The sequence below is a fragment of the Teredinibacter waterburyi genome (assembly GCF_001922985.1).
GTDB lineage: Bacteria > Pseudomonadota > Gammaproteobacteria > Pseudomonadales > Cellvibrionaceae > Teredinibacter > Teredinibacter waterburyi.
In genome coordinates, this window is the sequence record NZ_MRUH01000010.1 from 1 (window position 1) to 57,671 (window position 57,671).

Sequence of the window (57,671 nt, forward strand, 5' to 3'; positions counted from 1 at the left end):
CTTTTTTCTTTGTTAGTTGGTTTAGATGTATTCCCATGCGCGCTCTATTTGCGGGATAAAAGTCCTCAAAAACAAAAGTCCCATACTTAAAGAACATATCAAGAATACCGAAGCTCCATCCCTTTACGGTCATCAGGTTTGGAAGTCTAGTTTTCTATTGATGGAATATCTAAGTGAAAATCCGCTAGTCGATAATCAGCGTGTAATGGATGTTGGATGTGGTTGGGGGTTGCTAGGTATTTTTTGCGCAAAGCATTTTGCCAGTGACGCCCTGCTGGTCGATGCGGATCATCGTGTATTTCCCTACGTAGGCTTCCACCAAGATTTAAACGAGGTGAGTGTGCAGACATCACATACCAGTTTTGGCGATTTAGCGCATAAGGATTTTGCCGAACAAGACGTTGTGGTTGGTGCGGATATTTGCTTCTGGCCGGAATTGACGACGCAGCTGCGCAGTATGTTTGTACGCGCTTTGGAAGCAGGTGTGAAGCGTATTATTTTGGCGGATCCTGGCCGTAAAACGTTCCATCAGCTCGCCGATTTTTTTAGTACCCACTATAACGCAACCGTCGTTCAGCGCGAGAGTCGTGGTCGCACCAAGTCGATGGGTTATCTGCTGCTGATTGATGGCCAGGGATCGGAAGCTCTTAAGTCAGACGATCTTGAATCCCCCAATTTTTGTTCAGCCATCAGTCTATTGGAAGCGGTCTGACGCGCTTGCTATCTCAGGGTTGATACCACAGCTCGGTTCGCTCCAGCGGCGCACCAGGGGGAAGCGAATCGACTTCCAGATCAATACGTCGACGCTCTTTTAGTTTTAACTGCTCCAGCCGCTCGGCAAAATATTTGTTAAATATCAGATCAAATGACCCGTCGGCGACGGCTCGGTTCAACCCTGTTTCAAGCATTTCTGCAAGCTGGGTGTTTTTTCTATCAACAAAAAAATAGTAGGCGGCGGGGTAGTGCAGAACCAGATCTTTTTCGATGCTAATACTGAAATCTGGGAAGGCATTTCTTTCATCCCAGATTTCCAGTGCGGATCGTGGGAAATAATCGATTCGTCTAGCGTTGAGCATGCCAAACATCCCCTCCCAGCTAACCGAGGTTTTTACTGGAAGTCTCTGCTGTTCGAATAGTGGTGTGTCTGGCCAGTCGTGGCCAAGTACGGCAACTTTTTGTCTTAGTTTTGCAATGGAGTCAATTGCTGAGAAATCTGCTTGGCTATCAGCGTTAATAAAAAAAATACGCCAGCCAATTAAGCCCTTGAAAAGCGGTATGCGAATAGGCTGTAAATCTTGTTCAAGTTCGTTTTGGGTATTGATCCAGTGGACGTCGTAAGTGTTATTTAAAATATACCGGCTGCTACGACCCTCTTTCATAAACGGCAAGTCTATCTTCTCGAGCGTGTAGCTTCTTCCTGATTTACTGAGTGCGAGATCTAGAATTTCAACAAAATACTTTACCCTTTGGTAATAGTAGGGGTTGGAGTCTGACGCTGGGTAGCGTACACGGATAGATGGCAAGGATGTTTGAGCTGTCAGCTGATTCGCTGTTGGTAACGGCGTTGGTGTATTTGATGTGCTAATTTTAGTTGAACTGTCGCCGGAAAAATCAGCTGAGCAAGCGGAAAAAATAGTAACAATAATTGCCGCCAAAACTAGTCTGTGAGCTAAATCTAGGTGAGCCATGAACGATCTAGCCACCGATAAAATGGGGCGTCCACGGGAACGAATATCTTGTGCGCTTGTTAGAGGGATCACCAGTACACCTGCTTATTTGGTTTTCTAGCGTCCCAGCTTAATGTTGTTATGGTTTTTTGCGTCGCCGTGGTTCTAGGCGTTTATTGGGATAGCCTAACGGCTAGTCAGAGCTGCCATCGTTACCCATAATGGTAATATTAGCCTACACAGCCTAGTTTTCACTGTAACCGGTGTCAATAGTTTCATTTGCGAGCTGTAACCCGTTACCCGTTTAGCTATGTCATTGGCTGTGGGCTTGCGATGGCTGAACACGTGTTGTAGGTTTTCTTCCTGGCTATGTCTATTGGTTGCTCAATAGAGACGAGAAATAGCCTCGATAAATGTCGGTGAGCGTTGATGAGTGTGAGTAATTAAATGTATTTAGCGTTAAAGCGTTCGAAGAGATTTTTGTTATTTATGCCCGCCGCGGTGTTGATTTTGTCGTGCAGTGGCGTACCAATGAATGCGTGGCAGTGGTCGCTACCGCCGGGAGTCGATGTACCCGAAGTGCCTGCGGATAATCCGATGTCGGCAGCAAAAGTTGTGCTCGGTGAGCGATTATTCTTCGATAATCAGCTTACCGCCAATCAGGCAATGAGTTGCTCTAGCTGTCACCACCGTAGCAAGTCATTTTCTGAAGGCTTGTCTTTTACTGTAGGTTCGACGGGTGAAAAGAATCGACGCAATTCCGCGACACTGGTGAATCTTGCTTTTAATCGCAGTTTTACCTGGGGCAATGCTGAGCTAGAGCATCTCGAAGAGCAAATTGTTATACCTTTATTTGGTACCGAGCCGCTCGAAATGGGAGCCACAGGGCGTGAGCAGGAAATTCTACAGCGCTTTAAGGCGGATCAAACCTATCGAGATTTATTTGCATCGGCATTTCCAGGTGAGCGCGACGCAATTAACTTTATTAATATTGTTAAGGCCTTGGCGAGCTACCTGCGGAGTTTGAATTCCTTTAACTCTGCGTATGACCGCTTTCGTTATTTTGGCGATAGCAATGCGTTAAATGAATCGGAATTGCGTGGCTTTGCGCTATTTAACTCAGACAAAACCCGTTGTAGTCGTTGCCACAGTGGCGTGAATTTGAATGAACCGATTGATACACAACGACTTGCCGCGGAAGATACTTTCCACAATACCGGGTTATATAGTTTTGATGTGGCGCGAAAGTTTGATGACGGTCTCTTTGAAATTACCCAGAGAGCGGATGATCACGGCAAATTTAAAACGCCGACCTTGCGCAATATTGAAGTTACATCTCCCTATATGCACGATGGCAGTATCAATAGCTTAGAAGAAATTATAGATTTTTATGCGGCTGGTGGCAGGCTAATAGAGCGGGGTTGGAAAGCGGGAGACGGTCGCGCTCATCCGAATAAAAGTAGCGATATTACCGGCTTTGTTATTAGTGCAGAGGAAAAGCGTGACTTGATTGCTTTTTTAAAGTCGCTAACTGATCGCGAGTTTATATCGGTCAACTGATAGCAGAGGTTTGCTCGAGCTAAAAGGGTTGCTTTATCTTTTTAGTTTTAATTCTGAAAATACTGCGCGGGATTCGCTTAGCCCACAGTAACGACGGGTTTGCCTAGCAAAAAAATCTACCGCTATATTTAATAGCGCGGCAACTACTACCAATAGCAGTGCTTTGTCGTAGCGAATCTCAGCGAAGGCAGAATCGACATAAAATCCTAGGGTGGTAACACCTAATATGCCGAGGATGGCAGTTTCTCGCATGATGACCTCCCAGCGATATAGCAGTAGCGTGAGTAAATAGGGGAATATTTGCGGTGTTATTTGGTAGCTGTAAAGATTGAATCCGCGGCAGGCATCGATGCGCTGCGGTAGCTCGTCACTGGCGCGCGCGACTAAATAACCGATTAAGCCACTATTGTGAATGGCCAGTGCCAGCAGGGCTGGTAGTGCCGATGGCCCGCAAACAAGTAACAGTACGAACGCCAACACCATCTCAGGTGTAGACCTCAACATCAGCAGTGCGCCATGACCGATGAAAGCGCCGCGCCCCGCCAGTGGACGGCTAGCAATTGGATAGATGAGCGTTGCCAGTATCCCGGTGAGTACCAGTGCAATTAACGATAGTACTAGGGTGTAGCCGGCGGCAGGTAAGAGCGTTGTCCAAAGTTGCGATCCGTACCACTGCACTGTTTCCCAGAGCAATCCCTGTTGTAGTGTTCGCGGCCAAATGTCGTGGCTAATAAATTGCCAAAAATATTGACCGTTTACCGGCGCTGATTCAGGTAGCAACCAAAACGCGATGATTACATATAGCGGGATAAGTTTTGCGTGCAGCCAATAGCGTAGGCTAGCAATAAGTGCGAACAGTGCCCAAAGTAAACAGGCCGCTTGTGAGTATTGGCCTTGTTTGAAGGCTGTTTCAAAATAAAATCCTAAAGTAGGCAAACCAATAAAACCTAAAATTGTACTGGAGCGCAGCGCACACTCAAATCTGTAGCGCGTATAGGCGACTATTTGAGGCCAGGCCTGGGGCAGGCGCGTATACAGCCATCGGCTTAGCAGACTGCTACTGGGCGCTAGTGCATGTTGCGGTAGCGGAGCTTGTTGCTCCAATATCTCCGCGAAAACTTTTGCAAAAATACCGGCGTAAGGGATTGCGATGGCGAGAACGCCGGTAGTTGCACTCAAACCGAATACCTGCATTAAAATTAACGCCCAAAATAATTCGTGAACCGCACGAATGCTGGCGCAAAAAACGCGCACGCTGCGAGCGTGGAAAATTAACGCCAAGCCAAACCCCACCACTACCGAAATTACTACCGCGATTAAAGCGAATGAAACTGTTTGTAATAGTGCTTGGCCGAGCGCGGGCCAATCGTACCAATTGGGGGTGATAACGCCTAAGGCGATGCGAAGTAATTCTTGGCCGGGTTCTGAGGGGTAAACTTTTAAATCGGCGAATGGCAGTAGGGCGAGTGCGAGTAGAAAAAAACCACCGCAGACTTGTAGCCAAGGGCGACCACGCAAAAGATTGTAGCGCGGTGGAGCGGAGACCGACTTGGCGACAGCTTGCCTCGAATCAGTGGCCACTATAAAACTGACTTAGTTGTTCGTGGCTGAGAGACGACGCGGTTTGATCGAATGCGACTTCGCCACAGCGCAAACCGATTATTCGATCGAACAGAGTTAACGCCAGCTGCGGATCGTGCAAGGCGACGATACTAGTTTCATGTTGCTCTAGCAGGTGCGCCAAAACCTGCTCTCCCTGTAGCGGATCGAGATTCGATACTGGCTCATCACCCATAAAAACCGTCTGACCGCGATAGAGTGCGCGAGCCGCTGCAACCCTTTGGCGCTCCCCCCCCGAAAGCTTACTTACGGTTGTAAATAACAGCGGGGTAAGACCGAGCTGGTCGGTAATGGCTTGTACTTGGCGAACCTGAATTTTGTTGGGGACGAGCAAGTTTACTAGGTTGAACAAAGTAGAGTGACGCTCTAGCTGTGCCATGTAAATGTTGTGGTAGCAAGACAGGCTATCCACTAATCCCAGTTGTTGCGGACAAAGTGCGGTGACGGTTCGCAGTTGCAGATACAGTGCTGACAGCAAGGTTGATTTACCCGCGCCGCTGGGGCCAACTAAAGCGATTTTTTCACCGCGATCAATAGTTATATTCAGCTGTCGAAGTACTGCGCCCGGACTTTCCGTGACGGAGCCGAGTAAGGCTCCACCGCGGTGGTCGCAGGCGAAGTTTTGCAGTTGAATAAGCGCGTTAGTCATACCTGTTTATTGCAACAAATCGATCGCACGAGCGGTGTCTTCAATCGCTTTGTAGTCGTCGTTTTTAGCCGCTACAAATGATTTGCGCGGGAAGGCTTTTAGCAGGGATTTATCTTTCATGTTGAGCAGGGCGTTACGCAATTTTTTGGTAAAACCTTTGCCGTACACCTGATCGGCATCGCCGCGTAAGGTCCACTGGTAATCGGGGTAGTTGGGTGTTTCCCAGATGACTTTAACTTTGCTCGGGTCAACCTTGCCTGCGGCAAGTTCTGTTTCCCAGACAAGATAATTAACCGCACCTACTTGATAGGCTCCAGACTGGACCTGCGCGATGGTGGCACTGTGGTCGCCAGAAAAACCTACGCGTTCAAAAGCTTCTTGTGGTGATTGCTTAAGGTTTTCGCGAATATAAAATTCGGGCATAAGGCGTCCTGAGGTAGAGCCTTTCGATCCAAAGGTGAAAGTCTTGCCAGCGATAGCCTTAGGAAATTCAGTGGAGGGTTCGACATTTGCGTTTTTGTGGGCAATAAAATATGTCTTAAAAAATTGATCTTCGTAACCCTGTGCAATCGCTTGGGAGTTGGGTACAGCGAGGCGTGCCTGTACACCGGAGAGCCCGCCAAACCAAGCGAGTTGCACTTGGTTATTGCGAAACGCCGTGATTGCTGCAGCGTAGGATTTTACCGGAATATATTTAACCGGTACGCCAAGCTCAAACTCAAGATAGGCCGCGACGCGATTAAAACGCTCGACCAAACGGGATTCATCTTCGTCGGGAATCGCGGTAAAGGTAAAGGTTGCGGCGGTGGCTTGTAGGCTAAGTAGTAGCGTAAAAATTGCGGCTAATGCCGTAAGGAGTCGAAGCTGTTTCATGCGGAGGTCTCAAGAGTGTCGGTTTATAGGGGGTATGGCTAATTAATAGGTGTTGTGGCTGTTATTGTGGTTGTTGAGGTAATCCACAACATCGTTCGGGCGCCCGCTGAAAATAACGCGTTCTTTTTTTTGTTCGATTTGGTAGTTGTACATCGGGTCGTAGTAGTCGCGCAAGAGTGTTTCTATCCAACGCAAGTGGCCACTGCTGTCACCGCGACGATGTTGCTCCAGCGCATCGTTCATCCACTGTTGTAGTTCAGTATGTCTTGCGCCACCGAGGCGGCGGCGAATTTTATCGAGCGACTGCAATAGTTCTGTGGCGAAGCGTGCGAAACCAGCTTCTTCGCCGAGTAGTTGTTGACAGTCGATAAGGTTGTGCAAAATATAGTTTTTAAATGAGTGCTCTACGCGCTCAGACAATAACGTTTCTACAACCACCAGTGGAGATTTTGACATGGCTAAGCGCAAACTCTCTGGTAGGGCGCAGCGGCCGATTAATTTACTTTCGTCCTCGACGATAATGGTGTGACGGGGCGCTTGATGGTGAAGCTTGAGCAGTTCGATCGCAACTGCGTTCTCGAATGTGATTTGCGCGGGTTGCCCGGCTACGCGTTTTCCAAACGCACTGCCGCGATGATTCGCTAAGCCTTCTAAATCTAAACTACTTGAAATACGTGGCAGCAATTCGGTTTTTGCCGAGCCGGTTTGGCCGCCGACGATAACGAATGATTTATTTTTTGTGTGTAATTCTAGGTTGTCGATAAGAAAGCGGCGCATGGCTTTATAGCCTGCTTCTATGCGTGGGTAATCGCAGCCAGCTTCGCTAAGCCATTGCTGTGAAATCTGCGAACGCAGACCGCCGCGAAAACAAAACAGGTAGCCTTGTGGATTGCGTTCGGCAAAATTTAACCAACTATTCACCCGCGATGTTTTGATCTTGTCGCAGACAAGTTTATGGCCCAGAGCGATAGCGGCGTCTTGGCCGTGCTGTTTGTAGCAGGTGCCGACTTGTTCACGCTCTAGGTCATTCATAAGGGGAATGTTTTCGGCATTGGGGAAACTGCCGCGGGCGAACTCAGTGGGTGCGCGGGTATCGAGCAGCGGCGTGTCCGTTAAAAATATCTCGGTGTAGTTGGCGCTGTCTGGCCGTTTTGTTTCCACTGATGATGTTCGCTCTATGAGTTATCACTTGTTAAGTTTGAATTCGCCAACGAGATTTGTTGATTGGCATTTGCGCGCTAGGCGATTAGCTATTTACTCGAATGCGCGGGCCGTGCTGTTGTTCGCACAGTTCACCTATTAGTGCTGGTTCGATTTCCTCGCTGCGCAATATTGCTTCTATTTGTTCGCGAGCACTGGGTGCCACCGCGACTAACAATCCGCCGCTGGTTTGTGGGTCGCAAAGAATGTGTTTTTGTTGTTCGGTAAGTGCCGTTATCTTATACCCATAGCTGACGAAGTTGCGTTCGGTGCCGCCAGGAATACAGCCTGCTGCAAGGTATTCTTGCACGGCAGGTAATATAGGTAAGGCGGCAAAAGAAAGTTGTGCGTTGAGATTGCTGCCTTCGCAGACTTCTAAAAGGTGACCGATTAAACCAAAACCTGTTACGTCGGTTAGTGCCGATACCGCGTCGAGTTGCGAGAGCTTTGCGCCGACGCTGTTCAGGCGGCACATCCAATCTCGCGCCAGAAATTGGTGTTCGGCTTTAAGCTTTTTTTGTTTTTGTGCTGTGGTGAGTACGCCGATACCGAGTGGTTTGGTTAGGTAAAGAAGGTCTCCAGCTCGTGCCGATGCGTTGCGGCGCAAACGGTGTTTGGGTACCCGGCCGGTAACGGCAAGGCCGAAAATAGGTTCTGGAGAATCAATACTGTGGCCTCCGGCGAGTTGAATGCCTGCGTCGGCGCAGGCTTGGCGGCCACCTTCGATAACCTGTGCAGCCACTTCGGCGGGTAACACATTTATCGGCCAGCCGAGAATGGCGATGGCCATAATGGGCTGACCGCCCATGGCGTAAATATCGCTAATGGCGTTGGTTGCCGCAATGCGCCCGAAGTCGAATGCATCGTCGGTTATGGGCATAAAGAAATCGGTAGTGCTGAGGATGACTTCGCCATTCCCTAAATCGTAGGCGGCGGCATCGTCGCGGGTGTTGTTGCCAACGAGCAACGCTGGGTCAACCGCTCGAGTTATATCACTTGCCAAAATTTTGTCTAATACCGCAGGCGATATTTTACAGCCGCAGCCAGCACCGTGGCTGTATTCGGTGAGCTTGTATGATTTGCTGTCGACGGCGTTATCGCTGGCCATTTTGCGGTCTCGCAGAGGTAGTTGTTGGAACGAGGCGGAATAATAGGGTGTTTGGCTGCTGTTGTCATGGTTGGGCCGATTTCGCCGACGAGTTTATACGTGAATGCTTGTTTGGGTGGTTGTGGCAAGGGGTAATGTTTGACACTGCAGGCGAGTTAGACTTTTAAGTGCCGTGAACACGACCTTTGTGACCTTCTCGGTACACAATGAGCAAAAATTGAACTAGAATCCCACGTCTTCTAGGTTCGCTGAATTCTGTTGCGGTTAACCTATCAGGTATTCTGGTTCTTTGTTTTGTCCCAGTCACAATAAAGTTAATAAGATATTGGGGTTTTTATTATGATATGCAATAACGTTAAATCTTTGACGACTGCAGCTATCGCTGTGGTTTTCGCAATTTCGGCGGGTTTTGCCAATGCGTTGGTGTCGGGTGCGGGAGAGGCAACTCTTTCCATTCAGAATGACTGGGGAAACGGCTTTTGCGCCGAAGTTCGTATCGCTAATAACGGTACATCTAACATTACCAACTGGAGCGTAGAGCTAGCCGCAAACGGTTCTAGTTTTGGTAACCTCTGGAACGGTTCTTTGTCTGGCAACACGGTAACGCCGGTAGCCCACAATAGCACGATTGCACCAGGCAGCAGCGTTGCTTTCGGTTTTTGTGGCAGCGGTTCTGGTCGTCCAGATGTATCTGGATTGAGCGTAACTGGTGGCGGGACTTCGGGTGGCTCTTCATCGAGCTCCAGTTCATCTAGCAGTTCTAGCTCGTCAAGCTCTTCGAGTAGCTCTAGCTCATCTTCTTCTAGCAGCAGCTCAAGCAGTTCTAGTTCATCTAGCAGTTCTAGCTCTTCAAGTAGTTCTAGTTCGTCTAGCAGTTCTAGTTCTTCTACTGGCGGTTCGGCTGGTCAGCAGTGTAATTGGTACGGCACCTTGTATCCATTGTGTAACAACCAGAGCAGTGGTTGGGGCTGGGAAAATAACTCCAGTTGTATCGGACGTGATACGTGTAGCAGCCAAGACGGTAATGGCGGTATTGTGGGCAGTAGCTCCAGTTCCAGCAGTTCTTCGTCTAGCTCTTCATCTAGTTCGTCTAGCTCTTCCAGCAGTTCGTCCTCTAGTTCGTCCAGCAGCTCTTCGTCTAGCTCATCTTCGAGCTCGAGTGGCAGTGCGCCTCAGTGTGACGGCTATGCAACGCGCTACTGGGATTGCTGTAAGGCTCACTGTAGCTGGTCTGGCAACGTACCATCGGTTACACAACCATTGAGCGCTTGTTCGGCTAACAATCAAACCCTTGGTGACGTTAATGCCGGTAGTAGCTGTGATGGCGGCAACGCGCATATGTGTTACGGCCTGACGCCTTGGTCAGTTAGCAACACCTTGTCATATGGCTTCGCGGCAACATCGAGCGGTGACGTTTGTGGTCGTTGTTACGAGATCCAGTTTACTGGTGCTTCACACAACGGTGGCAACGATCCCGGTTCGGCAGCATTGTCTGGCAAGCGTATGATCGTTCAAGCGACCAACATTGGCTACGATGTAAGTGGCGGTCAGTTTGATATCTTGGTTCCTGGTGGCGGCGTGGGCGCGTTTAACGCCTGTTCTGATCAGTGGGGTGTATCAAACAGTGAACTTGGTGCTCAGTACGGTGGTTTCCTTGCCGCTTGTAAAGACGAGTTGGGTTACAACGCTAGCTTGTCGCAGTACAAGAGCTGTTTGTCTAACCGTTGTGACAGTGTATTTGGATCGCGCGGTTTAACCGAGTTGCAACAGGGTTGTCAGTGGTATGCAAATTGGTTCGAAGCAGCCGATAACCCCGCACTTAAGTGGAAAGAAGTAGCGTGTCCTGCTGCGATTACTGGCCGTTCTGGTATGAATCGTGGTGCGTTAAACGATATTAGTAACTCTTGTAATTAATGGCCGGTTTGGCTCTCTAGACTTGAGAGCCTTATCGTTTATTTAAGGATTAGATTTACTTTTTACGTGTAAAACATAGCAGTGCTAAAAGCCCCCGGATCTGTATAGGTTCGGGGGCTTTTTTATGCGTGTTGTTATGTTGGGGATGTTCTAGGAGATCTTGTTAGCGTGTTCGCTAACCGACAGCGAAGGCTCTAAGCCACCGACCAGTATTTTTATTTTAGCGTGTCGAATTTGAAGCCTTGAGTGCAGCCTCTAAAAAACTGAGCCGTGCTGCATCGCTATCTATCCCTGTATAAGCTAGTGCCTGCCAGGTTTCATAAAATCCAATGCTTTCGCCTGTGGCATAGTGGCTGAGTGGCCCGTGTACTTCTAATTCGATTATTTCCGAGGAGTCGCTACTACCAAAGGCATAGTAAATTTCGATTAAGGTATGTTCGGGGTGAATGCGGCTGGCTTCAATAGGCTCAAATTCAATTAGCAGAAGCTGACCTTTAATAAACGCAGCGATCCAACCTTCGTTCGCTTGTATAAAAAGTTTTTCACGACGGGATTTTAAGCGCCCTTTACTTTTTTCAGCATCTAGGATATCGGCGCTGTCTAGGTGAAGTTCTTCTGAATCTTCCCCCAAAGCGATAGCACGACTAATTTTGAGGACGTTATTTAGCTTTAGAAACGCTGGAGGTTGGTGGGGGCTTTGCGGTGTATTAAAACGAACTGAGTTATGAGCTGGCGCAGGTGTGTAGATAACCGCGTCGGTGGTTACGCGCGTGTTAAACCAGAGATTATTAGCGACGCTGTGATCATTGTTATTGCGTGCTTGAGCCGTTAGCAGCAGTTTAGAGCCATCATCAATAACGGTAAATGTTTTGTTTAGCGAAATGCCAGATAGAGGGCTGCTAGCCCCTTGCAGCGCAATCTCTGTAGGGCTGCTAGTTAGCGTTTCGTTTTCGTTCCAGACCAACCAGGGGTCGGGAGGCCAGCGCGCGCCGTCGTCACGGCGTTTAGGGTTGAGGTTTTGGTGTGTCCACCACTGTGATTGCGGGCCCAGCCAAACAATATGGCCGTGGTAATCAATATGTTGACCATCGGCTGTCGGTGTTGGGCTTGGTCGGGTTGCCACCGCATTGTCTATCAATAGCAGGTTCGGCTTACCGGGCACCGAAAAGTGTAGCGCGCGGCCGCCGAGGTTTGGTGTAGCGGCGAAGCTAAAAGCTTGGCTGTTTAGATAAAGTTGTTTTACTGGCACCGTGCCTTTATCGGTCATGGCCTCGGGGATTGATGTTTCTCCGTGATTGCTTGGTGCGCAACTGGATATTCCAGTACAAGCTAACGCGAGGCCGAGGCTATATAGGCAGCTATTGTTGAATAAGCGCATCAGTCAACGTTCACTTTCGTTTGAAAATGATTCTGTGCTGCCAGCGCGAGGAACATGTAATTAGTGGCACCTCCACCCATCACATATTCAGTTTGTTGCCAGAAGAAAGGCCAAATTTTTAATTCGGGTAAGTCGGGTCGAATAAGGGCGGTACCGGAAATGACGCCACCGGGGATATGTGACCAGTCAGCCCTATTTACACCGTAAGCCACCAGTGCCGATTCTGAGCCCACGCCCGATACAAATGACATGGTGTTGCTACCGGGGTGAACACCTAAAACAAAATTTAGCGCATTAATATAAAAATCACTGCTGGTGTGTTGCGGCCATCCCTTATGGAAGAAATATTGCTGCACACCGAATCGTTGCACCGTCCAGCCAGCACCCCAAATGTTGGGTTTATAGGGCACACCAAACGGCGATTCGAGTGCCTCGTTGCGTAGTGTAGCTTGATAGTCGGACACGGCTTGGGCAACAGCAGTTAAAAATTCCGGCTTATCAATAGCCGTTAAGCTGTGACCTAAGGCCCAGCCAGTGGAGGCTATGTTGGCAACAATAAAATCTTGCAGGTTTAGCAGCTGCGAACGGTAGCTCGTTTCGCCGGTTGCCAGTAGCAGTTCGGTAAGTGCAAAAACCTGCGAACTGCGATCCTTATCTTTAAAGTGTTCACGGTTTGAAATTGCGGCGAGATAAATTGCTTTAGCTGCGGCGAGTGATTCTTGTGATAGCTTTGGGTTGTGAGTTTTTAAGGTGCGAGAAGCGGCAGCAAGACCGGCGGCAACGTAGAGTTCGCGGCCCGGATTTTGCTCGGTAAATACCCAGCGGTCATCGGGTTTGCCAGAATATTCACCGCGAATTTCATTCGCCTTTAGCTTTGCATCGTAATAAAAATTATCGGTTTGACTGGCGGCATCGCCGAGCATGACGTATTGGCGAATTTCCGGGACAATAATCCCGCGATATAAACGCCCCAGCGCTTTGTAGCCGCCTAAAACGGAAAGCACACCGTGTTCGATTTGCTGCAGTGCATCGGATTTTCCGTCGGGCTGATGAATCTCAACAAGCTGCTGGGTTTGATCGATCAGAGTGGCATCGTAATCAAGGCCAAATTCTTCCACCATCATCGCCAGTAACCACACCGTACCTATTTGTGATTCAACTCGTAGGTCGTAGTCGCCGGCGTCGTGCCAGCCGCCCTTGTTTAATCCCGCTACTCGTTCCCCCGGCTTGAATGAGCTAAGCGTGGAATCGCCGGAAATGTAGCCATCAAAGTGGTTGAGATTAACGGGCGACATAAGTGCGTCGTCGTGGTGACAGAGGTCGTGCCAAACACGATATTTTTCGTTAACTCGCATATGGCACATTTGCACCGGCAAGTAATACTCTAATGTGGGCTGCCAGACATTGCGGTCGTAAACAGAATCTGCAATGGCGAAGGGGTTGGTTTTTTCTCCACGGTATTCAATTTCATACATACCCTCAGTTGTGATCTCGGAGAAATCAAACGTCAGGTACTGGTAGCGTAAAAATTTACCCCAGTGCTTAACTTTTTTACTGACGACTTTCTTAGAACCCTGTTCAGTTAAGCGGTACAGCGTCGCCTTACTGGTTTTGCTGTCGGTGCCATCTTGTTCGATGATTGCAGTTTTGCTTTGCTGGCTGTGGTAGCCCAATTGCGATACTTGAATTACAGGCTGATACTGCCAGTTTTTAATCGCATTGGGTGTGACGATCCACTCGATTGCATTGTTGGTTGCTCCAGCAGGCACTAATGAGCGGACAATAAACCAGCCGTTATTATGGTTGCTGCGACCGTCCCAAAGCGTTAGTTGTGTATTTTTGGCTTCGATGGTCATGCGTTGCTCTGCGCTCTCCGGCGCGACTACTAATTTGTTGCCAGTGGCTAAAGCGGCAGTAATAATTTCGCCGTGATCATCAATTAATGGGCCGTTGGGTTGGTTTGGGAAAATCCCTGCATGGCTATCCAGCAACCATGCTTTACCAAATAAATGTTGAGGGAAGAGTTCAAAGTTAAAACCGACTTTGCCAACCCATTCCTTAGGTAGTGGCTTTTCCAGGTCTACCGAAATTTTAAAACTACTGCCCGTTAAGGGTTCTACATGTACGCTGTAGGAAAAATTAAAATCCGGATAGACAATGGGGTTGAAGCCTTTGCGATTTTTGTTGGGGTCGGGGTACGAGAGAGTTTGGGTAATGCGCTGTGCGGCTTCGTCTAGGCTATGCTCACCGCCTGCGGGTACTGGTGACCATTGTCCTGGAGAGGTTTCTAAACGCAGGTCGCCATTTGCAGCAACTCGCTGACCATGTTGAATTACGGTAACGCCGGTTTGGTGGCCGTCGGGGTAGATATCGGCGAATGAGGTTACATTTAGTCCGGGCATTGCGAGGTAGCCCAGTTCGTTCAGTTTTAAATCCGCAGCCACTGTTGTGCAAGACAAAAGTGCGCCTGCGAAACTGATACAAAGCTTAGAAACTATGGTGTTGAGTTTAATAGTCATCGGTTTGGGTCCGTCTGAACTTAAATTGTAAGCCGCTAAAAGTGCGCGCTAGGCTTTAAAGGTAGTGCCCATTTAGGGGGTATCGCGAACGAGGCTTGATAGCGGTAGACGACCTCTAATTCGAAAGTCTAGCTGATCCGCGATACTAGTGATTGCTCACTTACCCGCTCCGAAGTTAATTCTCAGGGCGATTAATTCGCTAAAACGTCCAACTATAGCCCAGTTTATGTGATCTAAACGTAGCCGTTGCCAACCCTTTAGTGAACCTGCTGCTGGCCCGCTGCACGCTAGAAAAGCTTCTAGGCTATACTCAAGCCGTAACGATCATCTGTGTTATCAAGGTTGATGGCAGGTTAGCGCTTGATCCGAACCAATAACTGGGTTTTGATGTGAGTAGGCACTTTATTTGTCTAGCGTTGTATGTGGATAAATGCGCCAGACTTTGGCTACGCCAAAAAAGCAGAAGAAAACAAGGGATAGCTCGTCCAAGACTAGAGCTTATAACAGGGTTCATGGAGTATGAAAGTGGCCTATCGGGGGCGTCCTCGAAGATACACTCCTCATTTGAAACTGAGAATAGTTTTAGCCATTTTTCTCAGTTTTGCCTTTTATTCCGCATCAGCCCGACCATCCGAATCGGCGCTGAGGGTAGCCTTCGTTTACAACTTCTTTAAATTTATTGAGTGGCCGAACGCCGACTCTGAGCAGTTTCATTTGTGCGTTATTGGTGCACGAGGTGATACCCGTAAAACCTTACAAACGATGGAAGGTCGCAAGCTTCAGGGGCGTGAGCTAGCGGTAGATTATCTTGATTCTGAAACACAGATTAATGCGTCGTTAGGCGAATGTAACCTGCTCTATCTCCCTGCCAGCGGTGGCGATCTAATCCTCCCGGAAATACTTCCACTAGGCGTTTTACTGGTGGCCGATGCCGAGACTTTAGATCAGCCTAATGTGTGTATCGCGCTTCGACGCAGCGCTGATAGTCGTATTGAAATTCTTATCGATAAGGAAAGGGTGTTAGCGACCGGAGTCATAATGAGTAGTCAGCTGCTCAAACTTGCGCGTAATTTGCGAGAGAGGACGGGCTAAGATGCTAAGGAATTGGTCGCTGTCACAGAAGATAAGTTTGTTGGCGATGCTGATCTGCTCGATAACCGTATTTGGCGGGGCTACGGGGAGTATTTGGTATCAAAACAAACAGGCACATATTGAGACACAGCAGCAGTTGCACTTATTGGCATCGGCCACGGCGTACAATCTTGCTGCACCAAGTATGTTTCTTGATTTGCGTGCGGCTCAGCAAGCACTGAATGCGCTTAGTGTGGACGACAAAATTGTCGCCGCGGAACTTGTGCTGAGTGGTAACGAGCAACTTGCCGAGTATCGCGCGGCCACAGATTCGGGTGCTACTACGGGTGTCGCGCCGCCGAATCGCCCTATTGATCAAGTCATATCCGTTGCCGTGGTGTGGGGCGATGAAGTTCTCGGCCAGTTAAACCTTTCTGTCAATCACTCAAAATTGCGAGATCGCCTTTATCGTCAGTTGATTGTCACCGTCTTAATAGCGCTTGTATCAATTTCTTTCGCCGGCTTATTGAGCCAATACGTCATTAGTAAAATGATTCTGCCTTTGCGTAAGTTGAGTAAATTGGCGCAAACCATAAGTACGAAAGAGCACTATCAGTTGCGCGCAGATATTGGTGTAAGTAATGACGAGGTTGCGCAATTGGCAGTTAACTTCAACGAGATGCTAGATCGTATTGAAAGCCAAGATACAAAATTGCGTAAGCAGCAAGAACAACTAGAAGAGCGCGTTTTAGAGCGCACTGCGCAGTTACAGGAGGCAACGCAGGTCGCGCAGGCCGCGAACAGAGCGAAGAGCGAATTTCTTGCCGTGATGAGTCATGAAATTAGAACGCCATTAAACGGCATTCTGGGTATGACAAGTTTGTTGCTTGAAGGAGAACTCGATCCAAAGCAGCGGCGTTTTGCTCGAGTTACCCGTCGTTCTGGAGAAGACCTTTTACAAATCATTAATGACATTCTCGATTTTTCTAGGGTCGAAGCTGGTCGCCTGGAGTTAGATATCCGCAAGTTTCAGTTAAATCTTTTAATAGAAGATTTAACTGAACGATACGCACCAATTGCCCACGGAAAAAAATTAGAGCTTTTGTGTGAGACGCCTTTGCCGCCGTTGACGGTTGTTGGCGACAGCGGTCGGCTAGCGCAGGTAATGACAAATCTCATTAGTAATGCGATTAAGTTTACTTCTGCTGGTGAGGTCACGGTTGACGTTAAGTTGATTGAACGTCGCGAACGAAATGTGGTTTTAACCTTTGGCGTTCGCGACTCCGGCATTGGTATTCGTGAAGATCAAAAGGAGCGCTTGTTTACCGCTTTTAAGCAGGCTGATTCGTCGATGTCGAGGCGCTACGGCGGAGCGGGTTTGGGTTTAGCTATCGCGCAAAAAATGGTTAACTTAATGGGTGGTAAGATCGAGATCGATAGTGAATTTGGTCGCGGAACTTATTTTCACTTCACCATCGAGCTTCCCGAAGTTGAAGACAGCCGTAACAATCAAGTGGTTGACGGTTTTTCGCAACTGAAAGTTCTTGTTGTCGATGATAATGAAACCAATTTAGAGATTCTTGGGCACTGGCTGCGATCGTGGGGTGTTGTACCGACGTTGGTCCTGTCGGGTGCCGAGGCGCTGCAGGAATTAACGCGCGCAGAAGAACGAAAGCGAGGGTATAACGTACTGCTTACCGATTGGATGATGCCGCACATGAGCGGTGAAAAGCTTGTCGAGCATGTACGTAATAAAAAAGGTTTTGAAACTTTAACGGTAGTCGCGCTTAGTTCGGCTGGTGGTGTAGACACGTTAGACTCCGTTGACGACATTCCTATGTTGCTCAAGCCGGTACGTCAATCCGAACTTCATAATCTCTTACTTGAGATCGTTACTGGCAGAGACGGTCAGCTCAAACCTTCAGAGGGACGGCGGCGCGATGAGCCGCATTCACAGCCGTTGCAGAAGTTAGCGGGACGCGTACTGCTGGTCGAAGATAATCCGGTGAATCGAGAGCTGGCATTGGCAGTTCTGGAGTCTTTTGGGGTGAGTGTAGTCGTGGCCATTAACGGCGAGGAAGCGCTTCATCAACTTACTTCCGGAAGGTTCGATCTAGTATTAATGGACTGCCAAATGCCGGTGATGGATGGCTTTGAGGCAACGAGACGTTGGCGTAAACATGAAGCAAAACACGAACAACCTGCGTTGCCGGTAATTGCACTAACCGCAAATGCGATACAGGGTGATCGCGAGTTATGTCTTCAAGCCGGGATGAGTGATTACTTGTGTAAGCCGTATGGGTCACAGCAGTTACATGAAATATTGTCTCGCTGGCTGCCGAGCGCAAACGCTTCCGTTGACAAAGACTCTGGGGGTATTTCGGCCGCACTTGAAAATGATGTCGACGCGGCGAGCAAACAAACGGGTGATGTTGAACCGGCGGATGCGTTAATTGATAAATCTGTACTCGAACAAATTCGACGATTGCGTACAGGCTTATTACCAAAAATTATTACCTTGTTTCGGTTGTCAGGCGTTGGCGCGCTAGAAAAAATAGATGAAGCATTGGAAATGAGTGATGCCGACGAACTGTATAACGCCGCGCATAGTCTAAAAAACAGTGCTGCTCATTTAGGTGTAAACGCCTTGGCCGAAGAGTGCAAAATATTAGAGTCCAAAGGTCGCCAGCGTAATTTGCAGGGCGCAGAACAGCATTTGGAGCAAGCTCGCCGTCTTTATCATGAGGCGTTGTTGCTATTGGCGGAGTATGAATCTGAGGGGAGTGATTCATGAGTGATCCGGTAACGATATTAGTCGTGGATGACGATGATGCCACGCGTTTGATGATCGAAACCACACTAGAAAACGCCGGATTCAGTGCAATAGGTGCGAGTTGTTGTGCGGATGCACGAATCCTTTTCAAAAATAAAAATCCAGATTTAATCTTGCTTGATGTGCGTCTGCCAGACGGTAATGGCTTTGATTTGTGTCGAGAGTTTTTGGCTACTCGGCAATGCAATGAAATCCCCATAGCGATGGTCACTGGCTTAGATGATATCGACTCCATCAAGCAAGGCTATGATTCAGGAGCCACCGATTTTATTACTAAGCCCGTCAATTGGGGGGCACTGCCGTACCATGTGCACTATTTATTACGAGCCAATCGCGCGTTAGCCGATCTCAGTTTAAGCGAGAGTAAAAACCGTGCGTTACTGTCTGGAATTCCAGATATGATCCTTAGGATTCATCGCGATGGTCGGGTGCTGGATGTTCAGGCGGGCAGCTATGCGTCTAATGTTGAGGCTTGGCGAATGCTTGGAGAAGACGGTAGTAGTGGTAGCGATAGTCTCGGGGAATTTCGCCTGCCGGAGGAGATTGTTGCCGCCACTGCAGCGGGTATCGCCAAGTGTTTTGATGTGTCTTCTATGCAGTATATTGAATTCCAGTGGACGTGTGGTTCAGTCGCGGCGCATTTTTGGGAAGCGCGTATTTTGCCGCGTGATCGGGATGAAGTTTTGATGGTGTTGCGGGATATTACCCAGCGTAAATCTCAAGAAAGTCAGTTGCAGCTTTGGGCGAAAGTATTCGAAAGTAGCAATGAAGCCATATTTATCACCGATAGCCAGTTTAATATTATTTCAGTCAACCGCTCCTACGAAAAAATAATGGGGTTTGGTTTGGCGGAGGTGCTGGGTTTAAACAGCTTGCAAATGGGGGTGCGTTTGCATTCGCATAGCTTTTTACGTGAAATAAAAAGCGAGCTTATCGATAAAGGCTGCTGGCAAGGCGAGATTTCTAATCAGAGGAAGTCGGGTGGCGTTTTCCCCTGCTGGCTTTCGATTACTCGGGTGTTAAATGACGCTCAAGAAGTTGAGCATTACATTGCCATTTTTAATGATATTACCGAGAGTAAAAATTCCCGAGAACAAATTGAATTTCTTGCGCATCACGATAGCCTTACGGGTTTACCTAATCGTTTAGTATTAAATGATCGGCTAGACGTCGCGATTACCGAGGCGAGACGACGAAATGAAAAAATCGGGGTGTTGTTTATTGATCTCGATCGCTTTAAAAATGTTAATGATTCGTTGGGGCACGGTGTTGGTGACGAAATACTGAAAGAGGCGGGCGCTCGTTTGTCTCGCACTGTTCGAGATAGCGATACGGTTTCACGCTTAGGTGGCGATGAATTTGTGGTGTTAATACCTAAGTTACAGAACGAAGGCCGTTTAGCCGATGTCACTATTAAGTTAAGCAAAGCGTTGCAGGAGCCTTACGATATAAATGGTATGGGGCTGCACATGACTCCAAGTATTGGAATCGCGGTTTACCCTGAAGATGGTGATAACTCCGTCGCCCTAATCAAAAATGCCGACGCCGCCATGTATTTGGCTAAAGAGCGAGGCCGAAACAATTATCAATTTTACAAGCCGGCGTTAAATGCCAAGACGCTTGATCGTTTGAAGCTTGAGTCCGACCTACGTGAATCAATCGAGCTAGAACAATTTGAATTGTTTTATCAGCCGCAGATTGCAGGAAAAACCGGTTTGTTGTGGGGCGCTGAAGCGCTAATTCGATGGCGTCATCCCGTACGTGGTTTGGTAAGCCCTGCAGAGTTTATTCCCCTCGCAGAAGAAACCGGTTTGATTGTCGCCCTCGGTGAGTGGGTTATTAAAGACGCGGCTCGACAAATACGCTATTGGCGAGATATCGGTTTTACAAATATGAGTGTAAGCGTGAACCTTTCGGCACTGCAGTTTCGTCAGCTGGGGTTGGTAGAAACGGTGAAACAGATCTTGCGCGAAGCTGGGGTTCCTCCAAGTTCAATGGAAATCGAGCTCACCGAAAGTATGTTGATGGGCGATGTCGATACGGCAATTGCAACACTGCAGCAATTTCGAGCTTCGGGGTTTCGTATCGCGATTGACGATTTTGGTACGGGTTTCTCGTGTATGAATTACCTGCGTCACCTGCCCATCGATATTTTGAAGATCGACCAATCCTTTGTACGGGAAATGTTAACCGAGCCGGAATCTCGGGCGATTGTTCAATCAATTATTACCCTTGCCCACGCTCTAGGCAAAGAAACAATCGCCGAGGGGGTCGAAACGGCAGAAGAATATCAACTACTACTTGATGAGGACTGCCGTTTTATTCAGGGCTACTATGTTGCTAAGCCAATGCCAGCAGTGGAATTTACCCGCTGGTATACCGACTGGCATAGTCAAATTCACTTAAATATTAAGCATCATCGCCGCAATTTAATTATTTAAATCCGCCGCTTTAACGCGCGTCCCTGCATTGTCTAACCTAGTACTGCTCTGCCTAGCTTTTACCTTGAAAATGGGATTTGGCACGAATGTTTTCATCAATCACTAGTCGCTAAAATTATGCCTATACTCCTTCCATCAATACATTTTGTTGGAGTAGATGATGTCTAATTTAAGTTTGCGCGCGAAGATTATGCTGCTGGGAGTGGCTGGGGTAGCCCTAGTCGGGATTGTCGCGCTGTTAACTTTTGCTTCTTTAAACGCAAAAATAGAGGGTTATCGGAGCCTAATGGCTCGCGAGGTGCACGTTGCTTTTTTGATAGATGATTCTGCGCTTAACTTTAAGCGACAGGTACAGGAATGGAAAAATGTGCTTATTCGAGGGCATCAGCAGCGCGATTTGGATAAATATTGGGCGAAATTTGAAGAGCACCAGCAAAACCTGCAAGCCAGAGCGACGTCATTGTTGGCTATGGATCTGCCGGCGGAACCGCGCTCACTTATTCGTCGATTCAAAGATACCCATGCGGAGGTGTATCCCAAATACCAAGAGGCCAAGCGGACGTTTGTTAGCGGTGGTTTCGATTTTAAAGCGGCCGATAAAATTGTCCGCGGTTTAGACCGAGAGCCAACAGAGAGTCTTGAGCAGGCCTCGAATTTGTTGGATGAGCTAACGCGTGCCGAGGCTGAAAAACTATCAGCACAAACCCGAGTGGCGGTGCTGGTTGGTATGGGCGGCGTTATCTTTACCATGCTGGTAGTTGGTTTTGGCTCTTATTTGCTGGGCAAGCGCATGATCGCGGCGCCCGTGGCGATGATGATTGACGACTTAAAACGCTTGGCCACAGGCGATTTAGATTTTAGTGTGGCCTCTGTGGGGGAAGACGAGCTGGGTGAAATGGCGGCAGCGATTTCTTTATTGCAACGACAGTTGCGTGCGTCCACAGAAGAAATTTACACGCTGATGGATGGTTTAAAGCGCACAGACGATGCGTTAACGCGAGTTTCCAGTGATATGCAGCGTGGTACTGAAACGCAATATTCCCGAACTGACCACGCGGCTTCAGCTATGAATGAGATGAGCGCTACCGCAAAAGAGGTTGCCCAGCACGCTGCCGATGCCGCGGAGGCATCTTCCGACGTAGATCGAGCCGCGGTAGAGGGTGAGTCGGCCATGCGAAGTGCTATAGAAACCATGGGCGTGATGAAAGATCATATCTCCAGTACCACCGAGGTAATCTTCAGCCTGGAAAGGGACACCACGCAAGTGGGCAAGGTGTTAGATGTCATTCGCGGCATCGCGGAGCAAACTAACTTACTCGCACTCAACGCTGCAATTGAAGCCGCGCGTGCCGGCGAGCAAGGGCGTGGATTTGCGGTGGTTGCTGATGAGGTTCGAACCCTAGCGCAACGCACCCAAGAGTCCACGGCTGAGATTCACCAAATGATTGCTAGCGTGCAAAATGGTGCACACGAGGCCGTGAAAGCCATTGAAACCGGTGGTGAGCAATCCGTTGATGGTATGTTAAAACTGAATCAAGCGGGTGAGATGCTGCAAGCGATTCGGTCCTCGGTTGATCGCATAACAGGGTTAAACCAGCTTATTGCATCGGCCGCGCTAGAGCAGGCTAACGTGTCGGATGATATTACCCGCAATATTAGCGATATCACTGATATCGCTAATTTAACCGCCGATCAAGCGCGCGAGATCGCTCAGTCGGCTGAACAAATGCGCACTGCGCGAGTTGATTTAGAGCAGTTGGTCGCCAAGATCCATAAACGCTAGCACATCTATTTCACGATCCGATTCCGCGCGCCGTATTCCGTGTTAATCTTTTTGATTACACGCAATGCGGCTCTTCGGTAGATCGTCGTATACTCAAACCTCTCTTCTCAAACACATACAGCGGCAGTCTTATGAAGCCCACTAGCTCTACATCTACGCCCTCATTTCATGCTCATCACTCTCCAATGGGGGCGCACGCCTCTTTTACCTGCGGCGCATTTGGCGCGAAAGGGGGAATGGGAATTGAGTTGCCAGGCCCTTACCCAGGCGATATTAACGTGGGGTTTTTCGACGCAGATCGAACGCTACATTTGTTGCCTTTGTTCGAAGGCAGTGACGGCTCTGAGTCGGAACGCTATGTTGAAGGTAAAGAGGGGACTAAAGGCAAGCTGCAGGTTATTCAACAGCTGCAGCGAGGCTATGGCTGGGCGAGCGATTGCTTCCGCTCGGAATGTGTCGACTTTGAAATTGTAACGCCGTTTTTTTCGTTGCCCGATCCTACATCGGCACAGCCAGCGGAGCTGGCCTTTGCTAGCTGCCCGGTTATTCATGTCAATGTTCATTTTCGCAACTCAACAAACTCACCCATCACTGGGTTGTTTGCGCTGGGCATCGACCATCGTTGGAGTAGCTTGGGGCAGAGTACCGCAGGCGAAATGGTTGGCGCCTGCAGTCAGGAGCGTATCGGTTTTGCCAGTGCTACCGAAGGTGCGAACGCGTTTATTGATTTTGATACCGTGTCGGCGATGAACCGTCAGCATCAAACGCCCGAGTTTCTGCTGGGCCCTACCGCCGGTTTAAGCATTGAAATTGGGCCAGGCGAGTCGAAAACCTTGAGCATTGTATTGGGCTTCTACCGTCAAGGGGTGGCTACCTACAATCGCGCCATGGGCTATTACTACGGCCAGCACTTTGGCTCCTTGATACAGGCGCTGCAATTCGGTTTGGCACATCGAGATCGCTATCTCCAATTGGCCGAGACTCGCGATCGCGAATTGGCCGCGAGTGGTCTATCGGCAGAGCAGCAGTTTTTAGTTGCTCATGCGACCCGCGGTTACTACGCGTCTACCCAGTGGTTGTGGGATGGAACGCAGTCGGTATGGGTGGTGAACGAAGGTGAATATTTAATGATGAACACCTTCGATTTGACCGTCGATATGCTGTTTATGGAGATGCGCTTTAACCCTTGGACCGTGCGCAATGAGCTCGAGCAATTTGTGGCTCGCTATGCATTTTATGACCAGGTGTTTGACCCCGCAGCCCCGACCAAACTTTACCCCGGTGGAATCTCGTTTACCCATGACATGGGCGTAATGAACCACTGGAGCCCAGCGGGGCAGAGCGCTTACGAAGTTTCCGGCTTAGATCGCGCCTGCTTTTCACATATGACCTGCGAGCAGCTAACCAACTGGGTGCTGTGTGCCGGCGTGTATATTGCGCAAACCAATGACGCTGATTTTCTGCAGCGCTACGAGCGTATTTTGCAGGACTGTTTTACCTCCTTGCTGAATAGAGATCATCCAGAGGCGGATCAGCGCAATGGTTTGATGGGGTTTGAATCTGCTCGTACCCTCGGTGGCGGTGAAATTACTACCTACGACTCACTTGATCATTCCCTCGGGCAGGCTCGCAACAACATTTATCTTGGGGGCAAAATATGGGCTAGCCATGTGGTACTTCATCATCTGTTTAGCTTGATCGATAGCGATGATCTGGCCGATCAAGCAAAGCAAGCCGCACGGCGTTCTGCCGCGACTTTAACCGCAGGCTTTGATCCACAATTAGGCTATATCCCAGCGGTACTAGACGGCGAAAATCGCAGTGCCATTATTCCGGCAATCGAAGCATTGGTTTACCCATATGTCATGGGGCTAGAAGATGCGGTGTCGGAAGCAGGGGATTATGGCGACTATATACGGGTATTGAAGCAGCACCTCACCACAATTCTGGATGACGGCCTGTGTCTATATGAGGATGGTGGGTGGCAGCTGTCGTCTTCCGCGGATAACTCCTGGGCATCGAAAATAGGTCTGTGTCAGTTTGTCGCACGGAAAGTGTTGGGCTTCAATTTTGGCGAGGCGCAAGCCCGTGCCGATCGCGCTCATGTGCGTTGGCAGCAACTGGGCGCGCCGTTGTCCGCGTGTTCCGATCAATTCCGTTCTGGCGTGGCACATGGCAGTTTGTACTACCCTCGTGTGATTACCAATATCTTGTGGTTAACCGAGTAGCTCGTATGTTGAGGCTAGCCGACTAGCTACACCAAGCCGTTCGACGGTACTCCATCTGCTCGGTCTCATATCCTCTGGTACTTCTTATCCAGTGATACTAGTTCTTGATCTACGGTCAACCCTAGCGTTTGCGTTACTAGCGCCCTCGGTAGCGGTGTTTATCTTTCCTTTATGGCGTTTAGCCATACCAAAGTAGCATTGAGAAGTTTTAGCTTGTGGTGCAAACTCGCTGCTGCTAGTTGGGGGGCGCGTCGTGGGCGGGGGGTCGCTCTGCGTACTTAAAAAATGTCATTACCTAACCTATGCAAAGACCTGAGCCCAGCTGTGTAGCTTGCTACAAGCGGTTGGGTTTACTTACTAATTACAATAATGAAAATTGAGGTTTTTATGTCGCCGAATCCACATCGGCTGCCCTTCTACGAGAAGGTCGGCTACTCACTTGGGGACGCCGCCGCGAACTTTGTTTGGCGTGGTGCGCTGGCTTATTTAGCTATTTTCTATACCGATACCTTTGGTTTGACTGCCGCCCATGCCGCCTTGCTGATTTTGCTGGTGCGCCTGTCGGATGGTATTACCGATATTATTATGGGCATGGTTGCCGACCGCACGGACACGCGCTGGGGTAAGTTTCGGCCATGGGTATTGTGGTCGGCGCCTGCGCTGGGTTTGTTTATGGTGCTGTGTTTCTCCACGCCCGATATGAGCTATACCAACAAACTCATTTATGCCTACATTACCTATATCGGCTTAACTCTGGCCTATACGGTTAACAATGTCCCCTATTCGGCGCTAATGGGTGTTATGACACCTAGCGTTAATGAGCGCGCTGTGTTGTCTGGCTATCGTTTTGCTGGCGCCTTTGGTGGCGGCTTGCTGGTGTCTGGGTTTACGCTTACTTTGGTGAAGTACTTTGGGCAGGGCAATGATCAGGCTGGCTATCAATACACCATGTATCTGTTCGCCGCATTGTTGGTCATCTTCTGCATGATTACCTACTACACCACCAAAGAACGGGTAAAACCGCCGGCGATGCAAGAGGGGTCGCTGAAGCAAGATTTGAAAGATCTTAGCGTTAACCTACCGGCTATCCTGCTGCCGCTACTGTCCATTACCGTGTTTTTCTACTATCGGGAATGGAAGTCTGGATTGTTCTTTGTATGCGGTATGACGGTGACCTATTTGGCGATACGTTGGTTACTTAAGCGTCCGGCCGAGGCTTTGTCGAATACCCAGCGCGATTTGGTCGACCTTATCACCAATAAGCCTTGGGTGGTGTTACTGGCGGTTGGCTTCTTATTTATGATGTTTAACGGCATTCGTTACGGGGTTATTGCTTACTATTTCAAGTATTACGCGCAAAACGAACTGATGACGCAGATGTTTTTTATGGCGCTGTTGGTGGTGTCAATGTTTACTGCGGCAGTGACTGGTTATATCACTGAGTTTATTAGCAAGAAAAACCTGTTTATCTTGTCGATGCTACTCGGTGCTGGTTTTAACAGCGTGATTTACTTTCTAGGGCCAGATCAGATCACGCTAGTGTTTGTGTTTGGTTGTATCGGGGAAATTTTTGCCGCGATTATGCCGGTGCTGTTCTTCAGTATGCTGGGTGACGCTGCGGATTATTCTGAATACAAAAATCATCGCCGCGCTACTGGTTTAATCTATTCTGCAGGAACCTTCATCAATAAAACCGGAGGCGGTTTTGCTGGTGCGTTGGTGTTGATCGTACTTGCCGGCTTCGGTTATAACTCTGCCGATGAGCAAACCATTGCGGGGTCGCTAGAAGGTATTAAATTGCTAATGAGCTTTATCCCAGCCGGCTTTGCGTTACTGGGTATGGCTGTTTTGACGATTTACCCGTTGGACGCGAAACGTATGCAGGTTATCGAAACTGAATTACAGCGTCGCCGTGCCGTCGAGGCCAGCTAATCGGTAGTTGCTTCACCCTAGTACCGCTAGACGCTTTGTAACAAAGGTCGATAGCGGTAACTATCAAAACACTCCGGCCAATTGAGCTTCTGTTTAGGTTCATTCGGCGGAGTCGTTCCAAGCTTCCTAAGTAAAACTCAAAGCAAAAAAAAGGCGGACAATGTCCGCCTTGAACACCCAGCCGAAGCTGAGTAATCGCTGAAAACCTTCATAAGACAATCACTAGGATAATAGTGAGTAATCAACATGCTTCACTCGTCTGCTGACCGGCTTAGGCCTAGTGCCAGTGAACTGCTATCTCGCTAATGGAGCCACTTTAATAGCTCTGCTGCCATATTGTCAAGTTAACTATAAGCATATTGTCACCAAAACTATAACTGGCGATTACTTTTAGTGAAATAACGTGCTTGAGGGGGCGGGAGGCTGGCACCTGCTACCGGTAAAGGGCTGGCTATGCCTTATCAGCTAGGATGACGCAGTTTCTACCACCGCGTTTGGCTTGATAAAGGGCTTTGTCGGCACGCTTGAATGCACTATTAAACTTTTCGTTACCGGTAATCATCGCCACACCGATGGAGACGGTAATTTTTAACGGCCGCTGCGGCTCCATCGTTTCTGCGTGAATTTTTAAGCGTATTTTTTCTGCCACGGCAAGCGCCGTACCGGTGTCGGTTGTTTTAAGCATGATCACGAATTCCTCTCCGCCCCATCGGGCAAAAAAGTCGTCGGCGCGCACAGACTCGCTCACAAGGCTCGCAAACTGAGACAGTATTCTATCGCCAGCATCGTGGCCGCGTTGATCGTTAACCCGCTTGAAGTGGTCGATATCCAAGATCATGAGCACGTAACCTTTGAGGTTACCTTGCCTTTCTATGATGCCTTCAAGGTGTATATCGAGCCCGGAACGGTTGGCAATGTGAGTCAGTAGGTCGGTATGAGAAAGTTCGCGAAATTTGTCGGTTTCTGCTTGAAGGGCTTCTAGGTTGGCGGAGTCTCTACGGGCGCGACGATAAAGGAGGATAAGACGTGTTGCTACCTCCCACGCCAATACCAGCATCCACGACAAAATGACGTATAAGTAGAGCGTCTCCTGCTTGATCCAGTCGCCGGTCATGACGAGGCTGGATAATTGGTATTGATGAGTACCATATTGGATCGGTGGAGCCTGATCTATACCAATGGCAATAACGGCATTAAATTCCGGCTGAGACAGATTACGAGGGATGTCGTACTGGTCTTTCCACCAGTCTGCAACCGAAAACTCAGAGAGCTGGATCTCTGTTTCCTGTTCGATATCGCTGGTTCGAATAACGATCGATTCAAACTTGGCTTCTTCAATGTCCCCGGAGGGGTTGTAGGCGGGATTTGAATTGCGTAAATAAACCCGAATTTTTTGCGCACCGCCGGTATAACGCAGCTTAATTTTTAATGCATCGTAGCTGGAAAGATCCATTGTTTTATAGGGTCGCTCAGATAAAACGATAGAAAAACCACACACCGGGTAGGTCTCACTTTCGCGGAGTATACATTGCCACCTATAGTTTTCTGCGTCGATCCACTCAACGCTACTCTTGCCGCCGGCTCCTTCATCGGTGAAGAGTTCGAAGATGCTCGCCTTTGCCGGGTGTAATACCAGCTTCTTTTTTGGCAAGAATGCATGACCTGCTATCGCGAAGATCGTGAACGCCAACACAAATAGCCTTAGGAAGTTTATAAATTTTATGTTCATCTTTAATCAATAAAATGGGTTATAAGGCCTGCGAAAGGAATCGAACGACGGTTACAGCTTAAGACTAGCAAATTTATAGCAACTTGCTGAGGAATTAGTAGGGCAGAACGGGTGTGAGCTAACTAGACTATTGGTTGTAACCCGTTATTCGCTAGATTGGACTAACGGGATTGAAAGTACTCTAGACCTTAAAAGTACATTTGGTGCAGCCGCGTAGAATGGCTTATTAAGTGGCTGGAAATATTTAACCGGTTACGTCGTCTGAAGTGCGTATGATACTGCGACTGGACGCGAATGGAGCAGGTGAGTCCCGTATGACATGAAACGTTTATTAAGTCCCCGCACCATATCACTTTGGCTGTATAGCCTAGCGTGGCTATTTTCGGCAGATATAGCCGCTAGCGAATCACAGATAGATGTAGCGAAGGTCACAGATGTTGCAGCAAAAGTCTGGGTAGTGCGGCATCCGCACGTGCCTAGCGACACGGTTTACGCCGAGCGCTCGCGACACTTTATCGATTTGCTCGAGCTGGTGATGAGCAAGTCTGGCATCGATTACCTACTCGAGGCGGTCGCCGTCCCGCCGGTACCTTCTAGTCGCAATGTGCTGTTTTTGAATAGCGGTAAATATGATGTTGCTTGGATGCATGCTGATGCAGAGCGCGAGCGTCTGCTTCTGCCTATACGGATACCAATATACCGAGGCATAGGTGGTTGGCGTCTGTCTTTCATCAACGCTGGTGAAGAAGAAAGGTTCGCGCAGATTAGCACCCTTGAGCAACTACAGCAGTTGACATTGGGGCAGGGTCACGATTGGCCAGATACCAATATTTTACGGCACGCTGGCTTTGAAGTGCGTACCGGTATTGGTCGCGATAATGTATTTCATTTGTTGAAGTATGGGCGGGTGGATATGTTTCCGCGGGGCGTGAACGAAGTTTGGGACGAGCAATCCCTAACTGAAGCCGATGGTTTGGTAATCGAAAATACGATTGCTATCCATTATCCGACAGCATTTTATTTCTTTGTCGGTCATGACAACCATAATTTGGCAGCAATACTGACTCGTGGTTTTGACAGAGCAATTGCCGATGGTAGCTTTCAAGCGCTCTTTACACGTTATTTTGGTGAGTCAATAAAAAAGGCGCGCTTAGATAAGCGGAGAATTTTCGAGTTTGGAAATCCTAGACTCCCACCGGAAACACCACTTCAACGTCCCGAACTTTGGTATAGCGTAGAGGAGTCTTTGCAATAGGAATAGGAAGTGCACTCGGCAATTGGTAGGCTTGAACTTAAGCTGAGCTTTCGTTGAGGTGTTGTTGGCGTTGCACATATTGAAGGTAGAGATCACACCAAGCCTCTGCTTCGGCGTGTGATGTAAAGATATCGACCTCCCAAGTGAGGTCGTCAGCGAGATATTTATACCAAGCCATTAGTGCGCTGCCGGTATCGTCGGGGTTGACGATAGAGGCATTTTTAGCCTTTGGGCAAATACGGCTAATGGGGCGCAGGCAAGCGACAAGCTCGCGGACGTTCTGTCTGCTTACATAGACATCTTCTACTTGAGTCCAATCCTGCAGAATATACTTAACGCGATCAAACCGCTCGTCGCCACTTTTTTCAAGAGTCGAGGTGATCATCTCTTGGCCGGTAACCGAGCCGGTATAGCGTGTGAGCAATAGTTTGCCGTCTTCTATCCAGTAGTCATTAATCACGTTTTCTAGCTCTTCCCAAAAAATACTGCTTTTGAATATGAAATATAGCCCGCCTTTATGTATAAACAAACTAATGCGTACATATATTTAATTATTTACAGTAAAAAAATCAAGCGAGCGAGCGCAGTTAACACCACAGGTGTGGCTACTCTATATTTATAGATCGAAAAGTTATTGAAGTTGCTGCCTTCAGATAGGCCTTATAGCCTAGTTGGTATAGATACAGAATCTATATTTCGAAGCTACGATTAAATATTGCGCTTTAGTCTTCATTAAATTCAAAATCAAGTAGGCGGATATCAAACAGTAATACGGCGTTGGGGCCAATTTTATTGTTGGCTCCTCGCTTACCCCAGGCGAGCTCAGGGGGAATGGCAAACTCATAGCGGCCTCCGAGTTGGCAAAGCAGTAGGCCCTCTTGCAGGCCAGCTATAGCTTCGGAAATGAGAAAGCTATCCGCTAACCCTGTTTTATAGGTATCGCTAATAACTTTCCCATCCGCAGTCAATATTCTCTGATGAACGCTAACCTTATCGGAAAATTCTGGACAGGGCCCGGTGCCCGCTTCTAATACACGGTAAATTAAGCCCGACGGCAACACGATAGCATCCGCTTTGCGCCGAAATTTATCTAAAAATTGTTCGCTCAACTTCCTGTTTTGACCTGCCGAACCCTTGTTCAGTTTTTTAGTGCTCATAGTGTTTGATAATTACTTTTTATTTTTATCCGCAGTGGAGTTCATGCCTTTACCGGTTGCAGCCCAATAGATACCGCCATAAACGTGCTCCAAAAAGAGCGTATCACTATAAGTTGACCCCATGTGCCCAAGAGCGGAATAAAATGCGCGTCCGCCGTCGTAGTTATGATACCAAGCCACCGGGTGGAATTTCCCCATGCCGTCACCAGCAACGCGTCCCCAGTCGGCTTTAGGGTCATAGGTGCTTTCGTCGATACTCAAAATATAATTTAAATCATCGCTTCGTTCAGCGCCAAACTCATACCATTCGTCTGTCCACAGGAGTTTATTTGGCATGCGCTCTAGCCCGGGAAATTTGCGGCTAATAACCGATAGTTCAGCGGTTTGAATAACAGGGTGAATGTGGAAAGTGCGCCCGACCATCTTGGTATACCAGTCCCAGTCGTATTCTGTGTCCGATGCGCTATGCACGCCGACGAAGCCTTTTCCAGATTGTATAAAACGTTCCATCGCGGCTTGTTGTTCGTCATTAAGAATGTTGCCCGTTGTTAGCAAAAACATGATGACGTCGTACTGCTTTAAATTTTCATCATTTATTTGTGAGGCGTCTTCGTGCCAATCGACTTTGAAGTGGTGCTTGTCGCTGAGCTGTTCCATTGCCGTTACAGCTTGGTTAATGCTGGTGTGATGAAAGCCGTCGGTTTTAGTAAACAGCAATACATTAAATTGTTCCGCAAAAGCGTTAATACTTGTAAGGCCTATGGCTAACGTGAAGAAAACAGACGGCGCGGCGGGCGCAAATACTTGTCGAAGTGCACGAAGCGGACGGCGCAATGTTTTGCCAAGACTAAAATCGCGATTGGAGGTGTTTTCATACGGTTTGTGTTTAGCGATGTAACCGGTTTGCATATCTAGGATCCTATCTATAAGAGACGGTAAAAATCTCAGGCCATAAACGGCGGACGGCATCGGAATAAAATCAATTCCATGATGCGGCTGTTAGGGAATACCGCGCCCAATATAGCGGATGAGCGGAACTTGATCTACGGACTATAGTTATAAAATGTATATCCACTTTAATTACACCTTTGCTGGTGTAAATTAAAAAAACTATTGGCCAAGGTCTTTGGAGGGCTCTCTAATGACATCGCAACATCCATTCCATAAACCTGCGTCGCTTACTCGGCGCGAAATTTTGGCGGGGCTAGCCGCTAGCTGCGCGGGCTTGCTTTCCCAGAATACTTTGGCGGGAATGCCCGAGAGTGCGCCAGCTCTACAGCAGGGAGCATCAAAGGGCGAAATGTTGACACCGGCGGGGATGAAGCTGCTGGCTGCACTTGTTGACGTCATTATACCGCCAACAAAAACCAAGGGCGCCGCAGCGGTTAATACCCATGGGTTTATCGATCATCAGTTGGCTCATTGTCAGTCGTCCGCCGAAGCCGCGCAATTTGTAGCGGCACTTACGGATGCCGGTGAATTGATTGAGCGTAAATGGCATAAGAAATATTGGGCGCTATCGCCGGCTGAGCAGGTTACGGTAATGGCTGCGCTTGCCGAGCGGCGTGCTCCGTTTAATCGCCAAGGTTACCCGCTGTTTGCAAAACTGAAAACCATGACGATGATTGGCTATTACTCTTCGGAAGAGGGTGCGAGTAAAGAATTAGTTTATCTCGCTGTTCCGGGTGGTTACTCTGCCGACTTCAGTCTTGCGGATAACGGTGGAAAAGCTTACGCCATTCCCTTTTTCTAGCCTAAATCAGCACCGTATTTGAATAGCGTATATTTTTAAAACACGAAGCATGCTGAACATAGCTAAAACCTTAATAACGAAATAGCAGGCACCTCCATGATCGACCCATTCCTAATAAAAAAGTCTTCACAAAAATACGATGCAATTGTAGTGGGTTCCGGTATTTCAGGCGGTTGGGCCGCGAAGGAATTGTGTGAAAAAGGTTTAAAAGTTTTGTTGGTTGAACGAGGTCGCCCAGTTAGGCATCGCACTGATTATATTGGCGAAGGCAAGGCCCCTTGGGAAATGCCACATGGCGGTAAAGTAGAGCACGCTCTAATTGAAGATCAATATCAAACTCAGCGAAAGTGTTATGCATTTAACGATGCTACCAAGCACTTTTTCGGCAACGATCGGGACTACCCTTATACCACGGAGCCGGGGACAAGTTTTGACTGGATTCGCGGCAATCAACTTGGCGGTCGCTCACTATTATGGCATCGGCAATCCTTTCGTTGGAGTCCGATGGATTTTGAAGAAAATTTACGCGATGGCAATGGCTGTGATTGGCCTATTCGCTACGAAGATCTAGCGCCGTGGTACTCCTACGTTGAGCGCTTTGCCGGAATTTCCGGTAGTGTTGAAAATTGTCCGACGCTGCCCGACAGTGAGTTTCTACCGCCATTTGAAATGAATGCCGTTGAGAAGTACGCGAAAAAAGTTATCGAAAAAAAATATCCGCATCTCAAATATATTCAGGGCCGCTGTGCGCATTTGAGTGAGCCCACCCAGTTTTTTCTCGATCAAGGTCGAACCAAATGTATGGCGCGTGACGAGTGTCAGCGCGGTTGTTCGTTCGGGGCGTATTTCTCGACACAAAGTTCAACTCTACCGGCAGCACTTAAAACCAATAATTTAAGTATTGCCTGTCACAGTGTGGTTCACAGTGTAATTTACGATGCAAAAACGAATCGCGCCACCGGTGTTAATGTGATCGATGAAGAAACCTTAGAAACACGCGAATATCACGCCAATATGGTTTTTCTCTGTGCCTCTACCTTAGGCACTACGCAGATTATGTTGAATTCCAAATCTGAAAGTTTTCCTAACGGTATTGCCAATTCTTCCGGCGTGTTAGGTCACTACCTAATGGATCACATTTATAACGCGACTGCACGCGCCGATATCGACGGCTTCGAGGACGACTACTACATAGGGCGTCGGCCAACCGGCCCCGTTATTCCGCGCTTTAAAAATCTGGGCAAACAAACCGAAGCCTTTTCTCGCGGTTACTTCCTGCGTGGTGGGGCAAGTCGCGGTAGTTTGCATCACGGTATGGGGACAAATGAGTTTGGCGCAGATTTTAAAAATAAAATGCAGAAGCCGGGCCCCTGGGGGCTGTTCCTTGGTGGATCTGGCGAGATGGTGCCAAAGTTTGAGAATCAGGTGGGTCTCAATACAGGTAAGACTGATAAGTGGGGTATGCCGTTACTTCATTTTGATTGCCGTTTTACCAAGAACGACCACCTAATGATGAAGGATATGGTCGAGACCTCGGCAGAAATACTTGAGGCGATTGGCGCCAAAAATATCACCACCCGTATTTCTGATGATCCCCCAGGCTTGGCCATCCACGAAATGGGAACCGCGCGAATGGGGCGAGACCCAAAAGACTCAGTGCTGAATGGCAATAATCAGTGTCATGATGTGCCCAACTTATTCGTCACCGATGGTGCCTGTATGGCATCTAGCTCTCATCAAAACCCCTCACTTACCTATATGGCTTTAACTGCCCGTGCGGTGGATATTGCTGTAAACCTCTATAAAAATGGTGAACTTTAGCAGCTCTGCCCCTTGTTGGTTGTGCATTTAAGTGGCAGCAGGTAATCGGTTGCGGTGAAAACACCCTAATTGCCGCAATTAATCGCGATACCGCTGTCGTTACTGCCGTCGGACACCAATATCTTGCTCTATACTCAAGCTAATAGCTGATCGGCGGTTGGCTTGACGAACTATTCCTGAGCAAATAAATATTGGGTCGCGTTAGTAGAATCTATGAAATCGCACACACTCATACTTATTCGGTCGACCTTTGCCTTGCTTACGGTTGTCGCGATCGTCCTGCATCCTTATATTCCCGAAAAAACATTCGTTATTTATCCTCGAGCTAGTACCTTTCCTGCCCTCTATGGAGCGACTGACAAGAGTGCGGCAACCTCTGTCGGCTGGATAGACCAAATTGAAAATGAGTGGACCTGTAACTATAGCCAAGAGCCAAACGCTGCGACCTGCGGAGAAACCTTCACGTGGAAGTTTAATGCGAACGAAGATGAGCAATCGAATCAGGACACGGCAATCCCAATTTGTACTAGCGGTAAAAGCGACGATGATGGCGATGGTTGGGGGTGGGAAAATGAGCAGAGTTGTATGGTGGATACCGCAGCCTCAACGGGGCAAGAGGTTGCAGAAGATGATCCGCTACCAGAACCTGCGGCACCTGTGTGTAGCTCACGTGCCGCAGATCCCGATGGCGATGGCTGGGGGTGGGAAAACAATAGCAGTTGTTTAGTAACGGCCGACTCTGCTGCAGTGCAGGAGGCGGTAAAGACCGAAACTGGTGTGCCTACCTGCAGCGAAGCGGCGGTTGATCCTGACGGCGACGGCTGGGGCTGGGAAAACGAACAAAGCTGCATAGTGCCAAGTCAGGAAGAAGCTGAAGCCAAACAGGAAGCGGAAGCTGAAATTGAAGCCCTAAAACCGGTTGAGTCAGAAAGCCTCGTCGCGCAAACCAACAGCATCGATTTTTCACAATATGATGGCCTTGCTGTGCAGATGGACTATATCGGTAAGGGGAAGTATGTTCGCCTTCATCTGCGCAATCACAACCCGAGATATTCTGATATTACCGATTTTAACTCGCCAAAATTTATGACAGCGTTTTTGCGAACAGAGGATCTTAAAGGCGGGACTACTTACGTCAGTCTGCGTGAGTTTAGTGTAGCTGAGTGGTGGATTTTAGCGCATAACGCCCCGCGGGATCTCGCAGCGGTTGATCTCGATAATATTACCAGCCTTGGTATCGATCTAATTGAACCGGGCCAGCATAATGTTAGAGTTAATCGCATTGCACTTGTGGGCGAGCGCATATCGAAGAAAAATTTCCTACTTTGTATTTTGGCGTTTTGGGTTGCCTATCTTCTTGTTGAAGCAGGTTCTCGTTACTACCGTTTGTTGAAAATATATCGACGCAGAGTTACAGAAATAAATGATCTTACTAGCCGAGCGGCTTCGCTCGAAGCTGAAAAAAAAGCCTTGCAGGCGCGCTCGGTTACCGATGGCCTTACCGGCTTGCAAAACCGCAATGGCTTTTATCAAAAGTTACACCTCCTGTGTGAGACGACGGATTTATCGCAGGGGTTGGGGTTGGTCGTTCTCGATATTGATCATTTTAAACACATTAATGATTCTCAGGGGCACGACATTGGCGATCGAATTCTAAAAAACTTTGCGGATCTTGTAGCGGCTAATGTTCGTGCGGATGATATTTTATCGCGCTGGGGGGGGGAGGAGTTTGTGTTAGTTTGCCCCAGTATTAGCCTTGAGGCATTGCTGGCATTGGCGGAAAAGTTACGTTATGTGGTTGAGCAATTTCCATTCGAGCCGACCCTAAAATTGCGTGTTACTGTCAGTAGCGGTATCACCCACTTTAATTGCGGCGATAGTTTTGAAGAGGCCTTTAAGCGCGCCGATGCGGCACTCTATCGGGCAAAAATAAAGCGCAATGTATTTGAATACGAGCCGTGGAGTGAGTAGCACATGCAGCAACGCAGCGGAAAATATCACACTTTATAACGTAGAGGGCGGGCGCAAGTGGCGAGCTGGATAAACAGCAAAAACTACAGAATGATACGGCTTGGCGCCTTAGCGCTGACGGTTGTTATATTTGTTGCCCACTACTTTTTACCGCAGAAGCGAGCGTTATTACACCCGCTGCAAACAAGTGTGCCGCAACTTTACGGATTCGACGATGGTGTTAGCGGTCAGTCGTCTGAGTGGGTTGACCAGCAGAATAACGAGTGGCGTTGCAATTACTTGCCGAGCCATGGGCATGGTTGTGGGTGGGATGTTTACTGGGATCCACATTTTGTCGATGGTATTGATCTACGTGCCTTTGGCGAGCTTGAATTTAAACTCAGCTATCAGGGAAGTGCTACGCGGTTACGTATCTACATGCGCAATTATAATGCTGAGTACGCGGAACCGAATAATAGTGAGTCGACTAAATTTTTGTCCATGACGATTCCTATCGAAGAGTTTACACGGCCGGTAATAGCGTCGTTAGATGAGTTTAGTGTCGCCGCTTGGTGGTTGCGAGAAAATAGTATTCGGCGGCAGTGGGCATTGCCTGAGTTCGATAATATCACCAAGGTAGGTGTCGATTTTATTGAGCATGGCGAACACCAGATCAGAATTGATGAAATTACCTTGGTTGGTAATTGGATAGGTACTGAAACGCTTTTATCGATCATCCTAGGCTTTTGGATGAGTGTTTTTCTTTTGGAGGGCGGGGTTAAGTTTTATCAGCTATACAGGCAAACCCAAAATCGAAAAACCCTCGTAAAAGTGCTTGAGGACAGGGAGAGCCATCTTCGCGACGAGCAGGAAACACTGCGTGAGTTAGCCGATAAAGATCCACTTACTCGAATTTATAATCGCGCCGGGCTACGCAATAAAATAGCACCGTTTTTTGAGTCGGGCACTCTTTCGGATTTCGGTATAATACTGCTCGATATCGACTACTTTAAAAAAATAAATGACGGCTATGGTCACGATATTGGCGACACTATCCTGACTGAATTCGCTGTACTGGTGTCGAACAATTTGCGTGAAAGTGACCATGTGTCGCGCTGGGGTGGTGAAGAATTTCTGATCATTTGTCAGCAGGTATCACTCGATATTTTGTTAGAGAAGGCTGAGAAACTGCGCGATATGGTTGAGCGCCATAGTTTTGCTGACGATCTAAAGCTTAGTGTTACCCTAAGTGCCGGCGTTTCATATATCCGTCCCGAGGATACTTTTGAAATGCTATTTAAGCGTGCAGACGAAGCCTTATACTCGGCCAAAGGTGCGGGTCGAAATCGAGTGGAAGCCGAGAAGTAGCATGGGCGCTGACATTATTAAACGATCATTTGAAGCGGCTTGACGCTTTGGTGTTGAGTTAAATTTGATCTTCTATCAGGTATGCTGCATCACGTCCTAGCTTTGTACCCCTAAATTAATTACTGACTGGATACCTCCATGAAGAAAGTTACCCCCATTCGCGGCAGTGCAGCCGCTGTATTGTTATTTACTGCGACACTGCTCGGCTGCCAAGGTGTCGGCTCACGCGATGGCGACGCTACCGATAGCTCCCTTGCAGGTTCCCCGGCGGGGAGCGAAGTACCCCATCAAATCGAGCTTTGGCCTGCGATTTCGAGCCCTGTTGTGCGCTCGCCAGAATACGATGCCCAAGTAGAGGCGAAAGTAGCATCAATCTTAGCTGAGATGACTCTGGAGCAGAAAGTTGGTCAAGTGTTGCAGCCGGAGATTCAATCAATAACGCCGCAACAGGTAAAGACCTACCATATAGGCTCGGTACTGAACGGTGGTGGTTCTATGCCGCGTCGAGTTGATAAGGCGGCGCCGGCGATTTGGGTAAGCCTTGCGGATGAGTTTTACAACGCGTCAATGGACGATAGTGACGGCGGTATCGCGATTCCGATTATTTGGGGTACCGATGCTGTCCATGGTCACGGCAATGTCACTGGGGCCACTCTGTTCCCCCACAATATTGGTTTGGGCGCAATGCACAATCCAGCGCTTATCGAAGAGATCGGTGCGGCCACCGCCCTAGAGGTTAGAGCTACGGGAATTGAATGGGTGTTTGGCCCAACCTTAGCAGTAGCTCAGAATGACTTTTGGGGGCGTACCTATGAAAGCTATTCGGAAGACCCGACGTTGGTCGCCGAATATGCCCTAGCAATGGTGAATGGCATGCAAGGCCGGGTAACGGATGCAGATTTTTTGGCGAACGATAAAGTTGTCGCCACCGCGAAGCATTTTCTGGCTGATGGCGGCACCGTAGGTGGCGATGATCAGGGTGACGCACGTATCTCCGAAGAAGAGCTGGTTAGCATTCACAACGCAGGTTACGTTCCAGCAATTGAAGCTGGCGTGCAAACGCTAATGGCGAGCTTTTCTTCTTGGAACGGCGTAAAAATGCATGGTAACGAATACCTACTTACCACCGCATTAAAAGAGCGAATGGGCTTTGACGGCTTTGTTGTTGGTGATTGGAACGGTCACGGTCATATACCAGGTTGTACCAATAAGTCGTGCCCGCAAGCTCTAAATGCCGGTCTAGATATGTACATGGTTACCTATGATTGGGAGGAGATGTACCACAATCTTATTGCTCAGGTTAAATCGGGCGAAGTGGATATGGCGCGTTTAGATGATGCCGTAAGTCGTATATTACGGGTTAAGGTTCGTGCTCATCTTTGGGATAGCAAACCATCGCAGCGTGTAGATACCCGTAAATTAAACGAGATATTGGGAAGTGCAAGCAATCGAGATGTGGCGCGACGAGCCGTACGGGAAAGTCTTGTACTGCTAAAAAACCACGCTAACCTTTTGCCACTAAACCCCAAGCAAACCATCTTGGTTGCTGGAGATGGCGCCGATAATATTGGTAAACAAGCGGGTGGTTGGAGTGTGAGCTGGCAGGGCACCGGTAATACCAATGCTGCTTTCCCCGGCGGCACCTCAATTTACCAAGGTATTCGTGATGCAGTGAACTCAATGGGTGGGACGACAGTTCTATCGGTGTCCGGCGATTATAAAACCGAGCCAGACGTTGCCGTCGTTGTGGTGGGTGAAGAGCCCTATGCGGAAGGCCAGGGCGATCGCTCAAGCTTGGAATTTGAGCCTGGCGATAAGTCTGCACTCGCCTTAATTCGAAAATTTCAAGCGGAGGGCATTCCGGTCGTTACAGTTTTTCTTTCTGGCCGCCCTATGTGGGTAAACCCAGAAATTAATGCCTCCGATGCTTTTGTTGCCGCGTGGCTGCCGGGCAGTGAAGGGCAGGGAGTCGCCGATGTGTTAATTGCCGACGTAAGTGGCACACCGCGTTACGATTTTACTGGCCGCTTGTCATTTTCTTGGCCGAAATTGCCGACTCAAGGTTTGCTCAACCCTCATCATGCGAACTACGATCCTTTATTCGCACTTGGTTACGGGCTAAATTATGCCGACGCAGGTGAAGGGCCTGTGGACTTAGAGGAAGATGTTGAAGGGGTTGATCAAGGAACCACCGGCGATCTTGACTTTTACGTTGGCCGCACACAGGAGCCTTGGACGATCTTTATTCAAACCCCAAAAAGTAAACAAGTCTTGAGTGGTCCATTCGCCGATTTGGGCAACTTTAAAGTCAACACAAGCGATATGCTGGTTCAGGAGGATGCGCTTACCCTGACGTGGAAAGACACCCAAGCGGCCGTATTAAGTGCCGAGGGTGGTAGCCCAATAGATTTAACGGCGCATCTCGGTAGTGAAGGTGTATTGGCATTTAACTTGAAGGTAGACGCAATGAGCGAAGGTAAGCTCACCTTGGTAATCGAGTGTGGTAACAATTGCCGTCGCGAGGTGGATATTACCCCACGTGCGAAATCCATGGAGAATAAGGGCTGGCATTATTATTCCACTCCGCTTGCTTGCTTCGCGCAACCCGGTGACGATTTCAGCCAAGTCACTAAGCCGTTCAGCTTGATTGCCGAAGGTAGCGGAAGCGCATCAATCGCCAACATTCAATTCTTGCGTTCGGGAATGCAGAGCGTGCCCTGCGAGTTACTGCAATAGCAGTGATGCAAACTTAACGCAAAACCATCTTCGGCGCGGGAGTGTCGGAGATGGTTTTTTTATGTCTGTCGCCCGCGTTATAGTGTGTTAGGATTTTGCGTATAGTTTCCCAGAACGGAGTAGTGGTTTCGAATGATAGAATTTTTGCACATGGACGACCCAACAATCGTGCTGGTCGCAATCGGTTTATTGTCTATTGCCTGTCAGTACATTGCCTATAGACTGAAATTACCGGCCATTCTGCCACTGCTATTGATCGGATTGGCACTTGGGCCGGGGCTCGATGTGTTAGATCCCGACGCGCTTTTTGGCAGCTTACTCTTCCCCATGGTATCGCTAGCGGTAGCGATAATTCTCTTTGAAGGCGCGCTTACTTTAGATTTTGACGACCTTGGTAGTCATGGTTCTATGGTACGCAATCTCTGTACGCTTGGGGCAGTAATTACCTGGTTGATCGTAACCCCAGCCGCGCATTTTTTTATCGGTTTTGATTGGGCAATATCATTCCTATTTGGTGCAATTGTAACGGTGACTGGGCCTACGGTTATTGTCCCTATGCTGCGCTCGGTGCGGCCGAATAGCAAAATATCGAATATCCTTCGTTGGGAAGGAATCATTATCGACCCCATTGGTGCACTGCTGGCGGTACTGGTGTTTGACTTTGTCATTGCGACTCAACACCCTTGGTCGCATGCATTTTTAACCTTCGGCAAAATGCTCGCGGTAGGTTTGGGGGTGGGGCTTGTGTCTGGTTTTGTGCTCGGCTATTTGTTGCGGGGTAATTTCATCCCACATTATCTACGTAACACCGCCGTATTGACCTTGATGTTAGGGGTGTTTGCGTTATCAAATTTGGCGGCACACGAGTCCGGGCTACTTACCGTTACGGTGATGGGGATTGTGCTCGCCAACATGAAAGACGTTGATGTCGATGATATTTTAGAATTTAAAGAAACACTCAGTGTGTTACTGATATCAGCGTTGTTTATTATGCTCGCTGCTCGACTGAATGTAGATGAAGTCGCGGCACTTGGGTTCGGCTCCGCAATGGTGATAGTGATCATTATGTTCGTTGCGCGGCCCGTGTCTGTGTTTCTTTCCGCATGGAAAAGCGACTTAAAGCTAAATGAATTGATTATGCTGTCGTGGATATCGCCCCGCGGTATTGTCGCGGCGGCGGTCGCATCCCTGTTTGCGCTTAAACTTGAGTTGGCTGGGTTTGAACAGGCGCGCTTAGTTGTGCCCATGGTGTTTTTGGTGATTATTTCCACCGTGGTATTCCAGAGCCTTACGTCCGTTAAAATTGCGAATCTATTAGGTGTACGAGTCGGCGAACCCAATGGTGTATTGTTCTTTGGCGCAAACCGATTTACGCGACTGTTGGCAAAAGAATTATTGAGCAAAGATATACCCGTGCAAATTGCCGACACCAACTGGGATGCTATTCGTGAAGCCCGAATGGAAAATATCCCTACCTACTATGGCAATCCCATTTCCGACCACGCCGCGAGAACGCTTGATATTTCAACCGTTGGTAAGGTGCTGGTGGTATCGCCCTATAAACAACTTAACCCTCTGGTAACCTACCACTTTGATTATATTTTAGGGAGTGGTTCAGCCCTTGGTTTAAGCACAAACGATAGCACGCGTTCGAGTCATAAGGTCTCTATGGCCTACGAGAAAAAACTGGGGTTATTCGCCGAGGGTATTACATACGGTAAGTTGGTCGGTATGGTGGCAAAGTCAGCCGTTATAAAAACCACTAGGTTAAGCGATGAATTCACCATGGCGGATTACAGTGAAACCTATGGTGACCGAGCGTTGGCGTTGTGCGCGATTAATCCATCTGGCGCGGTACATATATTCTCGGCAGGAAAAACCATAACAGCAAAAAGTGGCTGGCAGATTGTTAGCCTAATAGCACCTGACAAAAATGAGAGTGTTTAACGCGAACAGTGCCGATTAACTAGCAGTAAAATAGAAAGCGTAACGACTATTTTTGATTCTCCATCATTTGTACAATAGTCATAAACTGCTTTCTAACCTGAATACGGATCGCCTCGTCGGCAGCAAGGGATTGCTTTAATTGATCTGTAACGTGATCGAAAGCCGCGAGCGTTTTTTCGTCCATGCCCTGTGAGCGAGCAATATCTTGATACTGTACTGCGCCCATTTCTAGCGATTGTTCCGAGCGTAGCATTAAGTCTTTCATACTGCTGTCGACCTCCAACGCAACTTTCTTTATGTTGTTGACCTGTATTTGCGTCTCCTTCTGTGCGGATTTGCTTTTCTGGTAGGCGCCAATCTTATCGGCCGACTTGTTGAAAACCTTGATAATTTCAAGAATGACGGACTGCATATCCGAAAATTCGACGCTATCACCATCGGGTTCCAGTAGGCCCGCTACATTCTTGTAATTGAACATTATCCGCGTCTTTTTCGGAGAGATATTAACCTCGCCCGGCTGCATGCTAGATAGCACCATTTTGTCGCGATTGTTGACTGTTCCATTAGGTGATAGCTCAATTTTTTTGTTTGCCGTATTTACGATGATATTTGCTTTGCATGAGCAGTCGGCAAGCGTTTGATAAAGTAAAAAAGAGGCGTCTTCAATTGAATTTGCATCGAGAATATCATGGAGGAAATCGAGTAGTAATTTGTCTAATTTATGCTGTTGTTCTCCAGAGTTAATGTTGTCATTAACTTCGGCTAGCTCATCGTTTAGGTCGTCAGCTGCTTCGGCATCTAATGATTTGCTTGCACTAGGGCTTGCTGTTCGAGCTGCGAGCTTATCTCGAAGCTGATCTATTTCTTGTTCTAGCGTGGCGATGCAGTTCTCTGACTCTTTAACGTTTTGCTTGAGTTTTGAAATGAACTCTAAGCTCGATTCGCGGGTTCCATCCGATATTTTAGACTTACCATCCAAGATTCGGATCGTGTCTTCCATGTTTCGAATAGAGCGTTTTTGATCGCTAACTACACCCCGTAATCGAAATATCTCATTGCTATTAAGCTCATTCACTTTTCTGGTGGCTGAGTCTATTTCGGCGTTAAAGTCTGCGTCGTGTTCATCGCTAGAGGTAATTTTAACTATCGGCGAACTGCCAGAATTCTTTGAAATGGCGCCAATTTTTTTCTGCAAAGATGCTATTTCTGACAACAGTCGTTCGTTTTCATCTTTGAGTGATTTCGCGCCTTTATGGAAATCACCCATTTGTGCATTGTCGGCATCTGAGTATTGACTTTGCGCAGAATTAATTTCATCGAGGTAGTTGCGCTGTTTAGTGGCCGCCACATCTAGATTGTTTAACGGCTCGCCAGAGTTTTCGGAAAATTTTCGCAGTAATAATTTTATTCGTTGTTTGTCGCGAGAGCTGATATCTTCGTAGCTATTAACAATAGATTCTATCTTCGAAACAATAAATTGCTTCTTGTCGTTGTCGGAAATATCTTCTTTTAATGTTGTATGAATCGTATCTAGGGTATGAATCGGGCTTGGTGGGCTTTCGTCTTTGTTGTTGGTGAGCTTACGTATGCGATCTTTCAGCAGCTCCATACGACCTTCAATTTCTTTAATTTTTGACTCTCGACCAAATAGTTGCGGTAAGAACATTTCTAAAAGTCGAGTCAGTTTGTCATCAAGATTACTCCAGTAATCGTCGGAAGAGATGGTGTGGTTGATGGCTTTATTTTCAATGTTTAGATACGCCGTTCGAAGGGCAATAACTTTACTGTTTAATTTTACACTGCGTTCGCCGCCATTAATAAAAGCCTTGGTTTCTTTGGCTTGGCTTGTTAGAAATTCACGGATATGTGTGGTGCTGTCAAGGCGATCCTTATTGAGCTTGCGCAGAGCAGTGTCTTGCTTCATTGTGGTGTAAAGTAGGTAGCCAATAATGCCGGCACAAATCAATAGCAATGCTGCACTTACATAGAGCGCATCAGCTAATGAAATGGATTGGGCTAGCTCGAGCATTATTTAATCATCTAGCTGGGTTAGGTAAAATTCGACTTTGTCAGCTATGTTGCTGCTGTCAAATGTTGGGTGGCAGTGCAAGCCTATTTCAACCTCGTGAATCTTTCTAAACTTGTAGCGGGCTATCAAATCAAATGAAGTCCCATTACGCATATGGTCTGAAAATTCACTTCGAAATTCTTCGCCGCTAAGCGGAGTCATGCGGTCAGATATATTCATATTGCGATAAATATTTTGTTCAATATCCGAGTCTAGGCCGAGCATGATGAGCGCTTCGGTTGACCAATGAGTATTCCCAGATCTGATATCCCAATCGACGCGAGCTGAGGCAATAGCACTATTTTGTACTGGTGCGGCGCGGTCGCTATGACCTTTGTCAGATTTATCTTTACGATATTGATTCAGCTCGCGATTTAACATGTATTGCTCTGCGGCGGATTGGACATAACCGCTAAAGCCTAAATAACTACTTAAATTCGGTTTTGTGGAATCGCCATAGAAGCTCAGCGCGCCCCAGGGTTTGCTGTCTTGTAGCAGAACGAGATGAGTGATCATATCGAACTGATTGAGGTTGTAGGGGGCCATAATTGATGGCGGGAAATTGAGCGACCTACATATGCTGGTTTTATCATCAAGTGCGACGTTTAGTGTTTTGCTCGGTGAAAATATCTTCATAAGCTTGCAGTATTCTTCGCCACTTTTGTCGTAAAAAAATCGCGACAGTATTGCTACGCCCATAAAGCGTTCAAACAAATGCGAGATACTCATTAAGGTGTCGAGATTGCTTTCTGCGATTTCGTTTGGCCACTCAAAAATGTTTGCGATTAAACTTTTACTGTAGTTCGGGTTGTACAGTGTTTCGCACTCGACACATGTCGCGATATAGGCATCCGCACCCATCTCAGCGTTGCTAGCGGCGTCAACAAGTCGTGGTTGTACTTCAAATTCACGTTTGCATTCTTCATTTTTAAGTTTCTTTTCCAGCGCGTTTATAGCGGTATAGGCGAGCAGGTGAAGGTTTTGGTCTATGCAGGTTATCGTAGGTGCGACTACGGGAATCGTAGAAATGGTATCAAAGGTTACAATCTCAATATTGCTGATACCATGTTTTTTAAGGCGGTTTTCAAACCCAATCGCCGTTAATCCAGAGCCGCAGATAACAGCCGTGGCTGTACAACCTATCTCGACAAACTTATCCGCTGCTTTTATCCCGCCACTTGGCAAGGCATCCGTTACCAGAAAGAAGTTGCGTTCGCTAAACTCTTCGCCATCGGCATCAACTAGCGTGCAGTAGGCCTCATAGCGCATGCGCATGTCGTAATGGCTAATATCACCAATGAAGGCAATGTCGCTATGGCCCTTATCTTTCAGGTGGTTGTAGGCCAGTATTGAACCCTGTTCATTGTTGGATAACACCACCGGAACATCTAGCGGGAAGTAGTCATAGCCTACTGAAACGACAGGGATTCCCTGCGCCTGATAAAACTCGACTTGGGTCACGCTAAGTGCGTTGCGTATGACAATAACGCCATCAATTGCATTGAGCTGAAAGGGCGACTCAAATGCGGTTGGTGTCGGTGTTCGAAACCCAATAAAGCGGTAGCGCTTTAGTAAACAGAGTTGTCGGGCTTGGTTGACCAGTTCACCTAGGTAAAACCCGCCTAAATCGGCAGAGAAAACCGCGATTGTGAATACTGGATCATCGGGATTGGACATGATCTGCCTCTTATGCGAAAACGTATTTGGTGCCGAATTTTAAATTCGTGACTCGTCATAGAAGTCTAGCAGTAAATTGTATTCTCGCTGGGTTAGCGTTAACCGAGGGCAGAGTGGTATGGCTAGGTGTGAGCGGGCACCGAGAGCTGCCATAGGGGGAGATTTGGTCGGGCGAGGCAGTTAAGTAGAGCAGGTAGTTTTGTCTAGCTTTAGGCTACGGATCAAACCGGATCTGGATGTATTGTAATATCGGCGTCTGGCTCTGTATTTAGAATTGCACGCTCAACATTTTCGATAATGTTATGCGCCGCAACAAGAGAAATATCGCGGTTGAGTTCCAAGTGAAACTGCATAATTTTTTTGCTGCCGGTTTGCCAGGTACGGAGGTCATGTATTCCGAGTACATCAGGTTGTGCCAGTACGATTTCTTCGATCAGTGTGCGCTCCTCTTCAGGCAGTTCGTGATCCATTAGTTGGTGTACAGATTCCATAAAAATCTGCGCGGCACTATACAAAATATAGATGCTGATCATGATCGCGATGATCGGATCGGCTAAGTTTGCGCCGAAGGCTGCAAAAACCAATGCGAGTAAGGTGCCGCTGTTAGTAACGATATCGGTTAAATAATGTGCGTAGTCCGCCTTTATGGCCGGTGAGTTTGTTTGTGAAATGGTATAGCGCTGCAAGGTGGTTAACAAGGCGGTGATAATGATTGAAAACACCATAGTAGCGACACCCCAATCAATCGCGACGAGGTCTTGCGGGGAGCGGAAGCGATCGATGGCGTGCACAAACAGGAAGAATGCAGAGCTGGCAATAAATAGCGACTGGCCTAAGCCCGCGAGCGCCTCGGCTTTGCCATGACCGAAAGAGTGGTTGTGATCTGCGGGCTTGAGTGAAATACGTACTGCAAACAGGGTAATGATTGAGGCAGAAATATCCATCAGCGAGTCGACTAACGACGCCAGGATACTGACCGAATCTGTGGCTTGCCAGGCGAAAACCTTGCATAGCAACAGGGTTACCCCTGTTAGAACAGAGGCGATAGTCGTGAGTTTTAACAGGCGTTCGCGATTGAGGGCCATTGGCTTAAAGCGGCTTATTTAAGTTAGATCAGTGAGCTGCAATGATAGCAATTTTAGATCCTAGAGCGCAGGACTATTTGTCTCAATCGTTGCCATTGGCTTCAGCGTTTTCAGGTTTAGGGTCTGTCTAGTCCCAGCCATTCGCGGGTGGCCGGAATTCGCGGCAACACTAAAAAATCAATCACTAAGATGAACAATACCGATATAGCGAGTAGCGGGAGCAGTATGACGAGCGCAACTCCAACAATAGCTACCGCTGGGGTTAGCCCGCGTTGGCTCTTTGCCAGAGGTGCGCCAAGCTCACCGCTAGGTTTACGCTTTCGCCAGAGAACAAAACCGGTAATCGCCACCGCAATCAAGCCTAGCGTTGTGAAAAGTCCGAGGAGTTGATTTAGCCAGCCGAATAACTGCCCTTCGTGAGCGGCAATCCCGAAGCCTATTGCGCGGTCGATGCCGTTTCGGTCGGCGAAATGCTCAATCGATGTTTGTTTGCCTGTGATTCCATCAAACCACGCGGTACTGCGCAGCGGACGATTCTGGTGTTGGGATGCGACTTGAAATTGATTGGGTTTGTTTCTGGCAACCGAAATCTCAACAGGCGGAGCAAAAGCAAGTGCCTGCGCATTTTTAATCATGCTAGCTGTTAACTGGGTGAAACTTAATGTCGCACCGCTGTGGTGTTCAGCGTGATGCTCACTTATCGCCCAGTCTTGTTGCAACATGGGTGTAGTAAAGGAACGTATTTCTTTAAATGCACTGCCCCATACCAAAGCCCAAGGTAGTCCGGTGATAAGTAGGAACAGCGCAAACAATGATACCCATACGCCAGTTACTGCATGTAGGTCTCGCCAAAATAACCGCCCGCGTTTATTTAATCGCGGAAATAACACTCCACCGAAGCCACGCGCTGAGCGAGGCCACCAGAGGTAAAGGCCGGAAATAATTAACACTATCGCCCAGCATCCGGCCAATTCAACCAAAATAGAACCGAAGGTTCCTAGTAAAAGTTCACCGTGAAAGCTTCGTACAAACTGGATAAATAGTGCGTCACGTTTTTGTATTTTAAGTACTTCTAGTGTGTAGGGATTTACATACACCATAAAACGCTGGCCTTGTTCGGCGACACTAACGACAACTGCATGCTGCTCAGATTCCGGCAGCCGATAATTTACAAATGTACTTTGTTGGCCGACTGCAGCCAATGCCGCTTGAATCTGTTGTTGCGGTGTGTGACGGTTGTTAGTCACCGCAAGCTGCTGGTAAGGCGATTCAACCCAGGCATCTATTTGCGGTTTAAATAAATATATTGCGCCGGAGATCGAGAGTGCGAGAATAAAAGGAATACAGAAAATACCCGCATAGAAATGCCAGCGCCAAAGCGTACGGTATAGAAAGCTATTAACAGGAGAGGAGCTAAGGGTAGAGGAATTCATAGTAATGGCCGATTGAAATTAAAGGTCGTAGGAAATATTTAAATAGAGGGTACGACCTGGCCACGGATGGGCCACGTAAGAAATTTGATTTGTGATGTTGTCGACACCAAAACCTAGCGAAAAATTGCTGTCAAATTGATACTGGGTTTTAAGGCCCAATCGACTGTAACTATCCTGTGCACCATATACCCCGCTAATATTATCTTTGTTATCGGTACGACCGTAGCTATTGCCGCTGTACTGCCAAGTTGCGCTGAGATTCCATTTGTCAGTTAGATGATAGAGTGCCATTAGATTGCTGCGCCATTTCGGCATGCGCGGATAGGTGTTGCCAACGATAGACTGCGTTGGGTCAAAGTCATCTGTATTTTCAGCGGTAGAATTGTTAACGATTTCGGAATGGGTATAGGTGAGGTTAAAACGCAGGTCTAATTGTTCACTGAGCACGCCGCGATTATTGACAATAAATTCCACGCCGTTAGTTTGTACTTCATCGATTGGTACGAAGGTGCGGATCGAGGTGCCTGTCTGCGGACCTGTTTCGATGGTAGTCGTTTGTGACTCCAGAGTGTCTTTAACAACTTCGCTAAATAGATTGATGCGGGCGTAGCCGTGGTTAAGTTCGTAGTCGAACATCAAGTTGTGATGCAAGCCGTCTTCCGGTTTTAACTCTGGGTTAGCTTCGCTGATACTGTTGTAAGCACTATATTGACTGTAGAGCTCTTCAACGATTGGAAAACGATAGGCTTTGGCGAGCGAGTAGCGAACTGACCAGTTGCCGTTGCTATTGTAGCCAAGCGAAAATTTAGGAGAAAATTTACTTGTGTCAGTTTCGGGGGTAGAGACTAGGTCCAGCTCCGGCGTTGTTTGCTTATCGTCACTATAGTAGCCGTTATGACTTTTATATGACTCGTAGCGGCCGCCAATAGATAGGCTCCAATTTTCATCGATATCCCAGTTCGCTTGAATAAATACGGCTGAAATATTGGTTGAGCCGCCGTTGGCGCTTTCGAGTATCGTTTTTTCTGCCGCGGTGTAGTCATCTGATGCGTGGTTCTCTTGTTCTAATTCATAGGCTTCGTAACGTAAACCTGTAATAAGCTCTACTCCTGCCAGACCAAGTTCGCTCGCTTTTAATTTTATTTCGGCGGTATTCCAGCCTGAGCCCGCTAAGTCTTGTACGCTCCCTTGTACGTTGTAACCCTCTGCGGCGGGGTTAGCCTGCGATGTCGCTGTGCGATCGCGAAGAATGGCGAAGCGACTAAGGTTGGTCTCAAGTTGTAAATTTTCGCTAAGCGGGCCTCTAACACGCAAGCCTAAGGATAAACTGTTGCGATTAAGTTCACTGGCGTTAAGACGGCTTTGGGGGATATTAATAGCGGTATCGTCTTGAATAACATTTCCTGACCAAACGCGATTACCGTTGCTATCGCGCATGTAGGTATTGGCAGCGTCGCTTGCGGACAATCGGTCTTCATAGACGAGATTAAACAAACTGCTCCAATCACCTAAATCGTATCCCAGCTTAATTTTAAAGTTGTCGCTGGCGGTGTGAACAACTCCGGTATCGCCAAAATAAAGCCGCGGATTACCGCGTTCGTCAACATTGTGAACGCCGCCGGATACCACAGTTGCGGCTGTGGCCTCGTCGTTATTAAGGCTGCCACCGTAATAAAAAGTTTGCGGCTGACTTTCGCTATCTAAGTGGTTGTATGACAGATAGAGGCTAAATTTGTCGAACTTATTTCCGTAGGATAAAAAGCTGTTGTAGCCACCTACGGTATCGTCAAAACCATAGGCATTAAAGGTTTGTGAATGCAGGGTCGCATCAAAATGAAATTCTTGTTTCTCTGGTGTGGCCGTTTCAATAAGTACCACTCCGCCCATAGCATTGCCACTGTATTCCGCGGAAAAAGGCCCGTAAACAACTTCTATTTGCGCAATTTCACTCGCCGAAACCATAGTCCAGCGCGGCGCGCCACTCCAACGCGACTGCAGTAGATAGTGTAGTGGCACGCCATCGGCAAATACCATTGAGCGAGAAGTCTGAAACATATTCGAGCCACGCACGCCCATTGTGCCATTAGAGTCACCGATAAAACGCCGCCGTATAACTAAGCTGGGTTCGAACTTAACAAGATCTTCTGTTGTCGCAACGTTGATCGCTGCCATCTCGGCGGGTGTGAGTAGACTGGTCGGCGATACATAGCCCGCGCTATTTCGCTCAACCGCTTTCCCCCAGACTTTAACCTCTTCCAGGTTGCTGGTTTCATTTTTTGACGCTGTTGCGTTTTTATTTGTAATGACTTGATCTGCGCTCGCTTGAGCACTGGAACTATGTTGTGAAAGCACGGCCGGGCTGAGCAGGCAGGTGGTGAACATAAGTACATTCACACAGAAACGCGAATTCATAGTCTTAACCTTTTTATAGGTAGATAATTTTGAAATGCGTGACTGGAATAGTATTTAACTCGACACAATGAAACCACGCGTGGTGACTTATGTTAGCGAGACGAGGGCAACAAAGCACTGTGACATAATGTCGCAACTAGATTTGCTTCATTGAAGTTGGCTGAGGGAATAGGTGGGTTGGTCGACGCGATAAACACTCTGTCTGCAGTGTTTATCGCGTGAGGATTTACGGAAGCTCTGGTTGCGCTGCTTTATTGTTGGGCTGGCGTTTGAATAGTGATTTAACCCATAGCTTTAACTGAGCACCACCGTAATAGCCACAGGGCACTAAGAATAAAGTGACTATTGATGAAAACAGTACGCCGAAGGAAAGCGAAATTACCATAGGCTTTAAGAATTGCGACTGCAAACTACGCTCGAACAAGATTGGCAGCAAGCCAATAAATGTTGTAAGCGAGGTTAGCACAATTGGACGAAACCGATCGACGCCAGCGTTGAGTACCGCATCCAAGGTGGCTGCGCCACGGGCTTTTAATGTATTAATGCGCTCGAGTAAAACCAAGTTGTCATTTACAACAACGCCCGAGCAGGCGAGAAAGCCAAACCCGGAAAACAAGCTGAGGTTGGTATCGAACACCCAGTGACCAAGCACGGCGCCGACAAAACCGAAAGGTACCGCTAACATTACCAGCAGTGGTTGTGAGAGCGAGCGAAACGCGATTGCAAATAAAGCCAACACGAGAATAAATATTTTTAAAAAGTTGCCGCCAAAGTTATCACCAAATTGTGCTTGTGTACGAAGGTTACCGTCAGTTGAAAGGTTGAAACCGGTATATTCTTTTCGCCACTGGTCTTGGTGCTGGGCCAACATTTCAGTGATAATTTCGTTCGCGTTGGTACCTTCGCTAACTTCAGCGGTTAGGGTTATGTTGCGACGGCGGTCTACGCGTCGAATAGTACTAGCACCTGGAACAATTTTGACTTCGGCGATGGCCGCGAGCGGTAACTCACGGCCATCGGTGGTGCGAATGCGAATAGTATCTAAGGTGTCTAGTGTTTGTCGTTCAGCCGCGTGGTAACGCAGCATTACACGTACGTCTTCTTTTGCGCGCGGAATACGCTGAATTTCGTCGCCGTAAAACCCTTGTCTTACCTGTCGGGCAATTTGTTCCAAGTTAATACCTAGGGTTTCGGCATTAGGTTTTAGTTTTAATTCTACTTCGGTACGCGCTCCATCCAAGTTACTGCGAACATTGAACACGCCTGGATAGGCACCCAAAACTTTACTAACATCGTTAACAGCCGCCTGTTGCTGCTCACGGTGATTGTCGAGCATATTTAGGTTGAGGGTGATGTCCGGACCATCGCCACCCATAGACGCGCTTAGCGAATAGCTTTTTGCCTCTGGCAGCGGACCGACGAGCTGACGCAAAACATCTGAAACTTCAGCGGTTGAAACGATACGATCTTCATCCTCGGTCAAGCCGACAAAAACCGTGGCGGATGTGCCATTTAAGTTCCGATTAACTTCGCGAATAAATGGTTTTCCTGCATTTTTCTCCAGTAAAGATTTGTCTTCTGAAAGAAGATCGATTTTATCGCGAATGTACTGCGCTGTTTTCTGCGTGGTCGAAAATGGTGTGCCATCGGCAAAGCTAATATTCACCATAATCATGGGCTGTGGCACATTCGGGAAAAAGCTCATTCTAATCCAGCCGCTGGAAACCACGGTGACGGCGATAGCAAACATAAAGAAGAATGCAATAAAAGTGCTGCCCTTATGAGTTAGCAGTGTGCGTAAAAGTGGTAGATAGGTATTGTGTGCAAAGTCTTCCATGTGGCTGGAAAACCATAGACGTATTGCGGCAAGGCGTTGCAGCAGGTAAAAACGGCTAGGCTGCTCTGGTTTCATATGAGACAAATGCGATGGGAGTATAAGCAGTGATTCAACCAGTGAAAAAACTAAACAAAGCAATACCACATAAAAAATTGAGCGGGTAAAAATCAATACTTCTGAGGGGACATCAATCATGGGTAAGAAAAACATCACCGTGCTCATAACGGCGAGGAACACCGGTTGCAATACCGAGATAGTACCGGTGGAGGCTGCAAGGTGGGCGGGTTCGCCGCGCTGTTGGTGACGGTAAATGCTTTCGCCAATAATAATGGCATCGTCGACAACGATACCTAGCACCATAAGAAAAGCAAACATCGACAACATATTAATAGAAACATCGAGCAGCGGAAGTAACCAAATAGCACCGGCGAAGGTGGTTGCAATTCCCGCGACCACCCAAAAGGCGAGCAGAGGGCGCAAGAACAGCATTAAAATGATAAAGACTAAAACTAAACCACCAAGGGCATTATCTTTTAACAGGTTAAAGCGGCTGTCGAAAATAGAGCGGGATTCAAAATTAATTTTTATTTCCAAACCTTCGGGTAGCTGAGTGCGCAGGTTTTCGATATAGGCGCGAGCATTAGCTGTGCCCTCGAATAGTAGCGGATCGTCGCTCATTTTGACTTCCATGTTTAGGCCGGGTTTGCCATTCATGCTGAAGTCGACATCCTGTTCGGAAAAGCCATCATTGATAATGGCAACGTCGCTTAATAACAACTGGCCACCATCGCGACTGCTGCGCACTACAATGTTTTCAAAATCGCTGTAGTTAAATGCTTGCGCACGGGTTTGAATTTGAATGTCGCCGTCTTTCGTTTTTAGTGATCCGGCGGGAACACTGAGTGACGACTGGCGGATAGCGCTGGCAACTTCATCGAAACTGAGGTTGTAACGGCGTAAGTTTTGCTCGGATATTTCGATACTGACTTCGTCGTTTTTTAGGCCGGTAAGTACTACTTCAGAAACGCCTTCGAGCAACGACATTTCATCGCGAATTTGATAGGCGATATCTTTTAGAACTCGGCGGTCGGTATCACCGTAGAGCGCGACCCACATTAAAAACTGTCGTTGTACAATTTGTCGAATAACGGGGCGCTCGGCAGCGGTTGGAAAGGTGTTAATTGCATCGACTCGGCCTTTCACATCGCTAAGCAGTTCACGTACATCAAAGCCTTCGGTAACATTTACCGAGACATTTCCGTAGCCTTCGCTCGATTGCGAGGTGATTTGGAATACGCCTGGGAGGTCTGCAATAGCTTCTTCTATGCGCACCACTATTTGCTGTTCTACCTCGCTCGATGCAGCCCCTGGGTAGGCCATAGAAATATTAACAACGTTGGCTTCAAACGCCGGAAATGTTTCTTTTTTAACTGTGCTAGACGAGACGTACCCGCCTAACAGCATTGCGATCATCAGTAGATTGGCCGCAATGGGGTTGCCCACAAACCATTTGATTAGTCCATTCATCTTATTCTGCCCTTCCTATGGTTGCTGGTTGGCCGCGCGGTTTGAATTTTGGCGTGCTTCGGTTAGTACTTCGGTCTGCGCTATGGGAAGTGGTTCGGCGTTTTCGTCGAGAATGGGCTCAACTATTGTTCCGTTGGGGGTGAGCGATTGCTTTTCGAGTGCGATTAAGGTGTTTTCTGGGATTGCCGCTTTTAGCCAAACGTGAGTTTCGTCTTTTTGTAAAACGTTAACCAGCTGTTCGGTGACTTTGTTATCCGCGTCGAGGCTAAGAATTTTATCGCGTTGATAAAGTGCTTCACGCGGCAACATGACGACATCGTCTAGGGCCTTGCCTTCAATAACGGCTTCGACAAATAAGCCGGGTAAAAGCGGGGCAATACTCGCTTGCTTTTCGTCTGCATTACCGTAGGGGTTCGCCACTTCTACAACAATGTAATAAAGGCGAGAATTTGCATCAACAAATGCCTCGGTTCTGGCGAGTTCTCCGCGCCATTCCTGTTGTTTGCCGGCAACGCTACCGCGAATGATTACGTTGGGTAGTGGGCTGTTAATATCGGCTTGCGGTAGCAAAGGTAAATCGACCAATGCCGCTTGGCGCTCGGTTAAGGCAAGACGAACTTGCAGTGCGGTGGAATCGTAAACAGTGGCGACACGCGTGTTGGTGGTGACATATTGGCCGAGGTTTGCGTAGGTTTGTTTAACTCTGCCGGTGAAGGGCACGGTAATTTTAGTGCGCTCAAGATTTAATTCGGCCATGGTCAAGTCGCCCTGCGCCGCGTCTAAATTTGCTTGGGCTGCTGCGAGCTGAGGTCTGCGCAAAAATAAGTCGTTGGCGTTACTGTTGCCTAAGTCTCGCCATTCTCTCTTTGCCTGTCGGGCTTGGCCTTGCTCTTCAGCTAAGCGACGTTGCGCTTCGGCTAGCTTTGCTTTGGCTGTGAGCAGGGCAACTTGGTAGTCGCGATCATCGATTTGAATTAGCGTTTCATCCGCACCAAAAAAGCCACCGTCAGCAAATGCGGGTTCAACATGGATAATGCGCCCGGAAACCTGAGCAACCAAGTCAATTTCACGAATCGGCGTTACCGTACCATGAGCAGTTACGGCGAGATTTACGGTTTGGTATTCGGCTGAAGTAACAGCCACTTTAACCAAGGCGGGTGTTTGATCAATTGCGTCGGGACTGGGTTTGGGTTTGGCTACCACCAGTAGAGAAACAATGGCGACACCGGCGCCTATTAGGCTGATGGGTAAGATATATTTTTTTTTGCTCATGAAAGCACTCCGTTACTTAGCTGAATAATCCTTGCCGCGTTTAGCGTATTTGGAGCTTTACCTCAACGTGCTAAGCGGTGCGGTGGGGGTAGTTGCACGAATGCAAGTCGCCGGTTTTTTTCGGAGTATACAGCAGTGATAAGTAATGGAAAGTAAACCATCTTGAGACTATGGCGCGATGCTGGAAGCCCGCGTTCGAATTGGGTTTGCTAGCCGAGAATACAAGAGCTGAATTAGGCTGAGTTAGTGCGAGCCGTTGCAGGTTAGTTTGCTTGCTTGGAACACCACTTCAGCACGCAGTGCACCGTGCTCGCTTGATTCGTCTACCAACATTGGCAGTGTGCGTGCTAGGCCCTGCATAATTGTAGATATGTCGAGTTTCAAGGCCTGTGCAAACTGTGAGATAGGGGCGTTGCCTAGTATCCCCAAAAGTTGTGAAGGCATAATTCGAGCGTTATCGCTGTTACCTAACCACGTGGCAACCACAAGCCCGAGGCCTTCTTGATTAAGCCGCGTTAAAAATAATTTTAAGTCGATATCATACCCATTATTTGGCAATAGCGAGGTAAGTTCGGAAGCTACTAAGGTGTGGTCTAACCCCTTTGCTTTTGGGCCAATTGTGCTTAGAAACAAAGAGGCGCAACGCGCTGCAATGCTCATACGATTTTCCTTAATTTAAAAGATGTGGTGAAACTACTTAGTGATCAGTTATTACACAATCCACTTTATCAGGTGCTGTGCAATAGCGTTGTAAAATGATGAAAAATCTTCGCATGGGGGGCTAACGCAGGTGCGATAAATTGGCACACTAGGCGTCCTAATCCGTATGGCTAGACGTTCGAGGTAAACGCTATTTAGGCGTCCCGTTGCTAGGGGTGAAATAGGACGCAATGGGGGCGGGCGCCGTGAGATAGGCCCAATAAAGCTGATAGCGTGTTGTTGAAAACGGGTAAAACCGCGCTGGCTTTACCCGTAACATTGGTGAGCTATTGGTTGTAGTGTGCTGCGGCAAGAATTTTCGGTGCAACTTCGGTAGCAAAGTAGGCTACTGGCACTAACGCTGCGTTAGCATCAATGGCAATTTCTCGAGACGACCAACCGGTGCCAGTAAGGGCGAACATTTTCATACCCGGCATGGAGCCAAACGCAGGCATAAAGGGATCGTTAGCGTTGGTCCAGTTATTGGCGCCGAGTACCATTTTTCCATTTTCGGTATCGGCAACTAGGCCATCGTGGGTGCGCGTTACCGCATGCTCAATGTGCGGGTAGTCGTCGCTGGTGTACATCGCTAGAGCAACGGCATTGGTGCCAGAAATTTGGTCCAGGACCCGCAGCACCGCGTTGGTGTAGGCGGCGGCCAACTTAAACTTGTTCTGAGCGAATGCGAGTTCTGCTGCGGCCATTACGATACGGGCGTCGTTGAGCTGCATGCGGTTCGATCCCCAACGAAAGTTGGTATCTATGTCATCTTTGTCGCCGGTCTTCCATTCATCTGATTTGACGTCGAAGGTAACGCCTGGGTAACCGACCTTTTGGTAATCGCGAACGTTGTCAGCGTAAGCGAAAACGGCCTGTTCGGCGCCGGTTAAGTCCATTCCGGCGGGACGATTACTGAGCAGCGATAGCGTGGCTTCCGTGGAAACGGCACCAAAAAAGAATTTATCCACACGCAGGTGATGCGGGTGAGTCTCCACCTGTTGCTGCAGTACTTGCTTGTCGGCTTTTAGGCCTAGTTTGTCGGCGGCGATATACAGTTCCACTAGTGCTGCGTAGTGATCGTCATTCAAGTTGTTGTCTTTCGGGTCGGCGCTGCCGCTGGCGCAGGGGTCTCGGTGAGAGCGCGGGTCACGCCACAAGCCATAGTTGTC

37 protein-coding genes (1 of these 37 running past the window's edge) are annotated in these 57,671 nt (G+C 48.1%); 16 read left to right on the top strand and 21 right to left on the bottom strand.

The features are described from left to right. Positions 1-25: 25 nt before the first annotated feature. The gene (locus IDZ20_RS00965) at positions 26-712 is read left to right on the top strand and encodes a class I SAM-dependent methyltransferase (RefSeq protein WP_188149561.1); all 687 of its coding nucleotides are present in this window, start codon (positions 26-28) and stop codon (positions 710-712) included. A 13-nt stretch (positions 713-725) separates the two neighbouring features. On the opposite strand, the gene IDZ20_RS00970 is transcribed toward IDZ20_RS00965, so the two are convergent. Beyond that, positions 726-1,688: a transporter substrate-binding domain-containing protein gene (locus tag IDZ20_RS00970; protein ID WP_188149562.1), complete on the bottom strand. Its 963-nt coding sequence runs from the start codon at positions 1,686-1,688 to the stop codon at positions 726-728. A 426-nt stretch (positions 1,689-2,114) separates the two neighbouring features. Here IDZ20_RS00970 and IDZ20_RS00975 point away from each other — a divergent pair, with 426 nt between their 5' ends. Then, the gene (locus IDZ20_RS00975) at positions 2,115-3,227 is read left to right on the top strand and encodes an MbnH family di-heme enzyme (protein WP_188149563.1); all 1,113 of its coding nucleotides are present in this window, start codon (positions 2,115-2,117) and stop codon (positions 3,225-3,227) included. A 33-nt stretch (positions 3,228-3,260) separates the two neighbouring features. On the opposite strand, the gene IDZ20_RS00980 is transcribed toward IDZ20_RS00975, so the two are convergent. From IDZ20_RS00980 to selD, 5 genes are all read right to left on the bottom strand, one after another. Beyond that, positions 3,261-4,808 (bottom strand): PhnE/PtxC family ABC transporter permease, encoded by a 1,548-nt coding sequence (locus tag IDZ20_RS00980; protein ID WP_245792036.1) that lies wholly within the window; start codon positions 4,806-4,808, stop codon positions 3,261-3,263. Beyond that, positions 4,798-5,496, bottom strand: coding sequence for an ATP-binding cassette domain-containing protein (locus IDZ20_RS00985; protein ID WP_188149564.1), 699 nt, complete (start codon positions 5,494-5,496; stop codon positions 4,798-4,800). Before IDZ20_RS00985 ends, IDZ20_RS00980 begins: the two co-directional genes overlap by 11 nt. Positions 5,497-5,502: 6 nt before the next feature. Continuing rightward, positions 5,503-6,369: a putative selenate ABC transporter substrate-binding protein gene (locus IDZ20_RS00990; protein WP_188149565.1), complete on the bottom strand. Its 867-nt coding sequence runs from the start codon at positions 6,367-6,369 to the stop codon at positions 5,503-5,505. Between the two features lie 42 nt (positions 6,370-6,411). Continuing rightward, positions 6,412-7,530, bottom strand: coding sequence for a tRNA 2-selenouridine(34) synthase MnmH (gene mnmH, locus IDZ20_RS00995; RefSeq protein ID WP_188149566.1), 1,119 nt, complete (start codon positions 7,528-7,530; stop codon positions 6,412-6,414). Between the two features lie 85 nt (positions 7,531-7,615). After that, positions 7,616-8,677: a selenide, water dikinase SelD gene (gene selD, locus IDZ20_RS01000; protein WP_188149567.1), complete on the bottom strand. Its 1,062-nt coding sequence runs from the start codon at positions 8,675-8,677 to the stop codon at positions 7,616-7,618. A gap of 339 nt (positions 8,678-9,016) precedes the next feature. Here selD and IDZ20_RS01005 point away from each other — a divergent pair, with 339 nt between their 5' ends. Then, complete coding sequence (locus tag IDZ20_RS01005) at positions 9,017-10,591, top strand: cellulose binding domain-containing protein (RefSeq protein ID WP_188149568.1); 1,575 nt, start codon at positions 9,017-9,019, stop codon at positions 10,589-10,591. Positions 10,592-10,811: 220 nt separating this feature from the next. Here IDZ20_RS01005 and IDZ20_RS01010 read toward each other — a convergent pair whose 3' ends face one another. Continuing rightward, complete coding sequence (locus tag IDZ20_RS01010) at positions 10,812-11,969, bottom strand: DUF4380 domain-containing protein (RefSeq protein WP_188149569.1); 1,158 nt, start codon at positions 11,967-11,969, stop codon at positions 10,812-10,814. Continuing rightward, positions 11,969-14,488 (bottom strand): glycoside hydrolase family 9 protein, encoded by a 2,520-nt coding sequence (locus tag IDZ20_RS01015; protein ID WP_188149570.1) that lies wholly within the window; start codon positions 14,486-14,488, stop codon positions 11,969-11,971. The genes IDZ20_RS01010 and IDZ20_RS01015 overlap by 1 nt, the downstream gene beginning before the upstream one ends. A gap of 564 nt (positions 14,489-15,052) precedes the next feature. Here IDZ20_RS01015 and IDZ20_RS01020 point away from each other — a divergent pair. The 6 genes from IDZ20_RS01020 (at position 15,053) to IDZ20_RS01045 (ending at position 26,776) form a co-directional block, all read left to right on the top strand. Continuing rightward, positions 15,053-15,580: a YfiR family protein gene (locus tag IDZ20_RS01020; protein WP_188149571.1), complete on the top strand. Its 528-nt coding sequence runs from the start codon at positions 15,053-15,055 to the stop codon at positions 15,578-15,580. Between the two features lies 1 nt (position 15,581). Continuing rightward, positions 15,582-18,353 (top strand): response regulator, encoded by a 2,772-nt coding sequence (locus IDZ20_RS01025; RefSeq protein ID WP_188149572.1) that lies wholly within the window; start codon positions 15,582-15,584, stop codon positions 18,351-18,353. After that, entirely contained in the window at positions 18,350-20,833 is a 2,484-nt protein-coding gene (locus IDZ20_RS01030) for a two-component system response regulator (RefSeq protein ID WP_188149573.1), read from the top strand. Before IDZ20_RS01025 ends, IDZ20_RS01030 begins: the two co-directional genes overlap by 4 nt. Before the next feature lie 160 nt (positions 20,834-20,993). Further along, entirely contained in the window at positions 20,994-22,616 is a 1,623-nt protein-coding gene (locus tag IDZ20_RS01035; protein ID WP_188149574.1) for a methyl-accepting chemotaxis protein, read from the top strand. A gap of 131 nt (positions 22,617-22,747) precedes the next feature. Beyond that, positions 22,748-24,844 (top strand): glycoside hydrolase family 52 protein, encoded by a 2,097-nt coding sequence (locus IDZ20_RS01040; protein ID WP_245792037.1) that lies wholly within the window; start codon positions 22,748-22,750, stop codon positions 24,842-24,844. A 387-nt stretch (positions 24,845-25,231) separates the two neighbouring features. Further along, positions 25,232-26,776, top strand: coding sequence for an MFS transporter (locus IDZ20_RS01045; RefSeq protein WP_188149575.1), 1,545 nt, complete (start codon positions 25,232-25,234; stop codon positions 26,774-26,776). Positions 26,777-27,227: 451 nt separating this feature from the next. Here the strand turns inward: IDZ20_RS01045 and IDZ20_RS01050 are convergent, their stop codons facing one another. Beyond that, positions 27,228-28,505 carry a GGDEF domain-containing protein gene (locus IDZ20_RS01050; RefSeq protein WP_188149576.1) on the bottom strand — a complete coding sequence of 426 codons (1,278 nt, stop codon included), beginning with the start codon at positions 28,503-28,505 and terminating at the stop codon, positions 27,228-27,230. 319 nt (positions 28,506-28,824) lie between these two features. Here IDZ20_RS01050 and IDZ20_RS01055 point away from each other — a divergent pair, with 319 nt between their 5' ends. After that, entirely contained in the window at positions 28,825-29,760 is a 936-nt protein-coding gene (locus tag IDZ20_RS01055; protein ID WP_188149577.1) for a substrate-binding periplasmic protein, read from the top strand. A 37-nt stretch (positions 29,761-29,797) separates the two neighbouring features. On the opposite strand, the gene IDZ20_RS01060 is transcribed toward IDZ20_RS01055, so the two are convergent. From IDZ20_RS01060 to IDZ20_RS01070, 3 genes are all read right to left on the bottom strand, one after another. Then, positions 29,798-30,220 (bottom strand): hypothetical protein, encoded by a 423-nt coding sequence (locus IDZ20_RS01060; RefSeq protein WP_245792038.1) that lies wholly within the window; start codon positions 30,218-30,220, stop codon positions 29,798-29,800. 262 nt (positions 30,221-30,482) lie between these two features. Beyond that, complete coding sequence (locus IDZ20_RS01065) at positions 30,483-30,917, bottom strand: FKBP-type peptidyl-prolyl cis-trans isomerase (RefSeq protein ID WP_188149578.1); 435 nt, start codon at positions 30,915-30,917, stop codon at positions 30,483-30,485. Positions 30,918-30,929: 12 nt separating this feature from the next. Next, positions 30,930-31,826, bottom strand: a complete 897-nt coding sequence (locus tag IDZ20_RS01070; protein ID WP_188149579.1) for a ThuA domain-containing protein — start codon at positions 31,824-31,826, stop codon at positions 30,930-30,932. A gap of 232 nt (positions 31,827-32,058) precedes the next feature. On the opposite strand from IDZ20_RS01070, the gene IDZ20_RS01075 reads away from it, so the two are divergent. From IDZ20_RS01075 to IDZ20_RS01100, 6 genes are all read left to right on the top strand, one after another. Next, entirely contained in the window at positions 32,059-32,670 is a 612-nt protein-coding gene (locus tag IDZ20_RS01075; RefSeq protein ID WP_188149580.1) for a gluconate 2-dehydrogenase subunit 3 family protein, read from the top strand. 96 nt (positions 32,671-32,766) lie between these two features. Further along, the gene (locus IDZ20_RS01080) at positions 32,767-34,491 is read left to right on the top strand and encodes a GMC oxidoreductase (RefSeq protein ID WP_188149581.1); all 1,725 of its coding nucleotides are present in this window, start codon (positions 32,767-32,769) and stop codon (positions 34,489-34,491) included. A gap of 213 nt (positions 34,492-34,704) precedes the next feature. Next, entirely contained in the window at positions 34,705-36,462 is a 1,758-nt protein-coding gene (locus tag IDZ20_RS01085; protein WP_188149582.1) for a diguanylate cyclase, read from the top strand. A gap of 57 nt (positions 36,463-36,519) precedes the next feature. Further along, a complete protein-coding gene (locus tag IDZ20_RS01090; protein WP_188149583.1) occupies positions 36,520-37,809 on the top strand; it encodes a GGDEF domain-containing protein in 1,290 nt (429 codons plus the stop codon). 138 nt (positions 37,810-37,947) lie between these two features. Beyond that, positions 37,948-40,545: a glycoside hydrolase family 3 protein gene (locus IDZ20_RS01095; RefSeq protein WP_188149584.1), complete on the top strand. Its 2,598-nt coding sequence runs from the start codon at positions 37,948-37,950 to the stop codon at positions 40,543-40,545. Between the two features lie 132 nt (positions 40,546-40,677). Next, on the top strand, positions 40,678-42,492 hold the full coding sequence (locus tag IDZ20_RS01100; protein WP_245792039.1) for a cation:proton antiporter: 1,815 nt from the start codon (positions 40,678-40,680) through the stop codon (positions 42,490-42,492). Positions 42,493-42,538: 46 nt separating this feature from the next. Here the strand turns inward: IDZ20_RS01100 and IDZ20_RS01105 are convergent, their stop codons facing one another. The 9 genes from IDZ20_RS01105 to IDZ20_RS01145 form a co-directional block, all read right to left on the bottom strand. Then, positions 42,539-44,521, bottom strand: coding sequence for a coiled-coil domain-containing protein (locus IDZ20_RS01105; RefSeq protein WP_188149585.1), 1,983 nt, complete (start codon positions 44,519-44,521; stop codon positions 42,539-42,541). A 3-nt stretch (positions 44,522-44,524) separates the two neighbouring features. Further along, positions 44,525-46,237, bottom strand: coding sequence for a LacI family DNA-binding transcriptional regulator (locus tag IDZ20_RS01110; protein WP_188149586.1), 1,713 nt, complete (start codon positions 46,235-46,237; stop codon positions 44,525-44,527). A 221-nt stretch (positions 46,238-46,458) separates the two neighbouring features. Continuing rightward, positions 46,459-47,322: a cation diffusion facilitator family transporter gene (locus tag IDZ20_RS01115; protein ID WP_188149587.1), complete on the bottom strand. Its 864-nt coding sequence runs from the start codon at positions 47,320-47,322 to the stop codon at positions 46,459-46,461. A 116-nt stretch (positions 47,323-47,438) separates the two neighbouring features. Next, positions 47,439-48,755, bottom strand: coding sequence for a PepSY-associated TM helix domain-containing protein (locus IDZ20_RS01120; protein WP_188149588.1), 1,317 nt, complete (start codon positions 48,753-48,755; stop codon positions 47,439-47,441). An 18-nt stretch (positions 48,756-48,773) separates the two neighbouring features. Continuing rightward, positions 48,774-51,167: a TonB-dependent receptor gene (locus tag IDZ20_RS01125; protein WP_245792040.1), complete on the bottom strand. Its 2,394-nt coding sequence runs from the start codon at positions 51,165-51,167 to the stop codon at positions 48,774-48,776. A gap of 226 nt (positions 51,168-51,393) precedes the next feature. Beyond that, positions 51,394-54,531: an efflux RND transporter permease subunit gene (locus IDZ20_RS01130; protein ID WP_188149589.1), complete on the bottom strand. Its 3,138-nt coding sequence runs from the start codon at positions 54,529-54,531 to the stop codon at positions 51,394-51,396. Positions 54,532-54,546: 15 nt separating this feature from the next. Then, positions 54,547-55,803: an efflux RND transporter periplasmic adaptor subunit gene (locus IDZ20_RS01135; protein WP_188149590.1), complete on the bottom strand. Its 1,257-nt coding sequence runs from the start codon at positions 55,801-55,803 to the stop codon at positions 54,547-54,549. A gap of 243 nt (positions 55,804-56,046) precedes the next feature. Beyond that, positions 56,047-56,463, bottom strand: coding sequence for a YidB family protein (locus IDZ20_RS01140; RefSeq protein ID WP_188149591.1), 417 nt, complete (start codon positions 56,461-56,463; stop codon positions 56,047-56,049). Between the two features lie 326 nt (positions 56,464-56,789). Beyond that, positions 56,790-57,671: the 3' portion of a cellulase N-terminal Ig-like domain-containing protein gene (locus tag IDZ20_RS01145; protein ID WP_188149592.1), read on the bottom strand. Its footprint extends 1,032 nt past the window's final position; the window shows 882 of its 1,914 coding nt (coding positions 1,033-1,914); its start codon lies beyond the right edge, outside the window; the stop codon is at positions 56,790-56,792.

Excerpts from the sequence above, each read along its gene's own strand:
- IDZ20_RS00965 (WP_188149561.1), top strand. The coding sequence starts at position 26 with ATGTATTCCCATGCGCGCTCTATTTGCGGGATAAAAGTCCTCAAAAAC.
- IDZ20_RS00970 (WP_188149562.1), bottom strand. The coding sequence starts at position 1,688 with ATGGCTCACCTAGATTTAGCTCACAGACTAGTTTTGGCGGCAATTATT.
- IDZ20_RS00975 (WP_188149563.1), top strand. The coding sequence starts at position 2,115 with ATGTATTTAGCGTTAAAGCGTTCGAAGAGATTTTTGTTATTTATGCCC.
- IDZ20_RS00985 (WP_188149564.1), bottom strand. The coding sequence starts at position 5,496 with ATGACTAACGCGCTTATTCAACTGCAAAACTTCGCCTGCGACCACCGC.
- IDZ20_RS00990 (WP_188149565.1), bottom strand. The coding sequence starts at position 6,369 with ATGAAACAGCTTCGACTCCTTACGGCATTAGCCGCAATTTTTACGCTA.
- selD (WP_188149567.1), bottom strand. The coding sequence starts at position 8,677 with ATGGCCAGCGATAACGCCGTCGACAGCAAATCATACAAGCTCACCGAA.
- IDZ20_RS01005 (WP_188149568.1), top strand. The coding sequence starts at position 9,017 with ATGATATGCAATAACGTTAAATCTTTGACGACTGCAGCTATCGCTGTG.
- IDZ20_RS01010 (WP_188149569.1), bottom strand. The coding sequence starts at position 11,969 with ATGCGCTTATTCAACAATAGCTGCCTATATAGCCTCGGCCTCGCGTTA.
- IDZ20_RS01015 (WP_188149570.1), bottom strand. The coding sequence starts at position 14,488 with ATGACTATTAAACTCAACACCATAGTTTCTAAGCTTTGTATCAGTTTC.
- IDZ20_RS01025 (WP_188149572.1), top strand. The coding sequence starts at position 15,582 with ATGCTAAGGAATTGGTCGCTGTCACAGAAGATAAGTTTGTTGGCGATG.
- IDZ20_RS01030 (WP_188149573.1), top strand. The coding sequence starts at position 18,350 with ATGAGTGATCCGGTAACGATATTAGTCGTGGATGACGATGATGCCACG.
- IDZ20_RS01035 (WP_188149574.1), top strand. The coding sequence starts at position 20,994 with ATGTCTAATTTAAGTTTGCGCGCGAAGATTATGCTGCTGGGAGTGGCT.
- IDZ20_RS01040 (WP_245792037.1), top strand. The coding sequence starts at position 22,748 with ATGAAGCCCACTAGCTCTACATCTACGCCCTCATTTCATGCTCATCAC.
- IDZ20_RS01045 (WP_188149575.1), top strand. The coding sequence starts at position 25,232 with ATGTCGCCGAATCCACATCGGCTGCCCTTCTACGAGAAGGTCGGCTAC.
- IDZ20_RS01050 (WP_188149576.1), bottom strand. The coding sequence starts at position 28,505 with ATGAACATAAAATTTATAAACTTCCTAAGGCTATTTGTGTTGGCGTTC.
- IDZ20_RS01055 (WP_188149577.1), top strand. The coding sequence starts at position 28,825 with ATGAAACGTTTATTAAGTCCCCGCACCATATCACTTTGGCTGTATAGC.
- IDZ20_RS01065 (WP_188149578.1), bottom strand. The coding sequence starts at position 30,917 with ATGAGCACTAAAAAACTGAACAAGGGTTCGGCAGGTCAAAACAGGAAG.
- IDZ20_RS01070 (WP_188149579.1), bottom strand. The coding sequence starts at position 31,826 with ATGCAAACCGGTTACATCGCTAAACACAAACCGTATGAAAACACCTCC.
- IDZ20_RS01075 (WP_188149580.1), top strand. The coding sequence starts at position 32,059 with ATGACATCGCAACATCCATTCCATAAACCTGCGTCGCTTACTCGGCGC.
- IDZ20_RS01080 (WP_188149581.1), top strand. The coding sequence starts at position 32,767 with ATGATCGACCCATTCCTAATAAAAAAGTCTTCACAAAAATACGATGCA.
- IDZ20_RS01085 (WP_188149582.1), top strand. The coding sequence starts at position 34,705 with ATGAAATCGCACACACTCATACTTATTCGGTCGACCTTTGCCTTGCTT.
- IDZ20_RS01095 (WP_188149584.1), top strand. The coding sequence starts at position 37,948 with ATGAAGAAAGTTACCCCCATTCGCGGCAGTGCAGCCGCTGTATTGTTA.
- IDZ20_RS01100 (WP_245792039.1), top strand. The coding sequence starts at position 40,678 with ATGATAGAATTTTTGCACATGGACGACCCAACAATCGTGCTGGTCGCA.
- IDZ20_RS01105 (WP_188149585.1), bottom strand. The coding sequence starts at position 44,521 with ATGCTCGAGCTAGCCCAATCCATTTCATTAGCTGATGCGCTCTATGTA.
- IDZ20_RS01110 (WP_188149586.1), bottom strand. The coding sequence starts at position 46,237 with ATGTCCAATCCCGATGATCCAGTATTCACAATCGCGGTTTTCTCTGCC.
- IDZ20_RS01115 (WP_188149587.1), bottom strand. The coding sequence starts at position 47,322 with ATGGCCCTCAATCGCGAACGCCTGTTAAAACTCACGACTATCGCCTCT.
- IDZ20_RS01120 (WP_188149588.1), bottom strand. The coding sequence starts at position 48,755 with ATGAATTCCTCTACCCTTAGCTCCTCTCCTGTTAATAGCTTTCTATAC.
- IDZ20_RS01125 (WP_245792040.1), bottom strand. The coding sequence starts at position 51,167 with ATGAATTCGCGTTTCTGTGTGAATGTACTTATGTTCACCACCTGCCTG.
- IDZ20_RS01130 (WP_188149589.1), bottom strand. The coding sequence starts at position 54,531 with ATGAATGGACTAATCAAATGGTTTGTGGGCAACCCCATTGCGGCCAAT.
- IDZ20_RS01135 (WP_188149590.1), bottom strand. The coding sequence starts at position 55,803 with ATGAGCAAAAAAAAATATATCTTACCCATCAGCCTAATAGGCGCCGGT.
- IDZ20_RS01140 (WP_188149591.1), bottom strand. The coding sequence starts at position 56,463 with ATGAGCATTGCAGCGCGTTGCGCCTCTTTGTTTCTAAGCACAATTGGC.